The sequence below is a fragment of the Mesorhizobium waitakense genome, assembly GCF_056431085.1.
Window position 1 is genome coordinate 57672 of record NZ_JBWKME010000157.1, and the last position, 53325, is coordinate 110996.

The following is a 53325-nucleotide window of genomic DNA, read 5'->3' on the forward strand; positions in this document are numbered from 1 at the left end:
AGGCTGTCGGCTACGCGCAGGCGCAAAATCCGCTCACAATCATCGCACCAGTCTCCGGTCAGACTGCCGATGGGACGCTCTCCTTTTCCGGGACGGCTTTCGTCAACAGCATTACACGGCGCGGAACTATTAGCGGGCAGACCAATACCGGGGTCGAATGCCGAGGGACGGCCATCGTCAATCTTACGTTCTCGCATGGAGAAGGGACGATCGTTTGCGGGCAACTCTCATCCCGGTTCGTGTTCTCGCTGACCAGCAGACAACCCCCAGCTGGCACAGGAGCGGGAACCCTTTCCGACGGGCGCAAGGTGATGTTGAGAATAGGACAATGACCACAAATCGACCGCCCTTCTGTCAAGAAGTGGCGAGCTGAAACATTGATGTAAGTGGGCTGACTATTACTCTTGCCAAGGCCGACGGAATCCGAGCCGATCGATGACGTCGCACGCGGAAACGGAAGCCCGCGAGCCCGGTTGTAGCGGATCACGGGTGGGCAACGCTTTCTCACGGCGCACGTGGCCTTCAGGCGTTCGACCCAGTGGCCGAACAGCGTGGTCGCGTTGACTGCGGACCATCGCACTTATGGATTGGAAAGACTGGAACTGAGCCGCAAGCAGACTGTCCACTCCCAAATGGCAACCTCTCGAAAGCAGTCGTCGCGCCTGTGATCAAGCCAAAACTCGACGACAGTTCGAACCTCTCCGGGCGCACCTACGCCATTGTGCGACAGGGTATCCGGCGGGCTCCCCGGAGCCGCCGATTGTACGCCGCGAACGGCCGGTTTCTGGTCTGGCACCAACTTCTGAAACCGACCCATAGCGGAAGTTGAACATCGAGCAACAGCCCTACGTTTTTTCGAGCGGATGGCTTAGGCTCGTCGCATGGGACTATTGACCTTCAGCATAAACGTCACCCTGGACGGCTGCGTCGATCACGAGGAGGGAATCGCTGACGACGAGACGCACGCGTTCTTCACCCGCCTTATGGACGAGGGCGGGGCGATGCTGTGGGGCCGCATCACCTACGAGATGATGGAGAGCTACTGGCCGGCGGTCGCTCGCGGCGACGTGCAGGCGCCGCCGGCGATACGCGAGTGGGCGGTCAAGCTGGACGCCAAACCGAAGTACGTGGTGTCGTCGACGCGAACGGACTTCCCGTGGGCCAACAGCCACCACATCGCCGACGACCTGCGAACAGGCGTACAGAGGCTCAAGGACGCGACTCCGGCCGGCGTGCTCCTCGGTAGCGGCAAACTCGCGACCGAGCTGGACCGGCTGGATCTGATCGACGAATATCAGCTCCTCGTCCATCCCAGGATCGCCGGCCACGGCCCGACCCTGTACCAGGGCGGGCTGCCCAGTGCTCGACGGCTCGAGCTGGTCTCGGCGAAGCCGCTCCGCAACGGCGCGGTCGCTATGCACTATCGGCGCGAGCGCTGACTCCGAGCAGCCTCGACGCGCCCAACTCGGGGGCTCGCGTGTCGCAGGAGCGCCGCCGATTAACAGTCGGCTTTGGTCGTCTGGCGGCCTGGATGAGAACAGATGCACCCAAGCGCCGGGGCCGTCTGTAGCGGAGACCTCGGCTGGCTGCCCGTACCGGCGGGGTGACGATTCTGCGCGCCATTTGTGGACAAAACTGGACACTCCTGCCGGAGCCGCCCCGTCGCCCATCGCCAGACTCTCCAGTAGCCAGCTTGGTCGAGGTCAATCGGCGACTTCTGCTTCCAGGACGTCCCCTTGCCTTCGGCCACCGTCAGAGCGGCGAGCTGTTCGAAAACGGCCAGGCGATAGGCCATGATGTCGATGGAACAGCTTCGAAAACGCGGCCGGGGTCTCGTAGCCGACACGGGTCGCAATCCTTGCAATCCCCTCGTCGCTTGTTTCGAGCAGAAACGCAGCCTCCGACATCCGGCGTGCGATCAGATAACGGTACATGGACTGGCCGACGAGGTTGGTGAAGCGAGCTGAAAACGCTGAGCGACCGAGCCCCACGCGCTGCCCCAGGTCGCCTAGGGTCCAGGGTTGATCCGGCCGTTCGTGAATCAACTGAAGCGCCGGTCCTATGTGCGGGTCCGCCATCGCCCCCAGCCACCCGCCTTCTCCGGAATCGAGAGACTTGATCCAGCTTCGCAACACCTCAACGAAGAGCACTTCTGTCAGTCGTGAGAGTGCGACGCCTTGGCCGGGACGCGCAAGCGCCGACTCGCTCACCATGCGTTGCAGAATCGCCTCGAGCCATCCGGCGTCTTCCGTCGGCTTCAGGAGAAGCAGGGGCGGAAGTAATTCCAACACGCTGCCGCGCGAGGGCCGCTCCACAGTGAAATTGCCACAGATCATCGTCGAGAGCGGCTGCGCGTTGCCTCCATGACGAACGACGCCAAGACGTCCGGGCAGTCGATCGAGGTCCACAATCGGTAACGGCGTCGTCCGGCGATCCGAATAAATCAGGTGAGGCTCGCCGCGTGTGACGACGACAAAGTCGCCCGCGGTCATGTGGAGTTCTCGTCCCTGATCGAGCGCGAGGGTAGCTGAGCCGCGACTGAGATAATGGAACAGGGCGTAGGGGCGCGCTGGCAATGCCAGATTCCATGGATGGCCGAGCTCGAAGTGGAAGAGCAGAGTCCCACCGAGGCGAATGCGATCGAGCACTTGGGCGAGGATGTCCATCCTCCCGATGTTAATACGACGGACGGTCAGACACAATATTCGGACGATTGATGCCTAACGTCCGAATGCTCCACGTAGTACCTGATCTCAAGTCGAGCCAACAGGTCGCGCGGCAAACCATTACGCAAACGGCAGATGGGAGAACCGCGACTTTTGCCGACACACCTGCCCCGGACCCGCGTCGTCCGTCATCTCAACAGGAGCAATCAATGCGAAATCTTCTACTCTCAGTCGCCACCGTCCTCATGGCCGGAGCAACACTTGCCGCCCCCGCCCAATCAGCTCAACTGCCCAAGGGCGCGGCTCACAATATCGTGCTCGTCCATGGCGCTTTCGTCGACCAGACGAGCTGGAAGCCGGTTGCCGATATCCTGACGAAGAAGGGCTATAACGTAACGCTCGTCGAAAACCCGCTCACCTCCCTCGCAGCGGACGTCGATGCCACCAAACAGGCGCTCGCGAAACAGAACGGGAAGACCGTTCTCGTTGGCCACTCTTGGGGCGGTGTGGTCATCACGCAAGCAGGTGACGATCCAAACGTCTCGGCGCTCGTCTACGTCTCCGCATTCGCGCCCGACGTGGGAGAATCTCTGGCGAGCTTATCCAAGAGCGGTCCGGCAACCGAAGGCGCCGCGGCGATCCATCCCGACGAAAAGGGCAACCTCTACATAGATCCTAAAGCGTTTCCTTCGGCAGTCGCGGCTGACCTTCCTCCGGAGATCGCCGAATCCTTGGCAAACCATCAGCTCCCGTTGAACCACACGGCGTTCCAGGCTCCCGTCGATAAGGCAGCTTGGCACGACAAGCCGACGTTCTATGTGATCAGCACGAAGGACAAGGTCATCGCACCCGAGGTCCAGAAGATTTTCGCCACCAGGATGAAGGCCCAGACGACGGAGGTCGCCGGCAGCCATGCCTCTCTCGTCGTCCACGCGAAGGAAGTCGCCGCCGTGATTGGAAAGGCCGCACTGGTGAAGTGACGATACCGCTCCCGGCACTTTCGTGCCGGGAGCACGCGTGCTCGGCGGACTACGGAATGCCTTGGACCGCGAGCCGCTCAGACCTAGCCAAAACCACACCAGCTACTCCCACTCGATTATTTTATGCCAAGCATCCGGAGGATGACATGACTGAGTTCGACACCGCGAGCCAGGACGCCGCCACGCTCGAAACGGCCCCCACCCGTTACATCGAAGGCAGCGGAATCCGCTTCGCCTATCGCCGCCTCGGCCCATCGACCGGAACGGCGCTGGTTCTCCTGCAGCATTTCTCGGGCAACATCGATGCGTGGGACCCCGCCGTCGTGAATGTCCTGGCCGCCGATCGACCGGTGATCGTTTTCGATAACGCCGGGGTCGGCCGCTCGACAGGCCAAACGCCCGACAATATCGCGGCGATGGCCCGAGACGCTGTCGCTTTTATCAAACTGCTCGGCCTCTCCGAAGTCGACCTTCTGGGCTTTTCCCTCGGCGGCTGCGTCGCCCAGCAGATCGCTGCCGAGCACGGACGGCTGGTCCGCAAGCTAATCCTCGTCGGCACCGCTCCGAAAGGCGGAGAGGAACACCTGTTGACGGTTCTCCAGGACGCGTTTTCCCAAACCGAGGCGCCGGACCTCCGCCTGCCGCTATTCTTCACCAAGTCGTCCGCCAGCCAGTCGGCCGGCCTAGCCTTCCTGAAGCGGGCGAAGGTTCGTAAGGAAGATCGGGACACCGATAACGGCGGCGCGGTGACGGATCCGCAGGCCAAGGCGCTTATTACTTGGTGCGCCACACCTGATCCCGAGCACGCCATTCTGCGCGCCATCCGCCAGCCCGCCCTTGTGGTCAGCGGCAGCCACGACACCATGCTGCCGGCGGACAACGCCTACGTAATGTTCAAGGTTCTAAGCAACGCCCAGCTGGTCCTCTATCCCGATTCCGGCCACGGCGCGCTGTTTCAGCACCACGAATTGTTCGTCAGCCACGTCCGGACCTTCCTGGAAGCGTAATCGGCGGCTGCATAATCCCGGCGCGATCGGTCGCCACTTTATTCCTGAGAGCTGTTGCGGAGAAAGAAATGACAATCGCAAAGGTCGAGGTTGAGCGTTTCAGCCTGACGTGTTCCAAACCATTCGATCCCGTTGTGGCCGCGCTCAAGTCAGCGGTCGGGCAACCTGACATCGTCGAATTTTTCAACGCGACGAGGGCTGCAAATTCCTTCTCGGATTTGGAGCGCGTTGTGCAAAACGGCCAAGGCCGCACCGGTCTCATGCTCTTCGCGGAATTCGACTTGGGCGCCATTCTGCGCCGCGAGACTGGACGCGACTCTCCTAAGAGCATGCGGTTTTTGCTGGGCAATCCACTCATTATGAAAGAAATGGTCAAGCACGTTCCCGATGCTGGATCCTACGCCCCAGTCACAGTCCTTCTTGATCAACGTCCCGACGGCGTGCATGTCTCCTATGACAAAATGGAAAGCTATCTGCTCTCTTATGGCAGTTTGGAGGCTCTTGCTGTCGCCCGCAATCTTGATGCGAAAATCACAAGCTTGCTACGCGAATGCACGAGCTAAACTCTCCTGGTATCGCTTCGAGAGACGTGACAGCCCCGCGAGCAAGCGCGTTCCGTCTCGGCGGCAACACTTGCGTCACAACGCGACCTGCGCTTTTCCCCAGGGAACTCGCGAGCTCGATCGAACTCACCCACAGCTCTGCGCCAATGGCGGACGTTCAGTTGACAGACGTTCTCAGAGGCGCGGCTTGCACGAGACGCGACATCTTAGTCATCGCCTCGCCAAGTGTTGCCGTGTTCGATCTTGTCGCGTGAGAGCAAGCAGCACTAGAAAGCAGGCCATTTGCTAATCTAACAAAGTACAATAGGGTGACAATCAGAGGGGGCCTAATGACGAGCGGAACGGACATTCTTGATACCGCCGTCATCGGTGCCGGTTGGGCGGGTCTAGGCGTCAGTCATGCGCTGACGCAGGGCGGCTTGCGTCATAGAGTGTTGGAGCGAGGTCGCATCGGTGAGACCTGGCGGATCCAGCGCTGGGACTCCTTTCGGGTAAACACACCTAACAGCCAAACGGTCATGCCCGGGGATACCTATGTCGGCCCCGATCCCGACGGTGCAATGACAAGCGGTGAGTTTGTTACGCTGTTGGAGGACTATGCAGTCCGGTATGGCCTCCCGGTGGAAACCGGCACGCCGGTGACGGAACTTGTTGCGAGCGGCGGCCTGTATCGGCTGGCCCTTCCGCACGGCCCCTTGTGGGCGAGGACTGTGGTGATCGCAAGCAGCAACCAGAATTGCCCGGCGCGCCCGCCTTTCTCTGCTTTGTTGCCGCCCAAAGTCCAACAGATTGATGCATCGGCCTATCGCAACGCATCTCGTCTCGACAGCGGAGCCGTGTTGGTGGTCGGTAGCGCCCAGTCGGGCGGCCAGATAGCCGAGGATTTGGCCCAGGCGGGGCGAACTGTCTTTCTTGCAACCAGCCGGGTCGGCCGACTGCCCCGAATGTACCGAGGTAGTCACATCAGCGTCTGGATGGTTCTTAGCGGACTGATAGATGTGACGCGCAGCGAAATACTTCAGCAGGGCCCCATCCCTGGAAGGCCGCTGACAGGAGCGCTCCATACGATCAGCCTGCAGTCCCTCAGCGCGCAAGGCGTTGTCTTGCTGGGTCGCCTCACCGGCGTCGACAACGGCCGCCTCTCGTTCAGCGACGATGCAGAGGAGCATGTTCGCCATGCAGACGAGGGCTCCGCTAGAATTCGAAGCCATATCGACGAGTACATCGCGCGCAATGGGATCGATGCCCCGAGGGCTGACCCGGACCCGGCAGAGGTGATTGGCGCGCTTCTGCCCAATCCACCCGTCCGATCAATTGACCTCGCCGCGCGGGGGATCACAACGGTGATCTGGTGCACCGGGTTCAGAGGGGATTTCGGGTGGGTGCGCGTTCCCAATGTGCTCGATGCGCAAGGGCAACCATTGCACGAGGGCGTGTTCGCGGGCGCCCCTGGCGTGTATTTTGCCGGCCTGCCTTTCGCGATCTCGCGACGGTCGGGCACAATATTGGCAATCGCGGAAGAAGCAGCCCTGTTGGTCGAGGATATCCAGCGTCGTTTGGCAGACACCTGCCTCTGACGTCCCGATTCAGGGTGGCGACTCTGAGCGACTATCACTCAGTAGGCGGCTTCCTCCTCTCGCAAGATTCAAGCCACGAAGGCGAATGGTCGCTGAGGGTCGATAACGGACCCCGAGTGCCCAGTGTTGCTCTGGGGTGGTGGTGTAATGGCGCGCCCGAAGAGATTCGAACTCCTGACCCCCAGATTCGTAGTCTGGTGCTCTATCCAGCTGAGCTACGGGCGCGCAACAGGCCATGCTTTCCATGACCCCGCTAGCCGATCGTGAACGACCGGCCGCGACGAGACGTGTTCCCTAGCGACTGAATTTCCGAAAAGCAAGCCGATCCGGCAAAAGTTTTGTCGCAGGTATGTCATCCGGCGACGGCGGTCAGGATTCCGCCATGTTCAAAAGGGCCTGAAGTCGAGCCCAAACGCGATTCCTGGAAGGAAGAACACCGACCCCAGAGAAAATGGGCACCGGGCTTGCAGGGAATGAGCATCGGGCAAAACAACGCCCGAACCATCATGCCGGGCGGCGCAGGCCGTTGCGGGCCTGGTCGAGCCGGACCGGCTGGTCGGGGATCGTGACCGCGAATGTGGTGCGCCCGCCAATGCTTTCCACCAGCTCCACCGTGCCGCCATGCGCCCGGATCAGTTCGTGCGCGATCGCCAGGCCAAGGCCGGTGCCGCCGCTGCGGGCCGAGCCGCGAAAGGCCGCGAACAGGTTTTCCCGTGCCTTGGGTGGTAAGCCGGGGCCGGTGTCGGTGACGACGATGCGGCTGACGCTGCCCAGGCGCACGGCCGATACCGCCAGGCGCCGGACCAGCGCGCTTTCATTGTCTGCGGCCATGGCCTGCACGGAATTGCGGCACAGATTGGTGAGCACGCGGAACAACTGCTCGGAATCGGCATCCACCTCGAAGGCCGGCTCGATCGCATTGACGAACTCGATGCCCTGCTCGATGTCGAGCAGGCCATGCACGTCCTCGACCAGCTGGCGCAGCCTGAGCCTGCGGCGCGAAGGCGGCGGCTCCTGGGTGCGGCCGTAGTGAAGCACGCCTTCGGAGTAGGAGACGGCGCGGTCGAGCGCGCGCAGCAGTTTCGGCGCGAATGCCTGCACGGTCGGGTCCTTGACCTGGCGCAGGCGGTCCGACATCAGCTGCGCCGAGGCCAGGATGTTGCGCATGTCATGGTTGATCTTCGACACGGCCAGGCCGAGGTCGGCAAGGTGCTTCTGCTCGGAGAGCATCTTTTGCAGCCGCTCCTGCATCTGCGACAGTTCGCGCTCGGCGACGCCGATCTCGTCGGCGCGGGCGGCGGGATGGATGATGCGCCCGGGATCGTCGGGCGCCTCGGAGAAGGACAGCATCGAACGCGTCATCGTCCGGATCGGCCCGATCATGATCAGGTCGATCGCGGCATAGACCAGCATTGCGGTGAACAGCGAGATCAGCAGCGAGACGAAGGCAACGTTGCGCGAATATCGCAGCATGGCATTGCGCAGACTGTTGTCCGGCATGATCAGCTCGAACTCCTTGTCGCTGTCGCCGACCGGGCCGAAGACGCGCAGCATCCGGTGGCCGCCGAAAAACAGCGTGTCGAGCGCACCGGTCATGCCCTTGATCATGCCGATCGAGGCGATATCGATGTGTTCGTCGACCTGCGGCGGCATCTCGGCCACCACCAGCAGCCGCGACACGCCGCCGTCACGCACCGCGATCGCCTTGGCGCCGATCGCCATCAGCACGTCGTTTTGGGCCGCACGCGACAGCGAGGTGGATTCACCTTGCACCAGCACGATCGACACAGCCGCAGCCGTGCTCAACCGCTCCTTCAGCCAGTTCAGCCGGTAGCTGGCGATCCACGGCAGGAAGATCAGCACTTCGGCCAGAAGCACGAAAACAATGGTGAGCAGCAGCAGCTTGGTCGACAGGCCGCGCGACAACGGCACGGTGCGTCCGGCGGTTGGCGCCGCCGTGTCGATCCGTTCCTCCGCCTGTATGGTTTCGCTCATGCGGCTATGTCTTCACGATCACTTGATCAACGCAGATTAGGCGATTACGGCTTTTTTACCAATTTCATCCTTGGCCGGAAACAAAAACCGGCCTGGACGACGACCGGCTTCGGCCTGGCGACTCCGGATTGACTTCCAAAACCCTTCTTTCTATAAGCCCGCTCACGCTCGGGCCATTCGTCCCGGCGCGGTTTCGATCGCGCCAAAACCGGCCCGGCAAAGCTCCTGTTACACAGTGACAGAATCAAGAAGGGCCGCACCCCGCGGTATTAAAACAAATGAAGCGTACCTACCAACCGTCTAAACTCGTCCGCAAACGTCGGCACGGCTTTCGTGCCCGCATGGCCACCAAGGGTGGTCGCGGCGTCGTCGCAGCTCGCCGCAACCGCGGTCGCAAGCGGCTCAGCGCCTGAAGGGAAGACGAGATCGTTGCCCGCATCCGGCAAGCCAGTGGGACCAAATCCCAAGCGGCTTCTGAAGCGCGCCGAATTCCTGGCCGTCCGTCGTGGTGAAAAGCGACGCGGGCGGCTTTTTCTCGTTGAAGTTCTCGACCGCGGCGACGGCCTGTCGCCGCGCGTCGGCTATACCGTCACCAAGAAGGTCGGCAATGCGGTTGTCCGCAATCGCGTCCGGCGACGGCTGCGAGAAGCGGTCCGTACACATGCCGCAAGTGACATGGCGCCTGGCAATGACTATGTCATCGTCGGGCGCGAAGATGTGCTGACCATTCCGTTCGGCCAGTTGAAGGCCGAACTCTCCCGCCGATTGCGCGGAACACGATAGGCCAAGGGCTTTCGATGGATAACAACCGGAACTTCTTCATCACCATCGCGCTGTCGGTGCTGATCCTGGCGGTATGGCAATATTTCTATGTCTTGCCGCGCAGCGAGCAGCAGCGCGAGGCGGCCCGCATCGAACAGCAGCGCGTCGAAGAGCAGAAGAAGGCCGCCGACGCCGCCAATCCAGGCGCCGGTACCGCAACGCCCGCCGCACCTGGCGCCATTCCGAACGCACCCGGCGGCAACGCGATTGCGGCGGTCGACCGCAACCAGGCGCTGGCGGCGAGCAAGCGCGTCAAGATCGATACGCCGAGCCTCGAGGGCTCGATCAACCTGACCGGCGCGCGGCTCGACGACCTCAAGCTCAAGCATTACACCGAAACCGTCGACAAGAATTCACCCGAGATCGAGCTGCTCAACCCGCAAGCGCTGGCGACGGGATATTTTGCCGAGATCGGTTTCGTCGGCAACGACAAGACCGGTGCGGTGCCGGGTTCGGACACGGTGTGGAGTGTGGACGGCAATCCGACGCTGAGCCCGTCGACGCCGGTCACGCTCACCTACACCAATGACAAGGGCCTGACCTTTAAGCGCACATTCTCCGTCGACAACGACTATATGTTCACGGTTTCGGACACGGTGCAGAATTCCGGCAGCAGCGCCGTTTCGCTGTTCAACTATGGCCGCGTCACGCGCTATGACAAGCCGGCCGTCGCCAGTACCTACGTGCTGCATGAAGGTTTGATCGGCGTTACCGGCACCGAGGGCTTGGCCGAATACAAATACGCCAAGATCGAATCCGAAAAGCAGGTCACTCCGGGCAAGTCGACCGATGGCTGGCTCGGCATCACCGACAAATACTGGGCCGTCACGCTGGTGCCGACCGAGAAGCACCCGTTCCAGCCGCGCTATGCCTTTTTCGACGATGGTCGTCACCGCTACCAGTCCGACTTCCTCACCGATGCAATCAATGTCGATGCCGGCCAGTCCGCGACAGTCGAGACAGAGATCTTCGCCGGCGCCAAGGAAGTCGCCAAGATCAACGCCTATGAGACTGACCGTCACATTCGCCAGTTCAATTTGGTGATCGACTGGGGGTATTTCTATTTCATCACCAAGCCAATGTTCTGGCTGATCGACACGCTCTACAAATTCTTCGGCAATTTCGGCCTGGCGATCCTCGCCACCACCGTCATCGTCAAGGCCATCTTCTTCCCGCTCGCCAATAAGTCCTACGCGTCGATGGCGAACATGAAGAAGGTACAGCCCAAGATGCTCGAGATCCGCGAGAAATACGCGGACGACAAGATGAAGCAGCAGCAGGCGATGATGGAGCTGTACAAGACCGAGAAGATCAATCCGCTGGCCGGCTGCTGGCCGGTGGCGCTGCAGATCCCGGTCTTCTTCTCGCTCTACAAGGTGCTCTACATCACCATCGAGATGCGCCACGCGCCGTTCTTCGGCTGGATCCAGGATCTGGCGGCACCCGATCCGACCTCGATCTTCAATCTGTTCGGCCTCGTGCCGGTCACTTTGCCGCACATGCTGATGATCGGCGTCTGGCCGCTGATCATGGGCGTCACCATGTTCCTGCAGATGCGCATGAACCCGACGCCGCCGGACCCGACGCAAGCCGCGATCTTCACCTGGATGCCGGTCATCTTCACCTTCATGATGGCGGGTTTCCCGGCCGGTCTCGTCATCTACTGGGCCTGGAACAACACACTGTCGATCCTGCAGCAGGGCGTGATCATGAAGCGTCAGGGCGCCAAGATCGAACTGTGGGACAATCTCGTGGCATTGTTCCGAAAGAAACCGTCGCCGGCGGAATAGCAGGCCTCTCCTTCCATCAAAGCCCCGGCTGGTCCGGGGCGTTTTTATTGGCCACAGGCCGGGTCACGTTCCCGTGATCTGCGAAACTGAATGCGGTCGCGGGGCGTGACTGCGTGTGCATTTCCAAAGGCTATCAATCCCGATCAGCCCTCACCCGGAGGAAGAACACATGCGCTTGCCGTCATTCAGGACCATCGCCCTTTCCGCACTCGTCGCCGGCGCGACCATCGTCGCCCCAGCCTATGCCAAGAACCCCAATGTTGGTGGCGCGCCCATGTACACCACCAAGACCATCGTCGAGAACGCCGTCAACTCGAAGGACCACACGACGCTGGTCGCAGCCGTCAAGGCCGCCGGCCTGGTCGACACGCTGCAGGGCACCGGTCCATTCACCGTCTTTGCGCCGACCAACGAAGCGTTTGCCGCGCTGCCGAAAGGCACCGTCGACACGCTGCTCAAGCCCGAGAACAAGGACCAGCTCACCAAGGTGCTGACCGCGCATGTCGTGGCCGGCAAGATCTCCGGCAAGGACATGATGGCCAAGGCCAAGGCAATGGGCGGCAAGTATGAGATGAAGACCGTCTCAGGCGATACGCTGACCGCCGAGGTCAAGAAGGGCAAGCTCTACATCATGGATGAGTCCGGCGGCGAGGCCAAGGTGACGATCGCCGACGTCAACCAGTCGAACGGCGTCATCCATGTCGTCAACAAGGTGCTGCTGCCGAAGTAACGGCTTCCGGCGCAAGGGATCAAGGCAGGTCCGTTGGGCTTTCTCGGACCTGCCATCCCTACCTCATGACGAGGTGCCATGTTTCTTGGGAAGCCGTATCGGCATCGGCCGGGGTCCTGTAGTCCCTCACAGGACCCCGGTTTTTTGCGTCGGCATATCGCGGACGGTGGCCTCTCGAGCGCCATCACTCCATGACGGCGCTTTGGTCGACCTTGGCCGGCGTCGCCGGCTTGCGCAGCAAAAGAACCAGGGGGATCGCGGCAAGCGACAGGATCATCATCAGCTTGAAATCGTTCATGTAGCTGATGATCGTCGCCTGCAGCGTCACCACGCCGTCGAGCGCGGCACGACCGGCGGCGCTGTAAGGGTTCATCGCCTGGAAGATCGCCGGATTGCCGAAGGCCTGGTTGTAGGGCGTCACATAGGTGGCGATGTTGGCGTGGTTGATCTGCACATTTTGCGTCAAAAGCGCGGTGACCACCGATATGCCGACGCTGGAGCCGATGTTTCGCGACAGATTGTACAGTCCGGTGCCTTCCGCGCGCCGCTCCGGCGCCAGCGTGGCGAAGGTGATGGTGGTCAGCGGAACGAACAGGAAGCCGAGCCCCGCATCCTGGATGAAGCCGGTGCTGATGATCGTCCATTGCGAGACATCAGGGGTCCAGCCGGTCATGTCATACATCGCCCAGGCGGTGATCAGCAGACCGGTCAGCAGAAGCCAGCGCGTATCAACCTTTCCAACCAGCCTGCCGACCAGGAACATGCAAGCCATGGTGCCAAGGCCGCGCGGCCCCATGACGATGCCGGCCGTCACCACCGGATAGCCCATCAGCGTCTGTAGATAGGGCGTCATCAGGGCCAGCGAGGCGAGATAGGTGATGCCGATGATGAAGATGAACACCATGCCGACGGCGAAATTCCGGTCGAGGAAGAGCCGTGGGTTCACGAACGAGTTGCGGGCAGTGAAGGTGTGGACGAGGAAGATGTAGAAGGCCGACGCGCAGATCAGCGCTTCGACGATGATCTCGGATGACGAGAACCAGTTGAGCTGCTCGCCGCGATCGAGGAACATCTGCAGCGAAGCGATCGTGAGGCTGAGCATGCCGAATCCCAGCCAGTCCAGCCTTGCCTTAAGGTCCGTTTTCGTCTCCTGGACGAACATCGACACGCCGGCGAAAGCCAGCGCGCCGATCGGCACGTTGATGTAGAACACCCAGCGCCAGCTGATATTTTCGGTCAACCATCCACCGATGACCGGCCCGAGCACCGGTCCGACCATGACGGAAATGCCGAACAGCGCCATCGCCGAGCCGCGCTCTTCGACGCTGTAGATGTCGAGCAGGATGCTCTGCGACAGCGGCACCAGGGCCGCGCCGAACAGGCCCTGCAGCAGGCGGAAGCCGACGATCTGCGGCAGCGACTGCGCGAAGCCGCAAAGCACCGAAGCAACGACGAAGCCGGTGATGGAGGTCAAAAGGATGCGCTTGCGGCCGAAGCGATTGGCGAGGTAGCCCGAGGGCGGCGTCATGACGGCCGCGGCGACGATGTAGGACGTCAGCACCCAGTTGATCTGGTCGGCGCTCGCCGAAACGCTGCCCTGGATGTAGGGAAGCGCCACGTTGGCGATGGTCGTGTCCAGCGCCTGCATGATCACCGCCAGGATCACGCACGCGGTGATGGCGCCGCGATTGGCGACCACCGATGTGCCCCCTGTCGCGGACGCGCTGGTCATGACTTCTGTTCGAACCGGTTGATGAGATCCGTGACAAAGTCCGGCAGGCCGCGCGCATGGCCGGTATCGATGCCGACGACGGCGCTCATCCCGCCGCGCAGCGGCGGTTTGCCCTGGAGATCGTCAATCGTCACGCGCATCGGGATGCGCTGCACGACCTTGACCCAGTTGCCGGTGGTGTTCTGCGCCGGAAGCAGCGAGAAGCTCGATGACGAGGCGGGGCTGATGGAGGCGACCGTGCCGTGCCAGACACTGCCCGGATAGCTGTCGACGCTGATCGTCGCAGTCTGCCCTGGCCGCACATAGGTCAGTTCGGTTTCCTTCGGCTCCGCCGCGATCCACAGATCCGTCGCCGAAACCAGGCTGAACGCCGGTTGCGACGCCGGCAGGTACTTGCCGACCTGGAGCGCGTCCACATTGGTGACGATGCCGTCGAACGGCGCCTTGACGATCGCATCGCCGAGGTTGCGCTGGGCGTCGTCCACCGCCGACTGGGCCTGCAGGTAGAAGGGGTTCTTCTCGACCGGCTGGCTGGCGTCGCCACCCAGCTGGGCAAGCATCGCCTGTGCCTGCGCCTTAGCGACGGACACTTTCTGGCGAGCGGCATCGAGGTCGTGCTGGGCGCTGTCGAAAGTGGCCTTCGAAGAGGTAGACGTCTTGAGAAGATCCTGCTGACGCTTGAAAGCGGCCTCATAATAGGGAATGTCGGCCTGCGCCTGCTCGATCTGCGCCAGCGATTGCTGGTAACTTGCCTGCAAGGTCAGCACCTGATTACGCACCGTCCCGAGCTGGGCCTGGGCCGCGGCAAGAGCGGTTTCGAAGGAGGCCGGCCTCAGGCGGAAAAGCACGTCGCCCTTCTTCACCGCCTCGTTCTCGTGCACGTCGATCTCGGAGACGGTGCCGGAGACGTCGGTGGAAACGCCGAGCGACTGCGCCTGGATGTAGGCATTGTCTGATGTCATGACCTGGCCACCGACAACGTAGTAATAGCCGCCGACAGCCAGCGCGACCGGAAGCAGGGCGAAAAGGATCGGCCGTGTCAGGCTGCGCGTGGGCTTGACCGGCGCCGCAGGCGCAACCGCCGCCACGGCTTGCAGCTGCCGCTCTTTGGCGGGGGCTTCAAGTGCCACCGGCTCCAGCGCAACCGGCGCTTCCAGCTCGCCATCGGCGGTGACGGCGCTGGCACGTCTCTGCTCGCGTTCGCCATCCAGTCGGATGATCTGGTCGCTCTTGCGATCAGATGGTTCGTCCTTGCCGGGCTTTTTGGATGAGGTCGATTCAGTCATGGTCGTTCTCCCGGTCGACGGCTGGCTGAGCGCAAGCCTCGAGCAGATTGGATTTGATCAGGCATAGGGTTTGCAGCAGATGCGAAAGGCCGACGAAGGCCTCGTCGCGCGTTTTCTGACCGTTGCTACGCATGATTTCGAGCAGCGGATGGGCTTGCGGTCTGAGGTAAAGCAGCCATGCCCGGCGATCGGCGGGATTGGGCCGGCGCTCGATGAATCCGCGCGCCTCCATCTTGTCGAGCAGCCGGGCGAGCGTGATCGGCATGATCTCGATCAGGTCGGCCAGTTTGTTCTGGCGGATGCCTTCATGCCGGGAAAGATAGGCCAGCACCTGCCACTGGGCGCGGGTCAGCCCCGACGCCCGCGACCGCTGTTCGAACCGCTTTCGAAGCAGACGCGCGACATCGTGCAGCACGAAGCTGATGTTGGGTGACGATGGCATGGGAGGGGCTGGTTTTCTGAATGCGACTTTTAGTGAGCATGCTTATTATCATCATGCACATAATCCTGCTGGACGCGGCACACAAGACGCACTAAGTCCGGAAAAATGTCGCACGCGCTTGCGGCGCCCCACAAGGGTCGAGCAACAGGCCGTTGCCGGACGAGGATTTGATGATGAATTGGCTCAAGATCGCGACCGTGGCGGCTCTCGTGGGATGGCCCGGCATTGCACTCGCAAGGGAGGCGGTAAGCTGCGGCGGCGCCGCCATGCTGGGTGGGGCGCAATTGAACTGCAGCCACGTCGAACCCCAGGCGCCGCCTCAGTTTTGCACGTTTAGCTGGGCTCTGCACACGTCGGCCGGCGATCAGAAAATCGTCGAAGGCACCTTCATGTTGCCGTCCGGAGCTTCGAACGTCACCGTCTACCAGGGCAGCGGTTTCGACAGTGCGCTGTCCGATCCGATCGTGATCTGCCGCGGCAACAAATGAGCAACGCCACCACGCAAGACTCGCTCGCCGGCCGATTGGTGCTATAGGGCGGATCACGCTATTTTGAACCGGCGCATGCAAACTTCGCCTGTGCCTGATGGCCAATCACCCGACGGACATCGACATGGACGGACCCAACCCTGACATCAAGCACCCGATCCCGATGCACACCCGCGTCGGCTTCCTCAAGGGATTGGTGAGCGCGCCGAACATCGAGATCGGCGATTACACCTATTACGACGATCCGGACGGGCCGGACAAATTCGCCGAGAAATGCGTGCTGCATTATTATCCGTTCATTGGCGACAAGCTCATCATCGGCAGGTTCTGCGCCATCGCCGAGGGCGCGCGCTTCATCATGAACGGCGCCAATCACGCCATGTCAGGCTTTTCCACCTATCCGTTCAATATTTTCGGCCATGGCTGGGAAAAGGGTTTTGACCCGGCGACATGGTCGAAGGAAGTGCGCGGCGACACCGTGCTCGGCAACGATGTCTGGATCGGCATGGAGGCGGTGATCCTGCCCGGCGTGACGATCGGCCATGGCGCCATCATTGCCGCGAAATCGGTGGTGACGCATGACGTGCCGCCCTATGCGATTGTCGCCGGCAACCCGGCCAAAATGGTGAACACGCGTTTCGACGACAGGACGATCAGGCGGCTGCTGGCGGTGGCGTGGTGGGACTGGCCGGTGGACAAGATCAGCCGCAACCTCGATGCTATCCGGGGTGCCGATATTTCTCTTCTGGAGGCAGCAGCTTGAACGCTCCGAACAACACAGTGATCGGCACCGAACTGTTTACGCGTGGGTGGATATTCATCCGCGGCGTGCCGGCGATGAAGTTCCTGCCGCCGGAAGGGCCGCCGGAAATCGCCTTTGCCGGCCGCTCGAATGTTGGCAAGTCGTCGCTGATCAATGCGCTGGTCAACCAGAAGGGGCTGGCGCGCACCTCCAACACGCCGGGGCGCACGCAGGAGCTCAACTATTTCGTGCCGGATGGATTTTCGGGCGAGGGTGCCGACCTGCCGCCCCTGGCGCTGGTCGACATGCCGGGCTACGGCTACGCCACCGCGCCGAAGGAGAAGGTCGACGAGTGGACCAAGCTGGTCTTCGACTATCTCAAGGGCCGCGTCACGCTGAAGCGGGTCTATGTCCTGATCGACGCCCGCCACGGCATCAAGGCCAAGGACGACGAAGTGCTGTCGCTGCTCGACAAGGCGGCGGTGTCCTACCAGATCGTGCTGACCAAGACCGACAAGATCAAGGCTGCCGGCGTGCCGCGGCTGATCGAAGAGACGTTGGCAAAGATCAAGAAACGGCCGGCGGCGTTTCCGTTCGTCCTGGCGACGTCTTCGGAAAAGGCCGAGGGCCTTTTGGAATTGCAGGCCGCGATCGTGCTCGCCGCGAATGGCGGCTAATGCATATCGCTCTACGGCTTTGCTTCGATTGCAATCATCTGGTGGCTTTCCTCCTCGAAGAGCCTTTCGGTGCCGTAAGTCTTGAGGAACATGCCGACGCCTGACCTGACGATATGGTCGATTTCATCCTGGCTCGGGGCTTTGGTGCGGTAGGCGAAGATGCACTGGCGGAAGAGGCCAGCCAGGCACAGGTCGGTGAACTGATAGGCGGCAAGATCGACATCGTCGATCCGCAGCAGGCCGCGCTCAATGGCGGCATTGAAAAAGACCATCATCTTGTCGTGGCCGCGTTTCGGCCCGCGTTCGTAAAAACGCGCGCCAAGTTCGGGAATCCGGTCGGACGCGCCGATCACCGTGCGCTGCGCCTGGATGACCCTGGCCGACGTGATCTTGAGGGACAGCACCTTGCCGAACTTGACTAGCGTCTCTCGCAGGTCGTCGGCGTTATCAAGCACATCGTACATATTCTTGAAGATCGTGCCGCGCTCTTCCTCGATCAGCGCCTCGAACAGCTCTTCCTTGTTGGCGAAGTAGACATAGATCGTGCCCTTGGAGACACCGGCTTCGCGCGTGATGTCGTTCATGGAGGCGGCTTCGAAGCCCTTGTCGATGAAGACACGACGCGCGCCCTCGATGATCTGGCCGCGCTTGACCGGATCCTGCCCCGCTGCCGGTCGGCCGCGGCGCAGATTGTCCAGCAGGTCGCCGCACTGGTCGGTTTCGACGTTGGACGGAGTCTCGGCCATAAAAGTCACACCTCGAAAATAATTCGAACCAGTCGGTTCGATTGCCCTTGATATGGTCCTCTTTACGCGCTATGTCAACGGCCGGATCGAACCGAACGGTTCAGTATTATAATATTACAATCTTAGAGAGATGTCATGTCCTCGAACGCGTCGACCACCGCCGAAGTCCGCCCTTTCCCCAATGCCAAGGTCGCCCCGGCGACGGAAGCACCGGAAGTGCCCATCCAGCCTGCCGTCGGCACGCCGGTGGAAGCACCCGCCAAGAAGAAGCGCTCGGTGCGCTCCTTGCTGTTGCCGATCATCGGCGTTGCCTTGCTGAGCGCCGGCGCCTGGTACGGCTACAATTACTGGACCACGGGCCGCTTCATGATCTCGACGGACGACGCCTATGTCCAGGCCGACATGGCGTTCATCTCGCCCAAGATTTCAGGCTATGTCGATCAGGTCAAGGTGAGCGAGAATCAGTCGGTCAAGGCTGGCGACCCGTTGCTCGTCGTCGATGACGGCGACTACAGAATAGCCGTTGCCCAGGCCGAGGCGCAGATCGCCACCTTGAGCAAGACGCTCGACCGTATCGACGCCCAGACGCAAGCGGCGCGCGCCGCGCTGCAGCAGGCGCAGGCACAGAAGGTCGCTGACCAGGCCGCCGCCGACAATGCGGCGAAGGTGGCGGCACGCGCCACGCAACTGCTCAAGACGCATGTCGGCACGCAGGCACAGCTGGACGATGCCCAGACGGCGGTCCAGCAGGCCAATGCCGCCCTTGTCGGCGCCGACGCGCAGATCGCCGCGGCACAGGCCAATATCGGTGTGTTGCAGGCGCAGCGCGCCGAATCGGCAAGCACGCTGGCTTCCTTGCAACTCAGCCGGGACAAGGCCGCGCGCGATCTTTCCTTCACCGTGCTCAAGGCGCCTTATGACGGCGTCGTCGGCAACCGCTCGGTGGAGCAGGGCGATCTCGTCAGCCCCGGCCAGAAGCTCGCCGTCATCGTGCCGATGGACAAGCTCTACATCGTCGCCAACTTCAAGGAGACGCAGCTTGCCCGGCTGGTTCCCGGCGAGAAGGTCAAGATCTCGGTCGATGCGACCGACGGCCAGGATTTCGAGGGAACCGTCTCGTCGCTGGCACCGGCTTCGGGTGCGGTGTTCTCGCTGCTGCCGCCCGAAAACGCCACCGGCAATTTCACCAAGGTCGTGCAGCGCGTTCCGGTCCGCATCGATGTGCCGGCCGACGTGCTGAAGAGCGGCAGGCTGCGCGCCGGCTTGAGTGTCGTCGTCGCCGTCGACAGCCGTACCGCGCCTACGGCCTCGAACTGAGCGGCCGCCGGGGAGCAATGCCATGGCCACCGCAACCCTGACAGCAGGAGCGCCGCCGGCGAGGCCGGCCGTGCCTGACACCATCTCGACGCGGCGCGTCATCGCCTTCCTGGCGATGGTGTTCGGCATGTTCATGGCCATCCTGGACATCCAGATCGTCTCGGCCTCGCTGGCCGAGATTCAGGCTGGCCTGAGCGCCAGTTCCGATGAGATCCCGTGGGTGCAGACCGCCTATTTGATCGCCGAGGTGGTGATGATCCCGTTGTCGGGATTCCTCAGCCGGATGCTGTCGACACGCGTGCTGTTCACGATCTCGGCGGCCGGCTTCACCGCGGCCAGCGCGCTGGCCGCGACCGCCACCAACATCGACCAGATGATCGTCTACCGTGCCGTCCAGGGCTTCATCGGCGGTGGCATGATCCCGAGCGTCTTTGCGGCTGCCTTCACCATCTTCCCGCCGTCGCGTCGCGCCGTGGTCTCGCCGATGATCGGCCTTGTGGCGACGCTGGCGCCGACCATCGGCCCGACCGTTGGCGGCTATATCAGCCATGCCATGTCCTGGCATTGGCTGTTCCTCATCAATGTCGTGCCCGGCATCCTGGTGACGACGGCGGCCTGGACGCTGATCGACTTCGACAAGCCCAATCTCAAGCTGTTCAGCAAGTTCGACTGGTGGGGCCTCGCTGGCATGGCCGCCTTCCTGGGCTGCATGGAGTATGTGCTCGAGGAAGGCCCGAACAACGACTGGCTGCAGGACCAGGGCGTATTCATCTGCGCCATCGTCATGACCGTGGGCGCCGTGCTCTTCTTCTGGCGTGTGTTCACCGCCGAGGAGCCGATCGTCGACCTGAAGGCATTCACCAACGTCAACTTTGCCTTCGGCTCACTGTTCTCATTCGTCATCGGCATCGGCCTCTATGGCCTGACCTATCTTTATCCGGTGTTCCTCGGGCGCATCCGCGGCTACGATTCGATGATGATCGGCGAGGCGCTGTTCGTCAGCGGGCTGGCGATGTTCGTCACCGCGCCGGTCTCGGGCATCCTGTCGAGCAAGATGGACCCGCGCCTGATGATGATGGTCGGCTTCTTCGGCTTCGCCACCGGAACCTGGTGGATGACGCATCTGACCGCCGACTGGGATTTTTATGAGCTGCTCATTCCACAGATCCTGCGCGGCTGTTCGATGATGCTGTGCATGGTGCCGATCAACAACCTGGCACTCGGCACCTTGCCGCCAGACCGCTTGAAGAATGCGTCCGGCCTGTTCAATCTCACCCGCAACCTCGGCGGCGCCATCGGCCTAGCCGTCATCAACACCGTGCTGATCGACCGCAACGCGTTCCACTACGCCAGGCTCTCCGAGCACGTGCAGTGGGGCAGTGCCGCCGCGCAGCAAAAGCTGCAGAACATGACGCTCAATTTCGAGCAGACCGCCGGCCTCGATGCGACCAGCGCGGCGATCTCCAAGCTGTCGGGCATGGTGCAACAACAGGCCGCGCTGCTGTCCTTCATGGACGTGTTCTTCCTGCTGACGGTGCTGTTTGCGACGCTCGGGCTGTTCACCATGCTGATCCGCAAGCCGGCCGCGGCCGTCGGCGGCGGCGGCGGCGGCCACTGATACCAAACGTGGACAGCAGTTTCGGGAAGCTCCTCCAGTCCACGCCCGAAAAGCTCTGACCGCGCAAAAAAACTCCGGGCCGCAAGCCCGGAGTTTTTTCGTATTCGGATTGGAGCACCGGAATTGCGTCAAAAAGAGATATGTCAGGCCGTGGCGGGCTTGAAGGTCAGCGCCACGCCGTTGATGCAGTGCCGCAGGCCGGTCGGCGCCGGGCCGTCATCGAAGACGTGGCCGAGATGGCCGCCGCAACGGCGGCAATGTGCCTCGGTGCGGGTCATGCCGAGCGACCTGTCCACGGTCGTGCCGATGGCCTTGGGAATCTCCTGCCAGAAGCTTGGCCAGCCGGTGCCGGAATCGAATTTCGTCTTGGACGGATAGACCGGCAGGTCGCAGCCGGCACAGGCAAAGATGCCCTTGCGGTGTTCGTTGAGCAGCGGGCTGGTGCCGGGATATTCCGTGCCTTCCTTGCGCAGCACGTCGAAGGCGGCCGGCGACAGGATGGCTTTCCACTCGGCATCGGTCTTGGTGACCTCGAAGGTTTCGGCAGCCTGTGCGGGCTGTGGTTTGCCCATGCGCAGCATCGTTGCGGCAGCCCCGGCGACGCCGATGGCGGCGGCACCGCTCAAAAGAAAGTCGCGACGGTTCATGACCAGTTCCTCCTGTCGTCTCTTTTGCCAAACTATACCGCCATGCGGAAATCAAAAGCCGGTGACGGTGGCCCTCGAACGAACACTCCGCGCCGTTCCACATCTGAACGTGGGCGGCGCGGAGTGCGCGGGCCGGTTGCTGGTCACGGGAGCGAGACCATGCAATCGACGGAGAGCCCTTGCTGCAATTTCGTCGGCAGCAGGCCCCTTGTTACATCTTCGGCAAAAGAACCTTGTCGATGACGTGGATGACGCCATTGGACTGTTCGACATCGGCGATCGTCACATTGGCGACGTTGCCGTTTTCGTCGGTGACGGTGACCTTGCCGCCCTCGGCCTTGAGCGACAGTTCGCAGCCCCCAACCGTCTTGACCTTGTGGGTGCCGCCATCTGCCTTGGCCATCGAGGCGACGTCCGCCCCCATCGCCTTGGCGCCGATGACATGGCAGGTCAGGATCTTGGTGAGCTTGTCCTTGTTCTCGGGCTTGAGCAGCATTTCGACCGTGCCGGCCGGCAGCGCGGCAAAGGCCTCGTTGGTCGGCGCGAACACCGTGAACGGACCGGTGCCCTGCAGCGTGTCGACAAGGCCGGCCGCCTTGACGGCGGCGACCAGGGTCGTGTGGTCCTTCGAATTGACGGCGTTCTCGACGATGTTCTTGCTGGCAAACATGGCAGCGCCGCCAACCATCGGGTTTTCGGCATAGGCCGCAGTGGCAAGAGCCGAAACAGCGATCGCGCTGGCAAGCAAAAGGGTGGCGTATTTACGCATGATGTCAAACTCCTCGGGTTTTTCTCTTCCCATCCTTGGGGACGCGAGGAGATACGGGTTACAAATGCGGGAGTTTCAGAAACATCGGGATTTTTTAATTTTATTTGCACCGCAGGGTGATTTTCAAACAATACGTTTTGTCCACTCACCGACGCGGTTAGACATCATATGCGAAAAATACACTGAAAGTCTTCTATGTCAGCGATAAAGCCGGTCAGATGCTCTTCAGGTCGCCCGCCGCGACCACCGGTCCGGTCGGCTGGCCGGTCGGCGAACCGCCTGCCGGCTCGAGGCTGACGGCGAGCACCGCGCCCTGGGCGAGCTTCTGCTGGGCAGCCGGCGAGACGACAATATGCGCAGTCGCGCCGGCCGGGATGACGCCCATCGAGACCGGCGGGTTCTTGCCTTCGATCATCCACAGCTCGAAGTCCTTGCCGGCGGCGCGCTCGCCGGAGACATGCGACAGGCCGACCTCGTGGTGCGCGGCGTCATAGACGGCGAGATATTTGACATCGCTGCCATCGGCGGCCAGCGAGGCGACGAGGCGCGCCTGCGGCTGCTCGACCGGCGGGTTGAGGGTGGGCACGGCGATGTAGATCGCAAGCGCGGCGACCGCCGCAGCAGTGAGGCCGCGCCAGAAGGCCAGGCTGGACCACAGCCCGCCGCGCGATTCGGTGGGCGTGGTCACGGCCGCGGTGGACGTGAACAGGCGGCGATCGATCGCAGCCTTGACCGAAGCCGGCGGCTCGATTTCCGGGTAGGCGGCGGCCAGCGGCGAGAACGAGACCTCCCAGCTGTCGACAAGACGGGCGAACCCGGTCTCCGCATCGATGCGCCTGGACGCGATCTGCCGCTCCTCCGCCGGCAGCACGCCGAGAACGTATTCGGCGGCGAGCAGGTCGTCGCCTCCACGTTCCGGTCCGTTGTCTTCCGCCAGCGTCATCTTTCCAGACATTCTCTGAGTTTCAACAGGCTGCGGCGCAGCCAGGTACGCATCGTGTTCAACGGCACGCCATGGCGCTCCGCCAGTTCGGCGTAGCTCTCGCCCTTGAGATAGGCGCCCCGGACGGCCGCCGCCCGGTCCTTTTCCAGCTCGTCGAGACAATGGTGGATGCGTTCGGTTTCACCGCCCGCCACCACCATCGCTTCGGGCCCTGGCGCCGGATCTGCCACATCGAGCGCGGCATCGATATCGACGGCGGGCCTGCGTCGCGCCCTGATGCGATCGATCGCGTGGTTGCGCGCGATCGCCACCAGCCAGGAGATCGGGCTCAGATCGGAGACGGCAAAGCGGTCCGCCTTTGTCCAGATCTTGACGAAGACTTCCTGCAGGGCTTCTTCCGCATCTCCCCGATCGTTCAATACACGAAGGCAGACGCCAAAAAGTTTCGCGCTGGTCTGCCGGTAGAGCAGATCGAATGCGGCCCGATCCTTCATCGAAGTCCGGACGATCAGCTTGGTGATGTCCTGCGGCGTCATGCAGGCAAATTGGGCGATTGCAATGTATTTGCAACGGCGGAAATTGTCTTGTGTGCACGCCAAACCTTGCCGCATTGCCAACTCCCGATCCGCACCTCGATTGCCAATGAAACCGCCACTGGCTAGCTTGCCTTCCCATGGTTGGGGGAACGCGCATGTCGGTTGAACACACACTGTGGGCGCAGGACGCGACCGCCCTTGCCGATCTGGTCCGCAAGGGTGAGGTTTCGCCGGTCGAACTGACCGAAGCGGCGATCGCCCGCGCCGAGGCCACCCGTCCCGATATCAACGCCACGGCCGAGCCGCTCTATGAGGCCGCACGGGCGAGGGCGAAGACTGTCGACCGTTCGCTGCCGCTGGCCGGCGTTCCCTTCGCCATCAAGGACCTCGGCATCGCCATCAAGGGCGTGCCGACGCATGGCGGCAGCCGCATTCCGGCGTGGGTGGCCGATGTCAATTCCGTGCTGACCGAGCGCTATCTCGCCGCCGGGCTCATTCCGATCGTCACGTCGACGTCGCCGGAACACGGGCTGCGGCTGATGACCGAATCCAAGGCCTTCGGTATCACCCGCAATCCCTGGAACACCGGCCATACCAGCGGCGGCTCTTCCGGTGGCGCGGCAGCGCTGGTCGCTGCCGGCGTGGTGCCGGTGGCGCATGCCTCGGATGGCGGCGGCTCGATCAGGGTGCCTGCCGCCTGCACCGGGCTTGTCGGCCTGAAGACGTCGCGCGGCCGCATACCGCTCACGCCACTGGTGAGCGAGGGCTGGTACGGCATGGTGGTCGATCATGCGCTCACTCGTTCGGTGCGCGATTGCGCACTCCTGCTCGACCTCACCCACGGCCCCGACCTTTTGTCGCCCTATGCCGCGCCGCCACCGAAAAGCAGCTTCGCTGCTGCCGCCGCGCGCGATCCCGGCAAGCTCAGGCTGGCCGTATACCGCAGATCGCCGCTTGGCCTGCCGGTCTCGGCCGAGACGCTTGCCGCGCTCGACACGGCGGTGGCGATCGCCCGCGAGGGCGGCCACACGGTCGAGGACATCGACCTGCCCTTTATCGGGCGCGATTTCTTCGCCGACTTTGCCAGCAGCGTCGCCTCGGCTGTCGCCGGCACGATGCGGGCCGAGGCGCTGCGTGTCGGCCGCTCCGTGCTGGGCGACATCGAGCGCGCGACGCGCGTGCTTGCCCGCTTCGGCGAAGTGGTGTCGGCGGGCGAGACCTATGCCGGCCTGCAGCGGCTGCATGCCACCTCGAGACAGCTGGTCCAGGAGACCGCGCAATATGATGCCGTGCTGATGCCGATCATTGCCCATCCGCCGCTCGCCTGCGGCGCCATGGATCCGAAAGGCGCCGACGAACTCATCGAAAACCTGCTCGACAAGCTTCACCTCACCGCCTTGCTGAAGCTGAAATCATTGTTCGGCCAGCTGATGGACAAAAGCCTCTGTTTCACCCATTGGCCGGCGATCCAGAATGTCAGCGGCCAGCCATCGATCGCGCTACCCGTCCATGTTACCGATGCCGGCCTGCCGCTCGGCATCCAGGCCGCCGGCCGTCCGGGCGACGAGGAGTCTCTGTTGTCCCTGGCCGCGCAGATGGAGAAAATCTCGGGCTGGCTCAACCGCAGGGCGCCGCTCAAGGTGCCGTCGCGATGACGACGTCGTGAGCCCGGCGAATATGACAGCAAAGACATTTGCGGGCAGCGCCAATTCCCGCTAAGACGCCGCGTCCTTTCCTGATGCATGTCGCCCAAAAGTGCCCAGCGGTTTTGGGATCACGACATGCATAAAACCAAAGCCAGGGAACCAAGCCGATGACGGAAATCACCGCCACCGCCGAAATGCAGGCCGCCCTGCTTTCGCGGGCGCTGCCCTACATGCAGCGCTACGAGAACAAGACCGTCGTGGTGAAGTATGGCGGCCACGCCATGGGCGATATCGAGCTCGGCAAGGCCTTCGCCCGCGACATCGCGCTCTTGAAGCAATCCGGCGTCAACCCGATCGTCGTCCATGGCGGCGGCCCGCAGATCGGCGCCATGCTGGCCAAGATGGGCATCGAATCCAAGTTCGAGGGCGGCCTGCGCGTCACCGACCAGAAGACGGTCGAGATCGTCGAGATGGTGCTGGCCGGCTCGATCAACAAGGAGATCGTGGCGCTGATCAACGCCGAGGGCGAATGGGCGATCGGCCTGTGCGGCAAGGACGGCAACATGGTCTTCGCCGAAAAGGCGCGCAAGACGATGATCGATCCGGACTCCAACATCGAACGCGTGCTCGATCTGGGCTTCGTCGGCGAGCCAGTCGAGGTCGACCGTACCTTGCTCGACCTTCTGGCGCGCTCCGAAATGATCCCGGTGCTGGCGCCGGTGGCACCCGGCCGCGATGGCCACACCTACAACATCAACGCCGACACTTTCGCTGGCGCCATTGCCGGCGCCTGCCAGGCAACGCGCCTGCTGTTCCTCACCGACGTGCCCGGCGTGCTCGACAAGAACAAGAAGCTGATCGACGAACTGACCGTGGCCGAGGCCAAGGCGCTGATCAAGGACGGCACTGTCTCGGGCGGCATGATCCCCAAGGTCGAGACCTGCATCGAGGCGATCGAGCGCGGCGTCGAAGGCGTCGTCATCCTCAACGGCAAGACGCCGCATTCGGTGCTGCTCGAACTGTTCACCGAACACGGCGCCGGCACGCTGATCGTGCCCTGAGCGGCAAACGGGGGCGAACTGCAGCGCTGGGCTTAAGCCGCCATCGCCTGCGGCAGGTCGCGCATGCGGGTGAACTGAGCAGGAATAGTGGGACCTAGCCCCGTTTCCACCATCGTATACCCTGAATCCATTTGTAGGTTCAGCTTGGCCTTGACCGGCAAGATCCATTCGAACGGTCGCGCGACCCCGCCAACTACGCTCCGGACGTTTGGCGGCATGCGCACCTTGACGTCCACAATGGCGAGGCCGTTACCTTCCGGCGCAGTCGTAACCGTTCCGTCATAAAGCGCGCCGGCTTCATCAAAGCCAAATGCAATGCCATCGACCAGGGTCAAAGTGGCATGGCCCTGACCAGCGGAGCCGGTGAAGTGAATAAGATACATTCCATTTCTCATTGCAGGTTTTCCTTTTTTCAGTTGCAGGAGTTCAGCTTCTCGAGCCGCGGGAGGAAGTCTCATGAAGAGTCCGACGAACGCGTCGACTGGACCGGGAATACTCCGCGTTTCCGACAGCCACTGTGAAACAGCACCTACGGAAACGCCTACCAACTGAGCGAACTCGCCTTGGCTAAGGCGAAGTTCGTTGATGACATTTTTCAGCTCCGACCCATTCATTGAAATCTCCTTGATGCTCAACGATGAGTAGTATATTATACTCAATGTAAAGAATCAAGGCTTCAAACCTCTCAATCGCCATTCCAGTTTAATCCCCGCTTGTCCGGCTGATCGGGTCGCACCGGGTGTTTGTGTTGATCGACCCTGAATGCGATCGAAGCCAATGTTTTGAACTGTTCACCGAACACGGTGCCGGCATGCTGATCGTGCCCTGAGCAATGTTGGCTGAAACGCGTTTAGGCGCTTCGCGAAAGCCTGACGGCTGACTCGGCTAGCTTGCGCACCGGGCGTTGAAACACCATCGATTCCTCCTCGGCGTCTTGCGGCTCGCCCCAGAATTCGGCAAGCGTCGGCCCGTCCTTCACCCGGCCGTCGCGGGCCAGAAAACCCCAGACTTCGCGGAACCAGACGCGGCGGCCCATCTGCGTGTACCAGCGCATCGAGTGCCGCTGCTCGGGATCCTTGTGGAACAGGATGCGGGCCAGCGCCTTCGGCCGCGATTGCACCGCCAGTTCGATCAGCTTGACGCTGAAGAACAGCATCCACGGCTTCAGCCGCGTCATCTCAAGCACCTGGTGCTTGTAGTCCCACAGGCGTGCGTCCTTTTGGATCACCTTGCGGTCCCGCGCGATCCTGAAGAACGGCGTCCAGCGATGCGGCGTCACATAGAGCGCCTGGATCTGGTCCGGATCGTAGGTGACGAGCTGGCGGAAGCCGCGCCACAGATCGCGAAACCCTTCATCCTCGAAGCCGGCCACCCAGGTCGCCATCGACAGGATGCCATGGACGCGCAGCAGCCTTATCGCCTCGCGGTCGGATGAGGTGCTGCCGCCCTTGCGGATCAATTGAAGCGTCTGCTCGTCGGTGTTTTCCATGCCGAGCAGCCAGCGGATGACGCCAGCCTTGCGGTAGAGGTGCAGGATGTCGGCATCGCGCACGATGTCGTCGGCGCGGGTCGAGCCGACGATCAGCACCGGCACGTTCTGCGCAATCATGGCGTCGAGAAAGGCGCGCCAGGCCTTCTTCGAAACCGTCGGGTTCTCGTCGGCAAGGTTGATCAGCTCGACGCCGTGTTGGCGATGCAGCCAGGCGATCTCCCGGGCGAATTTCACCGGATCGCGATGCCGCCAGCGGGTCCAGAAGCCGCGCTGGCCGCAATAGTTGCACAGATGCGGGCAGCCGCGCGAAAACTGCATCACCACGGCACGCTTGCCGCCCCAATAGCTGTATTGGCCATGGTCGATCAACTCCCAGCCGACGCGGTAGGCGTCGAGATCGGCGATGGTCATCGCCGGCTGCGTGGCGAAGGGGCGGCGCAGGTCGTCGCGAAAGGCGATGCCGGCCACGCTCGCCGGCGGCTGGTGCATTTCCAGTGCCTCGACCAGGGCGACGACGGTCGCCTCACCCTCGCCGCATACGATGAAGTCGAAGACATCGGTTGCGGCCAGGATGTCGCGCCAGTGATAGGTCGGAAAGACGCCGCCATAGATGATGATGGTCGCCGGCTCGCGCTGCTTGATCATGCGCGCGATCAGCAGGGCGGTCGGGTGCGCCGAGGTCGAGCCGGAATGGCCGATCAGGACGAAATCGGGTTGATCGTCGAGCACGTCGCGCACCACCCTGTCGAGCGGCATCGGCCCAAACTCGGCGTCGACGAGCCGCACCGCATGGCCTGCATCGAGCAAGGGGCCGCCCAGCGCCAGCAGGCCAAGCGGCGGCAGATGGTCGTCCGGCACGCGGCTGCCGATGGCCGTGTGCGGCGGATTGATCAGGACGATTTTCATGGCGGACCCCTTGGCAGTTGGTCCGCGCATGCTGGCCGGCGATATCGACGCCCGCTTGGCCCGTTTCAGCAGTTTGCGTGCAGCTTTCCCGCAGGAATGCCGAAGGGAGACGAAGTCACCGCCTGAGATGCCCAAGCGGCACGTGGCCGGGTCCCTTGATATTCTGCAGCACCAGCTGGGTGTGGACGTCGCGCACGCCGTCGAGCCGCATCAGCCGGTGCATGACGAAAGCATTGAGCTCGTCGACCGACGGCACCATGACATGCAGCAGGAAATCGTGGTCGCCGGTCATCGTCCAGCATGACGATACCTCGTCCATGCGCTGCACGGCGGCGATGAAGCTTTCGGGCGAGCCGTCGCTGTGGCTGACAAGGCGCACCTGGATGAACACCTCGACCATCAGGCCGACCGCGCGGCGGCTGATCACCGCGGCAAAACCCTTGATGATACCGGCCTCCTGTAGCGCCTCGAAACGTCGGGCGCATGGGGTCGTCGACAGCCCGATCTCTTGCGCCAGCTCGGACACCGGCTTGCGCCCGTCGCCCTGCAAGACCTCGAGCATCTTGATCTCGAACTCATCGAATTGAGGCATTTTCACTCCATGAAAGCGTTTCTGGAGTGAATGTTATCCCGATTATCGCGCTCGAGCCATCATCAAAACCGATTTGCCTCGGCAGATCCGGTTATCCTTTCGGCACGTCCGCCATTCATGACTTGCAGGGAGAAGAACCATGACGACGATGAGCGTTGCCGAATATGCCCGCGACTGCGCGGCGCAAGGGTTGCGTGGTGACTATTCGGTTTGCCGTGCCGATTTCACCGTAGCGCAGGGTTACGATTACAGCACCGAGGAGCAGGCGGTGTGGCGCACGCTGTGCGACCGCCAGACCAAGCTGACGCGCAAACTCGCCCACCACTCCTATCTCGAGGGCGTCGAGAAGCTCGGCCTGCTCGACCGCATCCCCGATTTCGAGGACGTCAGCACCAAGCTGCGCAAGCTGACCGGCTGGGAGATCGTCGCCGTGCCGGGTCTCATTCCCGCCGCACCTTTCTTCGACCATCTCGCCAACCGCCGCTTCCCGGTCACCAACTGGCTGCGGACCAGGCAGGAGCTCGACTACATCGTCGAGCCGGACATGTTCCATGATTTCTTCGGCCACGTACCAGTGCTGTCGCAGCCGGTGTTTGCCGACTTCATGCAGATGTATGGCCGCAAGGCCGGCGACATCATTGCGCTGGGCGGCGACGAGATGATCACCCGGCTCTACTGGTACACGGCCGAATATGGCCTGATGCAGGAGAACGGCCAGCAGCTGAAGGCCTTTGGCGCCGGCCTGATGTCGTCGTTTACCGAGTTGCAGTTCGCCGTCGACGGCAAGGGCGCCCACCACGTGCGGTTCGATCTCGAAACGGTAATGCGCACCGGCTACGAGATCGACAAATTCCAGCGCGCCTATTTCGTGCTGCCGTCGTTCGACGCCTTGCGCGATGCCTTCCAGACCGCCGATTTCGAGGCGATCGTCGCGCGCCACAAGGGCCAGCCGGCGCTCGACCCGGCGACGGTCTAAACAATTCCGGGAGAATTGTTTCGGCCGGGAACGACTTGCATGAAACACAAAGCGCGTCGCATGAATCCGTGTTGACGCGACGCGCTTTGGACGCTTTGATCCCGCTGGGCTATTGCATGGCGGCTGGGTTCATCCACAGGAACTCCCAGACGTTGCCGTCGGGGTCCTCGATGTGGCGGTTGAACATGAAGCCGAGGTCCTGCGCAGGGTTGGGATCTGCGCGGCCGCCTGCCGCCACGCCCTTCTCGATTGTCGCATTGACCTCGTCCTTGCTGCCTGCGGTGAGTGCGATCAGCATCTGGCTGTCACGCCTGGCGTCCCCGATCTGACGCGTTGTGAACTGGCCATAGTGCTCGTGCGTCAGCAGCATCACCCCAATCGAGTCGCAGAACATGATCGAACTGGCCTGGTCGTTCGAGAACTGCGGATTTAGTGTGCCGCCGATCGCGAGATAAAACTTGGTCGCTGCCTGCAGATCGCGCACCGGCAGATTTATGAAGATCATCTTGGTCATCGGTTTAAGCCTTGCCTTCGTTGACAGGTACTAGTCAGTCCAGTACCGTTTGCATCACTATCATGAGGGAACGGTACCGTCTAGTACTGGTCAGGAGGTCGCCATGAAAATCGACGGTGAGACGAGATCGGCACGCAAGGATCGTGAAATCATCCAGGCGGCCACGGCGGCGTTCATCGGCAAGGGTTATGACGGGACCAGCATGGAGGAAATCGCCACCAGGGCGGGGGCCTCCAAGCAGACCGTCTACAAGCATTTCACCGACAAGGAGACGCTGTTCGGCGAAGTCGTTCTTGCAACCGCTACCCAGGCTAACGATGTCATCGAGTCCGTGACGACGTTGCTTTCCGAGGCGAAATTCATGGAAGGTGGCCTGCAGCAGCTCGCTCGGTGTTTGATAACGACGCTCATGGATGAAGAGTTGTTGAAGCTGCGGCGCTTGATCATCGCCAATGCGGATCGAATGCCGCAGCTTGGCCGCAGTTGGTACGAAAAGGGCTTCGAGCGCATGCTTGGCTCAATGGCTTCCTGCTTTCAAAAGCTCACCAGTCGAGGGCTGATACAAACCAGTGACCCCTATCTGGCAGCCAGCCACTTCTTTGGGATGCTTCTTTGGATCCCCATGAATGAAGCCATGTTCACGGGAAGCAACCGGCGCTCCAAGGCCGAACTGGAACGGCACGCGGATGCCTCAGTGGGGGCGTTTCTTGTCGCCTATGGGGTCCAGCCGAAATAGTCCCGTTGCCTGCCGACATTCGCAGTAACGCCGCCAACACATCGCACCCCTATCGCCCAGGGTTGTCCGACCCCTCGGCCTTCAGCCGCGCCAGTTGGGCACGCTGCAGGTCGAGTGCGGCGTTGACGAAGCGCGAAATGGTCGCTAGCTCAGCGTCGCTGAAGGTGGCGATCACCTTCTCGCCCTCCTTGGCGATGGCGCCGTAGTAGCGCGCCGACAGGTCCCGCGTGGCCTCGGTCGCCTCTATCACCACCTTGCGCCTGTCCTCGAGACTGCGGGTGCGTGTCAGCAGGCCGCGCGCTTCCAGCCGGTCGATCAGCGCTGTGACAGCGGCCGGCGTCAGCCCGGTTGCGGTGGCGATCGCGCCGGCCGATTGCGGGCCGCCATGGAGCAGCCCGATGCAATGCCGTTCCGCCATGTTGAGCCCCAGCCTCAGCCCCACCGCCTCATCATAGGCCTGCGTCGCGTCCTGCCATTGCATGATGGCAAGGCCGATCGCCGTCGTCATTTCGACCCAATTCCCACTTGACGAATTTATTTCGATCATCTAACTATCAATATGCCTAACATTTAGACCATCTCAACAATATGCGGTTGCAGCGCCCACAAGGCAAGAGCCAACCGCCATCATGGAGTGAAAAAATGAGCTTGATTCAACAGCGTACGCCCCTCTCGCATGAGGAAGAGTTCAAATATGCCAAGCTCGCCATGGAATGGTACGGATGGGGGTCCCCCATCGGCCTGGGCATTTTGCTCGTGGCGCTGGCCGCTGCCGCGGTTCTGGTGCGCATCGCCGTCTACGGCTTCTGAGATATGCCGAACATTAGCCGGCGCCATCACTGGCGCCGGCTCCCGTGGAACCGTCAGACGGCGACCACCTTGGCAAGATGGTCACCCAGCCGGCAGGCCAGCGCGGTGATCGTCGTCGTCGGATTGCATTCGCCCGACGTGCAGAACACCGAGGAGCCGCCGACATAGAGATTGTCCATGCCGTGCACCTTGCAGTTGGCGTCGACAACGCTCTTGGTGACGTCGGTGCCCATCCGCGTGCCACCCATATGGTGATGGCCCGCCGTCTCGTCGTTGGTCGGGTAGTCGCCGCCATTGGTGATCCAGTCGGCAATGCGCACCCGGCCGAGATTCTTCTCGATCAGCGTCGTGCCGAATAGCCTAAGCCCTTCGAGAAGGGTGCGGTGTTCCAGCTCCGATTTCTTCCAGTGCAGCTCGATGCGCGGCACGCCGGCATGGTCGACATCGGTCGTCGACAGTTCGATCCGGTTGGAGGCCAGCGGCGCCTGTTCCCAGGCAACATAAAGCTGGGCCGCGCAGCGCAGATTCTGGCTGAGCTTGGCGGACATCCATTCGGCCATGTCGGGCGCCGTGCAGGCGAGGTCGGCGATCAGGCTCTTGACGCCCGGATAGGGCGTCTCGATCAGCCTGATGCCGAAATTCATGATCCGCAGGCGCTCCATGGCGGCAAGCGCCGGCGAGAAGAAGACCTCGTTGACCGCATCGACTTCGAACTCGCCATAGTCGGCCAGGATGGCATTGCCGCCCTCGAAGGTCGGATGCTCCATCCAGTAGCGGCCAAGCGCCGTTGCATTCGGCACGACGCCGCCGTTCGAGCGCTGGTTCGACCACAGAAGCAGGCGCGAATTCTCCAGTCCGCCGGTGCAGACAATGAAATAGTCCGCGCTGAAGGCGCCGGCATCCTGCCCGTTGGACCACAGCCTGGCGCCCGTCACGCGTTTGCCGTCGCCGGCAAGTTCAGTGGCGTAGGTGTTGAGCACGACCGCGACGTTCCTGCTCTTGTCGAGCTCGTCGGCGAATTTTTCGCCGAAGCGCACCGCCGGGCTCTTGATCAGCTGCACCCAGCGAATATCGTCGGAGACCGGCACGTCCGGCCGGAAACCGGGAAGTTCGAGGATATCGTGCACCTCCGGCAGATAGGGTTCGATGTCGGCGCGGCGAATCGGCCAGCCCGTGTCGGGCGCCCAGGCCTTCGGCTCGAAATCCTGCTTGTCGAGCACGCGGCACCAGCCTGCCCAGTGGTTCGAGCTGCCACCCATGAACCGCAGCCGGGTGACGTCGAGATCGAAGTAGAAATCACCGACCGTGGTGCCACGGTAGAAATCCTGCGACTCGTCGCTGAATTCACGCGAGCCGGCCTCCAGCACCACGACCGGAATGCCGGCGGCGCCAAGCTTGCGGGCAATGGTGGTGCCGGCCGGGCCGGAGCCGAGGATGCAGACCTTGGCGGTGAAATTGGCGGCGCGAAACGCATCATAGCTGTCGAAGATCATGCTAGATCGCTCCGCTTCAGGATCCAGCCATTGACCTCCACGATCTCGTTCGGGTTGGCCCGGGTTGGATCAGCATGCGAGGCATCGGCGTCAGGCAGCGTGCGGAACAGGGACAGGGCAGGCAGTGCGATCAGAGCCTGCACGAGCGTGCGGCGGGATATTTTCTTGATGAAGAAACTCATGACTGGTCTCTCGGGTGGGGGCTTCGACGACGCATGGCGTTACCTGAACGACAGGTCCCGGAACGGCACATGCATCGCCGCAGAAGCCAGTATTGTGCCACGCTACCCGCAAAGCAGCGAAAACCGGGTAAACGGCGCAACCGAGTGCGAACAGGGTTAGGATTTCCTTAACGGGCCGGATCCGGTGGATCGGCGACCCGATCACGCCGCCTCGGAAATGTCCGTGTCGAGAATCGTCAGATTGCGGCCCCGGTGCTTCGCCTGGTAGAGGCGCCGGTCGGCCGCGCGCATCAGGTCCGATACGCTGATGTCCTCGCCGCAGACGGTTCCGCCGATGCTGACCGTGAGCGGAACGGTCCGCTCGTCGACGGGCCGGAAGCGGATCAACTCGACTTCGCGGCGAATGCGCTCGGCGACGCGCTTGGCCTCCTGCTCGGTGGCGCCGATCAGGAAGGCGCCGAACTCCTCGCCGCCGATGCGGCCGAGCACATCGCCGCTGCGCACGCCGCGTTCGATCGCGCTGGCGATCAAGAGCAGTGCGTCATCGCCGGTCAGGTGGCCAAAATTGTCGTTGATCCTCTTGAAGTGGTCGGCGTCGATGATCAGCAGCGCCCCGCGATCGGACTTGCGGCGGGAACCATCGAGGGCGGCGAAGAAGTTTTCCCGGTTGAGCATGCCGGTCATGTCGTCGCGGCTCGCCTTGTCCGCCAGGCGACGATGCGCGGCGGCGAGCTGGGCATGGGCTCGGGCAAGGTCGCGATGGGCGCTTTTCAGCCTGTCGCTTTGCCAGAAAGTGCTTGCGCTGGCGACCCAGGCGAGGACGAGCGGACAGAGCGTGGTGGTCAGCCAGATCGTGCGGTTGACCGGAAATCCCATCGCCGGAACGATGATCAGCGTCAAAAGGAGAGAGGCTGCGACAGAGGCAAAAGCAACGGCGGCGGATCTCAAAATTATGCTATTCATCGCTTGCTCCCACAGTCTGCCTCTGTGCCAGCAAGCCCTGAAGGCTACCTTTCCCGGATGCCTAAAATTTGAATGGTGACGCTATTTCCGCGACTCTCCGCGCGCATAAGTTGTGGATAAAGTCACTTTCAGAATGTCCGTTTCATGCCATAAGGAGCGCATGACCACACTGCCTGACCCCGCCCGCTTCGCTCATGTCACCGACTGGGTGTTCGACCTCGACAACACGCTCTATCCGCATCATTCGAATCTGTTCTCGCAGATCGACGTCAAGATGACCGCCTATGTCGGCGAACTGCTGGCATTGCCGCGCGAGGCGGCACGCAAGCTGCAGAAGGAGCTCTATCTCGAATATGGCACGACGCTGAACGGGCTGATGACGCGCCACGGCATCGACCCCGACGATTTCCTCGAGAAGGTGCATGACATCGATTATTCGTGGTTGGTGCCCGATCCCGTTCTCGGCACCGCCATCCGCCAGCTTCCGGGCCGCAAGTTCATCTTCACCAACGGCGACCGCAGGCATGCCGAACGCACCGCGCGCCAACTCGGCATCCTTGATCATTTCGACGACATTTTCGATATCGTCGCCGCCGGGCTCAACCCCAAACCGGCACGCCAGACCTACGAGAAATTCGCCGAACTCCACGCCGTCACCGGCCACAATGCGGTGATGTTCGAGGACCTTGCCCGCAACCTTGCGGTACCGAAGTCGCTGGGCATGACCACGGTGCTCGTCGTGCCGCGCAATTTCGAGCCGACCTTTTCCGAGATATGGGAGCGCGACCCGGCCAACGAGGATGATGTCGATTTCGTCACCGACGACCTCGCCGGCTTCCTGACCGCCATCGTCGAGGTCACCGCCTGAGGTTCATCGGCATTCAGGTGATGCCGAGCCGGCCTGGCCGGAATCTCGGCGAACCCTGACCAGCCTGCCCTCACAGATTGTAGAAGCGGCTGATGATCCCCCAGGCCTCGTCGGCGGTGTCGACGAAATCGATGATGTCCTGGTCGCCGGGGCTGATCGTGCCCTGTTCGGCGAGGAAATCGAGATCGATCGCCCGTTTCCAGAAGGATTTGCCAAACAGGATCACCGGTACGCGCTCCATGCGCCCGGTCTGGATCAGGGTCAGCGTCTCGAAGAACTCGTCCATCGTGCCGAAGCCGCCGGGAAACACCGCGACCGCCTTGGCGCGCATGACGAAATGCATCTTGCGAATGGCGAAATAGTGGAAGTTGAAGCAGAGCTCCGGCGTCACATAGGCGTTCGGCGCCTGCTCGTGCGGCAAGACGATGTTGAGCCCGATCGATGGCGCGCCAACGTCGTCGGCGCCGCGATTGCCGGCTTCCATCACACCGGGCCCGCCGCCTGTCACCACGACATATTCGCGGTAGTATGACGCCGCCGACTGCTGCGAGCACAGCCGCGCGAACTTGCGCGCCTCCTCATAATATTTGCTGTTTTCCTCGAGGTTCTTTTTCTGCGTCTCGTTCTTGGCCGCCCAGGCCTCGCCGCCAGGTTCCGGCAGGCGTGCGCCGCCGAACAGGATCACCGTCGAGCGGATGCCGCGTTCGGCCAGGATCATTTCCGGCTTCAAGAGTTCGAGCTGCAGCCTGACCGCCCGCAATTCGCGCCGTGTCATGAATTCGGGATCGTTCCAGGCGAGCCGATAGGTCTCGGCACGCGTCTGCGGCGTGTCCGGCACGCTCTTCGACCGCTCCAGATCCTCGTCCGAATGCGGCAGCGGCGTCCACCCCGCCTTTTCCATAGGAGTCATAATGGCCTTACCCGTCCAGATTCTTCACTTGCGCCGTCCCATGACGCAGCCGCGATTGACCCTCATTGAGCCTTAACATAAGCAGGTTCCGCGAAAGTGTCCGGCGGTTTTGCGACAAGAACCTGCTACATGCAAAGACCCGGGCAGGCAAAGCCTGCCAGGGGTCCGCGCGACTTCGAACAGGGTAAGGCGCAGCCCCTTAACAGCTTGGTAATGGAGCAAATTCATGTCGAAGCCCGATCTGGGGAGCCTCGAGAAGACCATTGAGAAGGCCTTCGAGGAACGCGACACGATTTCGACGGCGACCCGCGGCGAAACCCGCGACGCCATCCAATCGGCGCTCGACCTGCTCGACCGCGGCACCGTCCGCGTCGCCGAGCGGCAGGCCGACGGCAAATGGCATGTCAACCAGTGGCTGAAGAAGGCCGTGCTGTTATCCTTCCGGCTCAATCCGATGGAGATCATCAAGGGCGGTCCCGGCCAGGCCGTGTGGTGGGACAAGGTGCCGTCGAAGTTCGACGGCTGGAGCGCCGTCGACTTCGAGAAGGCGGGCTTCCGCGCCGTACCGTCGTCGATCGTGCGCCGTTCCGCCTATGTCGCGCCGGGCGCCGTGCTGATGCCGTCCTTCGTCAATGTCGGCGCCTATGTCGACAGCGGCACAATGGTCGATACCTGGGCCTCGGTCGGCTCCTGCGCCCAGATCGGCAAGAACGTGCATCTGTCGGGCGGCGTCGGCATCGGCGGTGTGCTGGAGCCGATGCAGGCCGGCCCGACCATCATCGAGGACAATTGCTTCATCGGCGCGCGCTCGGAAGTGGTCGAGGGCTGCATCGTGCGCGAAGGCTCGGTGCTCGGCATGGGCGTCTTCATCGGCCAGTCGACCAAAATCGTCGACCGCGCCACAGGCGAAGTCTTCTACGGCGAAGTGCCGCCGAATTCCGTCGTTGTCGCCGGGTCGATGCCTGGCAAGCCTTTTCCGAACAACGAGCCTGGCCCGGGTCTTTACTGCGCCGTCATCGTCAAGCGGGTCGACGCCAAGACCCGCTCCAAGACCTCGATCAACGAATTGCTGCGCGATTGATCTTTGCGCAAAGCGAGCGCACCTTCCGCCGGCGCGACAATCCGTCGCGCTGGTTCTACATGGAGGGGTGAAATGGACTGGAAGTATCTGCTCACAAGCTTTGATGGTCGTATCAACCGTGGCAAGTTCTGGGCTGGCATCGGCGTATTCATCGTTATCGGCATCATAGCTTTCATTCTCGATGCGATCCTCGGCACACGTTTCACCACCGCCAGTGGCGCCCAGGTCGGCGTCATCGGCATCCTCTTCGCACTGGCATCGATCTATTTCGCGATTGCTCTCTATGCCAAACGCTGGCACGACCGCAACAAGTCGGGCTGGTGGACGCTGATCGGCCTCGTACCCATTATCGGCGGCATCTGGCTGCTGGTGGAGCTCGGCATTCTCGAAGGCACCAGGGGTGCCAATCAATATGGACCGGACCCGCTTGCCTGACAGATCAGATCTCACCTGGCTTTTCTGCAAAACATCGGGCCGCGTCAGTCGCGCGGCCTATTTTCTTGGCGGGTTGCTCGTCGCCATCATACAGCTCTTTCCGCTCTACCGCTTCACGCTGGTGCCGGAAGGCTCTGCCGAGAGCAACATGTGGTCGTTCATCTTCTTCATCGCCTTCATCGCTTCGCTGTGGTCGAACATCGCGCTGGCGGTCAAGCGGCTGCACGACCTCGACAAGCCGGGCATTGCCGCGCTGATCCTGTTCGTGCCGGTGGTCTCGATCGTCGCCTTCCTTGTGTTATGCCTGTTTCCAGGGCAGCCTGGGCCCAACCGCTATGGCCGGCGCACCAACGAGCCGGAACAATCCTGAGGGCCGATCGGACATGCGCTACCGCACGCTTGATCCGAAACTGATCATCGACACCGCTGAACGGCTGGAGGGCCGCGTCGCCGAGCGCTTTCCCGACGCCGGACTGCGCGGCGTCGCCGCCGAACTGGTGTCGCTGTCACGCGATCTGGCCAAGGCGGCTCAGGCGCTCGAAGCGCCGATCTGGTGGCTGCGCGGGCTCATCATCGCCGCCGTCGTCGCCGGCGCGCTGGTCTTCCTGTTCGTCGGCACCATCCTGCCGCTCATCCACATCTCCCAGGCCGATGATGCGGTTCAGTCGGTGCAAGGCATCGAAGCCACGATCAACATGATGATCCTCGCCGTGCTCGGCTTCCTGGCGCTGGTCCGCACCGAGGAGCGCATCAAGCGCAAGCGGGTGTTTCGCCAACTGCACGGCCTGCGGTCGCTGATCCATGTCATCGACATGCACCAGCTGACCAAGGATCCGGCAGCCCTCTCAGTCAATTTCAAGCCGACCTCGCACTCGCCGGCCCGCATCACCAATGCCGCCGACCTGGCGCGCTACCTCGACTATTGCTCCGAAATGCTGTCGATCACCGGCAAGATCGCCGCGCTGTTCGCGCAGTCGGTCAATGACGACGTGGTCATCGACGGCGTCAACGACATCGAGAACCTGGCGTCCAACCTGTCGCGGAAAATCTGGCAGAAGATCACGCTGATCGAGGCCCATCCGGCGGCGCAACAACCTGCTCCGGCGCCAGGCCCGGCGAGCCAAGCCGCCCCGCTTCCGCCGCGCGCACCAAGGCGGTAACCTTTTTAAGCAAGGGCGCCGGCGTACCGGTCTTTTCGGCGAGGCCGAGCACCGCCCCTTGCAGGTCGCCGATCTCCGTCGGCCTGCCGCGCTGCAGATCGTCCCACATTGACGAACGCGCTTGCGGGTCGATCGCCAGCATGCGGCGCGCCAGCAGCCTGAACAGCCAGTCCGGCAGCCTGAGCACCTTCGGCAGCAGTGCCGGCCGCAAGCCGGCGATCCGCGCCGGCTCGATGCCGGACGCCTTCATCGCCCTGAGCGCCTCGTCGATTTGGCCGGCCAGGATCATCCGCCAGCGACGGTCGGCGAGTTCGCTCGCCAGTGGCAGGCCGGACAGCGCCACCAGCGCGTTGTTCAAATTCATCAGCAGCTTGCCCCACAGCACGGCCTTCATGTCGCCATGGGCTTCGACCGCAAACCCTTCGACACCGAGAAGGCCGGCCAGGCCGGCATCACTGTCTTCGATCATCACCTTGCCGTCGCTGGCGCGGTGGACGCGCAGCGGCAACTCGCTGTCCGCGGACTGCACCACATTGAACGGCACCATGCCGGCCAGCACCGTGCGGCCGTCGAGCCCGGCGCGCAGCCTGTCGGCATTGTCGACGCCGTTCTGCAGGCTGACCACCACCGCATCGCGGCGGGCGTGGGCTCTGATGACGGCTGCCATATCTTGCGTCGCGCCGCTCTTGACCGTGACCAGGATCACGTCCGCCTGAGGCAGGGCGACAGCCGGATCGGCGGTGACGGCAAGCGCGTCCGGCGCGATCATGCGGTCGCGGCCCTGGAGGTCGCTGACCCGCAATCCGCCCTGCCGCAAGGCCGCCTCGATGCGTGGCCGGGCCAGCAGGACCATCCAGCGCCCGGCGAGCGCCAGGCAGCCGCCGGCATAGCAGCCGATGCTGCCGGCGCCGGCAATGACGATCCTCTTGTCCGCGTTTGCCATCCCGTCGCTCCGCACCGCCCCGCAACTATACGACATGAAAACCATAATGTCGGCGCCATCACTGGCCCTTATGTCTGGCCGTGACAGGCCCGCCGCTTTCGATTATCGCTTTTGCCATGACGCTGCCGACCGATCCCGCCGAAAACCTCGCCGCCCTTATTCGTTGTGCTTCGGTGACGCCCGCCGAAGGCGGCGCGCTGACCGCGCTGGAGACGATGCTGAAACCGCTCGGCTTCCTGGTCGATCGGCCAGTGTTTTCGGAAGGTGGCACGCCGGACATCCAAAACCTCTATGCCAGGCGTTCCGGCAACGGCCCGCATCTGATGTTCGCCGGCCACACTGACGTGGTACCGGTCGGCGACGAAGCCGCCTGGACGCGTCCGCCCTTCGGCGCCGAAATCGCCAATGGCGAGATGTATGGCCGTGGTGCCGTCGACATGAAGGGCGGCATTGCCTGTTTCATCGCCGCCGTGGCGCGCCATGTCGAGAACAATGGCGGCCCGAAAGGCTCGATCTCGCTGCTGATCACCGGCGACGAGGAAGGGCCGGCCATCAACGGCACGGTCAAGCTGCTCGAATGGGCGGCTTCCAGGGGCGAGAAATGGGATGCCTCGATCGTCGGCGAGCCGACCAACCCCGACGCGCTTGGCGACATGATCAAGATCGGCCGCCGCGGCTCGATGTCGGGCGCCATCACCGTCAACGGCCGCCAGGGCCATGTCGCCTACCCACAGCTTGCCGACAATCCGGTGCGCGGCCTGATGGGCGTGGTCGATGCCTTGCTGCATCCTGTCTTCGACAAGGGAACCAGGGACTTCCAGCCGACCAATCTGGAGGTGACCTCCATCGATGTCGGCAACCCGGCCACCAATGTCATTCCGGCCAAGGCGACCGCCACCTTCAACATCCGCTTCAACGACACCTGGACGGCCGAGACCGTGCAGGCGGAAATCCACAACCGGCTCGATCAGGCGGCCAAACGCAAGAAGTACCGGCAGGGCAAGAAGACACCGGTCGACTACGACCTCGTCTGGCGCGACCGGCCGAGCCATGTCTTCCTGACCCGTGACGACAGGCTGATCGAAACGCTGCGCGGTTCGATCAGGTCGGCGGTCGGCAAGGAGCCGACGCTGTCGACATCGGGAGGCACTTCGGATGCGCGCTTCATCAAGGACTATTGTCCGGTGGTCGAGTTCGGGCTGGTCGGCAAGACCATGCACATGGTCGACGAGCGGGTCGCCATTGCAGATCTGGAAACGCTGACCCAAATCTACCAACGCTTCATCGAAGACTGGTTCGGGCAGGCATGAGCATGCTTTCAGCTGACGAAACGCAAGCTTCGCTGACGGGCGCCTGGCGGCTGATGCTCGGCAAGGCGGACGGCTTGCGCCTGCTCGACCTGTCGGCCGACGGCTTCTGGAATTCCTTTTTTGCCATCATCGTCGCTGCACCCGCGCTGATCGTCGGCTGGGTCGGCATCGCCAACGAGATCGGCGATCCCGACGCTTTCGCCGGACGCTTCAGCATGCTGTTGCGCCTGGCGACGGTCGATATCGGCTCCTGGGTGCTGCCGCTCATCGCTCTGGCTCTGGTCGCGCCGCGCGCCGGCATTGGCGGCCGCTTCGTCCACTATGTCGTTGCCAGCAACTGGGCCTCGGCCATCACCGCCTGGCTGATGCTGCCCTCGGCGCTGATCAGGCTTTTCCTGTCGTCGGCAAGCCAGGTTTCGAGCCTTGTGTCGCTGCTGCTGTTTGCCCTGTCCATGGTGCTGACCTGGCGCATGACCAACACCACAATCGGCAAGGGCGTAGCCATAGGCTCCGCCGTTTTCGTCGGCATGTTCATCGCCTCGCTGTTGGCGCTGTTCGGCCTGCAGGCGCTGCTCGGCATCACCGTGCCGGACGATGTCGGGTCTCAGAGCCTTTCCGGGTTCATCTCGGGATAGAGCCTTATGGGGCTCTATCCTGGATAGTCGACGCCCATGGGATAGTCGACCCCAATGAGAAATAGCCCATCGGGTGGCGCCACCTGGCCGCAGGCGGCGCGGTCGTGCGCCTCGAGCGCTGCTTTGAGGTCGGCGACGGTCCAGGCGCCTTCTCCGACTCGTTTGAGCGAGCCGACCATCGAACGCACCTGATTGTGCAGGAACGAGCGCGCCGAAGCCTTCACCTCGATCAGGTCACCCTCTCGGCTCACGTCGAGCCGCTCCAGCGTCCTGATCGGGCTGTTGGCCTGGCACTGGGTCGAGCGGAAGGTGGTGAAGTCATGCCGACCGAGCAGGACTTTTGCTGCTTCGTGCATGGCGTCGGCATCGAGCCGTTTCGGCACCCACCACACCTTGCCCTTGTCGATCGCCGCCGGCGCGCGGCGGTTGAGGATGCGGTAGACATAATGGCGGCCGGTGGCTGAGAAGCGCGCGTCGAAGCTGTCTGCAACGACCGTTGCCTTCAGGACGGCGATATGTGCGCCGGCCATCTGCAGATGTGCGTTGACGGCATCACGCACCTTGTCGCTGGGCCACGCCTTGGCGAGGTCGACATGCGCCACCTGGGCGGTTGCATGCACGCCGGCATCGGTGCGGCCGGCGGCGCGCAACCGGACCTCTTCGCCGGAGAATTTTTCGATCGCCTGTTCGATCGCTTGCTGCACCGAAGGTTGATCCGCCTGGTGCTGCCAGCCGGCAAACAGGCTGCCGTCATATTCGATGTCGAGGCGAAAACGCGGCATGCTAGAGCATGATGCCGAAAAGTGTGAAGCGGCTTTCGGACGACATCATGCTCTATCTCTTTGAGTTAGAGGCGAATTCAGATGCCGCTTACGCGGCGAGTGCCGACCCGAAGGCCGAGGCGTAAACCAGCCTGCCGGCTTCCGGGGCGTCGCCCCAGGTCAGTGCCTGCAGGGCCCCGCTCTGGTACTCGCTCTCGAACTTTTCGGCGCGTGCATGGGTGTAGCCGAAACGGCTGTAATAGGCCGGATCACCCAGCACCACGGCCAGCGTCTCGCCGGCATCCCTGAGGCGGATATGCGCCTCGCGGATCAGCGCGCCGCCAATGCCGCTGCCATGGAACGAGGGCTCGACCGCCAGCGGCGCGAGCGCCACGGCCGCAAAGTTCTTGCCGCCGCTCTGGACGAACAGCCGCGAAAACAGGATGTGGCCGACCACCTGGCCGTCCTCTTCCGCCACCAGTTCGGCAACGGCGTCGCCGCCGGTCACCAGCGCGTCGACCAGTCCGGCCTCCGCCTGCTGGCCGAAAGCGTGTTCCTCGACGAGGCGGATGGCCTCGCGATCCCGCGGCGTCGCCGCGCGTATCGACATCATGCTCATGAGAATTTCATTCCTTTTTCGATCTTGGCCCCGCGCAGGAATTCCGACGCGGCAGCGGGCCTTCCGCCCGCCCGTTGAACTTCGACCAGACTGATCGCGCCTGCCCCGCAGGCGACCGTCAGCCGGTCATCGAGAATTCCTCCCGACTCGCCGGCGCCTTGCGATAGCGTCGAGCGAAGCAGTTTCAGCCGTTCCGGGCGGCCGCCAATTGCAATCTCGGACCAGGCCCCGGGAAAGGGCGACAGGCCACGAATGGTATTGTGCACTTCGCTCGCCGAGCGAGTCCAGTCCAAGCGAGTCTCAGATTTATCGATTTTTTTGGCGTAGGTCACCCCTTCCACCGCTTGTGCGGAAAATGTCAGGGTGTTCCTTTCCAGTCGCGCCAGCGCTTCCACCATCAGTGCAGCACCGACACTCATCAACCGATCATGCAGATCGCCGGCATTCATATCGGGTTCGATGGCGCATTTTTCAACCATTGCCACCGGGCCGGTGTCCAGGCCCTCTTCCATGCGCATCACCATCATGCCGGTTTCGCTGTCCCCGGACATGATCGCGCGCTGGATCGGCGCGGCACCCCGCCAGCGCGGCAAAAGCGAGGCATGGCCGTTGATGCAGCCGAGCCGGAGTGCCTCCAGAACCGCCTTCGGCAGCAGCAAGCCATAAGCGACGACCACTGCGACATCGGCCCGCAGGGCGCGGAAAGCAGCCTGCTCGGCCTCGCCTTTGAGCGATACCGGTGTACGCGTCTCGATGCCCAGCCGCTCCGCCTCGCGCTGCACCGGCGACGGCGTCAGTTCCAGCCCGCGCCGTCCGGCGGCGCGCGGCGGCTGCGTATAGACGGCGGCGACCTCATGTCCGGCCTCCGCGATGGCCCGCAGCGTCGGCACCGAAAACTCCGGCGTGCCCATGAAGATGACGCGAAGGGGCATTTCCCCTATCCCACCATCTTGCCTGGCGCCTTGTCCCTGGCGAGCTTCTTGAACTTCTTCACCACCATGTCGCGCTTCAGCTTCGAGATGTGGTCGATGAACAAGACGCCATTGAGGTGGTCGATCTCGTGCTGCAGGCAGGTCGCCATCAGCCCCTCGGCCTCGATCTCCTGCAGCTTGCCGTCGCGGTCGAGATAATTGACCCGCACGGCTGCCGGGCGTTCGACCTCGGCATAGTAGTCCGGGATCGACAGGCAGCCTTCCTCGTAGACGGAGCGCGTGTCGGCGCTGCTCAGGATTTCCGGGTTGATGAAGACATGCGGTGCCGGAGTCTCCTCTTCCTTGGCCAGATCGATCACCAGCATGCGTACCGGTTCGCCGATCTGGATTGCCGCCAGTCCGATGCCGGGCGCGTCATACATCGTCGCCAGCATGTCGTCGGCTAATTTGCGCAAGGGCCCGTCGACGCGCTCCACCGGCTTCGAAACCTGGCGCAGGATGGGGTCGGGAAGGATGATGAGCGGCTTGATCGGCATGGCGTTCCACCTAAGACCTCCAGCGAAAAGCGTCAACCGGGGCGCCGGGGCCTCGTTCACGTTTTGATCTGTGCCAGCCCCGCGAATCGGCTATGCTGTCCACATGAATGATCTGACATCCATCCTTTCGGAGCCTGTTGCCCGGCTTGGCGCCTCCACGATCACGCTCGGCCATGCGCTGGCCGTCGGCGCATTGCTGTTTGTCGGCCTGTTCGTGGCGCTTGTCATCGCGCTGTGGCGGTCGGCCAAGGCGCGCGCCGTCGCCGCCACTGAGGCCGCCGACCATGCCCGCGACGCCGAGGCGCGAATGGCCGGCATCTTGCAAAGCCAGGCCGAGATGCAGGGCCGCATGGGCGCCATCGCCGAAGTGTTCGGGGCACGCCAAGCCGAGCTGACGCAGTCGATCGGCCAGCGCCTCGACGCCATGACCGGCCGTATCGGCCAGACCATGACCGAGCAGACCAAATCCACGCATGAGAGCCTGGCCAAATTGCAGGAGCGGCTGGCGATCATCGACACCGCGCAAGGCAACATCCAGTCGCTTGCCGGCCAGGTCGTGCAATTGCAGGCGATCCTCTCCAACAAGCAGACGCGCGGTGCCTTCGGCCAGTCGCGCATGGAGGCGATCGTTGCCGACGGCTTGCCGCACGGGGCCTACGAGTTCCAGGCAACACTGTCGAACGGCAGCCGGCCCGACTGCCTGGTGAAGATGCCCAATGGCGCGCCGTCGCTTGCCATCGATGCCAAATTTCCGCTCGAAGCCTGGAATGCCATCCGTGCCGCCGATGGCGCCGACCTGCAGAAGGTCGCCGCCCAGGCCTTCCGCCGCGACATCGAGATCCATGTCCGTGATATATCTGAGAAATATCTGATCCAGGGCGAGACGCAGGACACCGCCTTCATGTTCGTGCCGTCGGAATCGGTGTTCGCCGAGATCCACGAGAATTTCGAGGCCATCGTCCACAAGGCGCACCGCGCCCGCGTCGTCATCGTCTCGCCGTCGCTGCTGATGCTGTCGATCCAGGTCATCCAGGCCATCCTCAAGGACGCCCGCATGCGCGAACAGGCGCATCTGATCCAGGGCGAGGTCATCCGGCTGATGGAAGACGTTGCGCGCGTCGACGAGCGGGTGCGCAAGCTGCAGGTCCATTTCGGCCAGTCGGCCAAGGACATCGACGACATCCTCGTCTCGACGTCGAAGGTCACCAGGCGTGGCCAGAAGATCGAAGCGCTGGAGTTCGGTGAGCAGCCCGACGGTGAGGCTGGCCCCGAAGCCGCATCACGGCCTGCCACCGCGAAGGTCGAGACAGGGACCCGCGTCGCCGATTCGAAGACCGGGCAGCTCAGGCTGAGGGTCGTCGAAGGCGACGACTGACGCCTGAGGAGCGCTACTGCTCCTCCACGATCGTCATGGCCTGGAACTCCGGCAGCCAGTGCAGCGCTGAACTGTGCCATTTCTGCTGTGTCGGGATCAAATCCTCGCGTTGCCGCGCGGTTCCCGCTCGAATTCCATAGACCTTTGGACCATCTCCAACCGACGTAGCGTAGAGGTGCGACCCGCAGTCGGCACAAAAAGCCTGGGCGCGCTTGGCGCCGCTTGCCCCGGTCTTGATATAGATTTTCGGCATACCTTTTGTGATCCGGTAATGATCCTCAGGCGCGGGAACAGTCACCCGAAAGGCCGTGCCGGTCAGTTTCTGGCAGTCGGTGCAGTGGCAGATCGAGGTCTTTTCCGGGTCGACCTCCGCCTCGTAGGTGATAGCGCCGCAATGGCAGCCGCCGTCGATTTTCATCTTGTTTCTCCCTGCTTTGCCGACATCTTAACCGGCCCGATCCGGCTCGTCTCCTGACGCGACTTCAACAATCTTGCGCCGCTGTTCCCAGGTCCCGGTCGTCTGCGGCTTGACGAACAACCTGGCGATCTCCGGCATCTCTTTCTTCAGCCGCGCCTCCAGGCGCTCGACACAGGCTTCGATCTCCGGCGCCGTCAGATGGTCCTCGAATTCGATGCTGAGAGCCGCGACGATCTCCTGCGGTCCCATATGGACCGTCAGGACGCCGTTCGCCTGCTTCACCGACGGATCCTGCTGGACGATCGCCAGCACGTGTCTCTGCACCTCTGGGGAGGCCGGCTCGCCGATCAGCAGCCCCTTGCTTTCGCGGGCCAGGAAGATCGCCGTCGCGCCCAGGATCAGCCCAATGCCGATCGAGGCGGCGCCGTCGAGCTCCGGCATCTCCAGCAGTTCCGCCGCAAGGATACCGGCGAAGGCGACGATCAGGCCGAGCAGGGCGGCGCTGTCCTCGAACAGCACAGTGTAGACGCTGGGGTCCTTGCTCGACTGCACGGCCTGCAGCCAGCCCTGCTCGCCCTTCTGCTTGCGGAACTCCTTCAGCGCCACCAGCCAGGAGCTGCCCTCGAACAGGAAGGACAGGCCAAGAACGATGTAGTTCACCTTGGCGTTGACCACCGGCTCCGGCGCCATGATGTGGATCACACCTTCGTAGAAGGAGACGCCGGCGCCCAGTGCGAAGACCAGAAGGGCGACGATGAAACTCCAGAAATAGAGTTCGCGGCCGTGACCGAGCGGATGCGTCCGATCGGCCGGGCGGGCGGCGCGGTGCATGCCATAGAGCAGCAGGCCGCCATTGCCGGTATCGACCAGTGAGTGCACGCCTTCCGACAGCATCGCCGAACTGCCGGTGAAGAAAGCGGCGGCGAACTTGGTCAATGCGATGGCGAGATTGCCGGCGAGCGCCGCGTAGATCACCCTTTTTGAGCCGCCATGCCCGGCCATGATGCTGCCCCGTTCAAGGCGCCAGTCTAACGGCCAGCCCGTCAAAGCTCCACAAGACCATAACGCGCGAACCGTCGGCTCGTTCGGTCGACTATTCGACGACCTCGTCGGTCCAAACTTTGAAACCGGCGAGCGTGCCCGGTCCGAAGATATGGGTCAGCGGCACGTCGGCGGCATCACGACCGGAGGCGATCAGGATGCGGCCGATGCGCGGCGCATTGTTGCGCGGGTCGAAGGCATGCCAGCGGCCGCCGAGATAGACTTCCATCCAGGCGGCGAAATCCATGCTCGACCACGGCTTCGGCGTGCCGATGTCGCTGATGTAGCCGGTGCAGTAGCGCGTCGGGATGTTGAGCGCCCGACAGAAGGTGACCGCGAGATGCGCGAAGTCGCGGCAGACACCACTCTGTTCGCGGTAGGCTTCCGCCGCGGTGCGTGTCGGCCGGGCATTGCCGTAGTTGAAGACGATATGATTGTGGACGAAGTCGCAGACCGCCTGCACACGCGCAATGCCGAGCGGCGTGTGGCCGAACAGCCGCCACGCCTCGCCCGCCAGAAGGTCGCTCTCGCAAAAGCGGCTGGGCAGCAGAAACAGCAGTGTGTCGGCCGGCAGGTCGCGCACCTCGTGCTGCCAGGCCATCAGGTCGCCCATCTCGAAGGTGCCGGGATCGCGGATCACCGCGTCGGTGCCGAAAGTGAACCGCCCTGGCGGAGCGACGAACCGGTTGCACCAATTGCCGAAACTGTCGCGATAACTCTCGATCGGCACTGGCGGGTTGGAGGTCAAGAAGTCCGGCCGCTCGAGGTCGGAGGCGCGGGAATAGTGAACATTCAGCATCGCGATGAGCGGGGTTTCCTGGGGGAAGTCGAAGCTCATCTCGCAGCCGATATGGATTCGCATTGTCGTCCTGACCGGCCCGCGTGTTCATCTCCGGCGAAAGCGCCGGTGGATGCTGCAGTGCGAAGACGACCATGGCACGGACCGGCCTGGTTTACGAGCAAATTAGAAACCGGTTAAAAGCGGCCGGCTGGCGGTGTCGATAGGCGCTGGCCTCTTGCAGTCGGGCGTTTCTCTTGGTTCACTTCGCTTCCCGCAATCGGAGGAACGAATCATGGCTAAAGGTGCGATGAAGGCAGGCAAGGAAGCCCGCAAGCCGAAGAAGGATGCCAAGAAGCCCGCGCCGGCTCCGGCCCTGAAGGCGCCGCCGGTCAAGGCGATGAAGCTCAAGGACAAGTAGGTCCGGTCAACACCCCGTCCGAACGGGATTGCGACCGGCAACGTTGTTGCCGGTCGTTGTTGATCGAGCGCTCGAATTTCTTATATTGGCGGGGCGGGGACGACCTCGCGCTTTCCCCGAAAATCCGGCCGGGACGACCTGCCATTGTTGATTGAGCGTCGGATTCCGAATCCGAATTCGGTCCGATGCTTTGATGGAGCGTTGTTGATGGCGTGGATTTTTCTGTTTTTTGCCGGCCTGTTCGAGATCGGCTGGGCAATCGGCCTCAAATACACGGACGGCTTCTCGAAGCTGATGCCGACCGTGCTGACCGTTGCCTCGATGATCGTCAGCCTCACTCTGCTCGGCCTGGCGCTGAAGGCGCTGCCCGTCGGCACCGCCTACGCAGTCTGGACCGGCATCGGCACCGTCGGCACGGCACTGCTCGGCATCTGGCTGCTCGGCGAGCCAGCCACCGCGATCAGGCTTGCCTGCATCGCGCTCATTGTTTGCGGCATCATGGGGCTGAAGTTCGCCGCCTGATCATACCGCCAAAGCACGTCGCGTTTGAACGGGATTCAGATGGCGTGGTTTGGGGAGTTGCTTTTGCGCACGCCGTCCTCCCAAAACCGGGGCCACTTTCGGGCGACATGCATTGGACAAACACGTTCAGGGCCGCTGCAAGGCGACCCTGATCTTCGAAGCAGATTGCTCCGTTGCCTGGAGGCTAGCGGGCCGAGAAGCCTGGAGGCGTCCTGCCCGTGCGCTGTTTGCGCGCTGCATAACGCGCGTCGCGCTTGGCCTTGCGTTCGGCTTCGTCGGCCAGCAAACGGGCGATGCGCTCGTTTTCTTCGGCTTCCCGAATCTTGGCTTCAGCCTGCGCCGCCTCTTCGGCCGCGATGCGTGCCGCTTCGGCTGCTGCCTCGCGCTCGGCCTTCTCGACCGCCTCGCGTGCCAGCTTTTCCTGCTTCAGCCGGGCCTTTTCAGCCTCGCGTATCTGGCGAGCCTCGAGGATTGCCTTGCGTTCGGCCTGTCGTGCCAGCACCGAAGGATCGTCTGCTGCCGGCTTTGACTTGAAGCGCTCCAGAAGCGCCTTCTTTGCCTCGTTTGCGGCATTGCGCCGCTCGAAAATGTCTTTTTCCCTGTAGATAGCCAAGTCCACTTCCCTGAAGTCAATTCGCGACGCTTACATACGCGCGAATACCGAGAGTTCAAGCGCCAAAACGGCATGCCAGCCATGAAATTCCGGGATGTTGCACCTGGGAGACGTATTTTTGACCGGACCGACATGCACTGTTCACCGTCCGCCCCTCTGGCGGCGAGGCGGGTCGATGGCTACCTCTAGCCCGAAACTCCAACACCAGGATGACATTCGAATGGAACTCGGTCTCTACACCTTCGCCGACGTCAGCCCGCAGCCGGGTCCCAGCGCCATCAGCCCGCATGAGCGGCTCCGCAACCTGATCGAGGAGGTCGAACTGGCAGACCAGGTCGGCCTCGACGTCTTCGGTCTCGGCGAGCATCACCGGCCCGACTATGCTGCCTCCGCACCGGTGGTGGCGCTGGCCGCGGCCGCCGAGCGCTCGAAGCGCATCAAGCTGACCAGCGCGGTCACAGTCCTGTCCTCCGATGATCCGGTGCGCGTCTTCCAGCAGTTCGCCACGCTCGATCTTCTGTCGGGCGGCCGCGCCGAGATCATGGCGGGGCGCGGCTCGTTCATCGAATCCTTCCCGCTGTTCGGCTACAATCTGGAGGACTATGACGAGCTGTTCGCCGAAAAGCTCGACCTCCTGCTTGCCATCCGCGATCATGTGAAGGTCACGTGGTCCGGCAATCTGCGCGCGCCGATCAACGATCGCGGCGTCTATCCCAGGCCGTTCCAGGACAGGCTGCCGGTCTGGATCGCCATTGGCGGCACGCCGCAATCGGCGGCGCGCGCCGGTGCGCTCGGCCTGCCGCTGGCGCTCGCCATCATCGGCGGCGAGCCGGCGCGTTTCGCGCCGCTGTTCGATCTCTACCGCGAGGCGGCCAAGCGCGCCGGCAACGATCCGGCGGGCCTTGCGACCAGCATCAACGTGCACGGCTTCATCGCCGAAACGACCAAGCAGGCCGCCGATGATTTCTACGGCCCGCAAGCCGAGGTGATGAACCGCATCGGTCGCGAGCGCGGCTGGGGCCCGACTTCACGGGCGCATTTCGACCAGTCGCGTGGCCCCAATGGCGCCCTGTTCGTCGGCAATCCCGAGCAGGTGGCCGAGAAGATCGTCGCCCAACACAGGATCTTCGGTAATGACCGCTTCCTGCTGCAGATGGCGATCGGCACCATGCCGCATGCCAGGATCATGAAGGCGATCGAACTCTACGGCACCAGGGTGGCGCCGATCGTACGCAAGGAAACGGCGAAGTCCACGCCTGCGGTGCCAGCGCCCGTTGCATAGGTCAGCGGGAGGTCCGCGCTCCAGGCCTTGCCCGGCTAACGGAACCCAAGCGGCGGTAGAGGCGTTTTCGTCATTGGATTGCACCAATTGCGGTGCGCCGGTGAGGGTCCATGATGAAAGCCGAACCTGCCGCTTTAGGCACAGGCGTTGCCGAGCCTGAAGACCCGCGCGCAGCGGCTCGCGCGGACACCCATCTTATGCGTTCGCTGCTCATCGGCATCTTCCTGTTCATGGCCATATACGCGCTTTACTTCGCCCGCGCCTTCTTCATGCCGGTGATCCTGGCTTTCCTGCTGGCGTTGACGCTGACGCCGATCGTCCGGCTGCTGCGCAGGCATGGCATCCCTGAAGTGATTTCGGCGACCCTCTTGGTGCTGTTGTCGCTGTGTATCTTTGCCAGCGCCGGCTATTTGCTCAGCGGCCCGGTGATCGACCTCATCAACAACACCTCGTCGATCGGCCAGCAGCTCACCGAACGGCTGGCGCAATTGCGGCGTCCGTTCGAGAGGATCATGCAGATCTCGCACCAGATCGAGCAGCTGACCGAGACGTCGCAGGAGTCCGGCATCCAGAAGGTGGCGGTTGCCCAATCCGGCATCCTGTCGTCAGCGGCCAGCAACATCCTGTCGGCGGGAACAGGCCTCACAATCATCTTCGTGTTGTCGCTGTTCCTGCTCGCTTCAGGCACGATGTTTTATGAGAAGATCATCCAGTCCTTCGCCAGCCTCAGTGAAAAGAAGCGGGCGCTGCGCGTCGTCTATGACGTGGAACGGGAAATTTCGCACTATCTGCTCACCGTCACCATCATCAATGCCGGCCTTGGCACGGTCACCGGCCTTGGCTTGTGGGCGCTCGGCATGCCCAACCCACTGGTCTGGGGCGTCGCCGCGGCCCTGCTCAATTTCCTGCCTTACGTCGGGGCGCTGATGACCATCGTGCTGGTCGCGATCATGGCGCTGATCAGCTTCGACACCATCTCCTACGCGCTGCTGGCGCCGGCCTTCGTGCTGGTGTGCGACATCGTCGAAGGCCAGTTCGTGACACCGATGGTGGTCGGCCGGCGCCTCGAGATCAACGCCGTGGCGATCTTCATCGCCATCGCCTTCTGGTCGTGGCTCTGGGGCTTCGTCGGCGCCCTGATGGCGGTTCCGCTGCTGGTCGTCATCAAGGTGTTCTGCGATCATTTCGACGGGCTCAGCCCTGTCGGCAACTTCCTCGCCGCGCAGCACACGGCCGTCGTC

At 62.8% G+C, this 53325-nt stretch carries 60 protein-coding genes and 1 tRNA gene (2 of these 61 running past the window's edge); 32 read left to right on the forward strand and 29 right to left on the reverse strand.

Annotation, left to right across the window (positions count from 1 at the left end; genetic code table 11):
* Positions 1-332 carry the 3' portion of a hypothetical protein gene (locus AC07FD_RS29790; protein ID WP_478352755.1) on the forward strand. 25 nt of this gene lie to the left of the window's left edge, so the window shows 332 of its 357 coding nt (coding positions 26-357); the start codon falls outside the window, past its left edge; the stop codon is at positions 330-332.
* 549 nt (positions 333-881) lie between these two features.
* On the forward strand, positions 882-1439 hold the full coding sequence (locus tag AC07FD_RS29795) for a dihydrofolate reductase family protein (RefSeq protein ID WP_478352756.1): 558 nt from the start codon (positions 882-884) through the stop codon (positions 1437-1439).
* Between the two features lie 264 nt (positions 1440-1703).
* Here AC07FD_RS29795 and AC07FD_RS29800 read toward each other — a convergent pair whose 3' ends face one another.
* Positions 1704-2666: a cupin domain-containing protein gene (locus AC07FD_RS29800; protein ID WP_478352757.1), complete on the reverse strand. Its 963-nt coding sequence runs from the start codon at positions 2664-2666 to the stop codon at positions 1704-1706.
* Positions 2667-2875: 209 nt separating this feature from the next.
* Between AC07FD_RS29800 and AC07FD_RS29805 the strand changes: the two genes are divergently transcribed.
* From AC07FD_RS29805 to AC07FD_RS29820, 4 genes are all read left to right on the forward strand, one after another.
* On the forward strand, positions 2876-3646 hold the full coding sequence (locus AC07FD_RS29805; RefSeq protein ID WP_478352854.1) for an alpha/beta hydrolase: 771 nt from the start codon (positions 2876-2878) through the stop codon (positions 3644-3646).
* Positions 3647-3792: 146 nt separating this feature from the next.
* On the forward strand, positions 3793-4653 hold the full coding sequence (locus AC07FD_RS29810; RefSeq protein WP_478352758.1) for an alpha/beta fold hydrolase: 861 nt from the start codon (positions 3793-3795) through the stop codon (positions 4651-4653).
* 68 nt (positions 4654-4721) lie between these two features.
* A complete protein-coding gene (locus AC07FD_RS29815) occupies positions 4722-5216 on the forward strand; it encodes a DUF302 domain-containing protein (protein WP_478352759.1) in 495 nt (164 codons plus the stop codon).
* 329 nt (positions 5217-5545) lie between these two features.
* Entirely contained in the window at positions 5546-6793 is a 1248-nt protein-coding gene (locus AC07FD_RS29820) for a flavin-containing monooxygenase (protein WP_478352760.1), read from the forward strand.
* Between the two features lie 148 nt (positions 6794-6941).
* Here AC07FD_RS29820 and AC07FD_RS29825 read toward each other — a convergent pair.
* Together AC07FD_RS29825 and AC07FD_RS29830 are read right to left on the reverse strand one after the other, a co-directional pair.
* Positions 6942-7018, reverse strand: a tRNA-Arg gene (locus tag AC07FD_RS29825).
* Between the two features lie 279 nt (positions 7019-7297).
* Positions 7298-8788: a sensor histidine kinase gene (locus AC07FD_RS29830; RefSeq protein WP_095083532.1), complete on the reverse strand. Its 1491-nt coding sequence runs from the start codon at positions 8786-8788 to the stop codon at positions 7298-7300.
* Positions 8789-9066: 278 nt separating this feature from the next.
* On the opposite strand from AC07FD_RS29830, the gene rpmH reads away from it, so the two are divergent.
* The 4 genes from rpmH to AC07FD_RS29850 all read left to right on the forward strand — a co-directional run bounded on the left by rpmH (position 9067) and on the right by AC07FD_RS29850 (position 12130).
* Positions 9067-9201 (forward strand): 50S ribosomal protein L34, encoded by a 135-nt coding sequence (gene rpmH, locus AC07FD_RS29835; RefSeq protein WP_008833937.1) that lies wholly within the window; start codon positions 9067-9069, stop codon positions 9199-9201.
* Positions 9202-9217: 16 nt separating this feature from the next.
* Complete coding sequence (rnpA, locus tag AC07FD_RS29840; RefSeq protein WP_111545239.1) at positions 9218-9571, forward strand: ribonuclease P protein component; 354 nt, start codon at positions 9218-9220, stop codon at positions 9569-9571.
* Positions 9572-9585: 14 nt separating this feature from the next.
* Positions 9586-11400: a membrane protein insertase YidC gene (yidC, locus tag AC07FD_RS29845; protein ID WP_478352761.1), complete on the forward strand. Its 1815-nt coding sequence runs from the start codon at positions 9586-9588 to the stop codon at positions 11398-11400.
* Positions 11401-11569: 169 nt separating this feature from the next.
* Complete coding sequence (locus AC07FD_RS29850) at positions 11570-12130, forward strand: fasciclin domain-containing protein (protein WP_478352762.1); 561 nt, start codon at positions 11570-11572, stop codon at positions 12128-12130.
* Positions 12131-12314: 184 nt separating this feature from the next.
* Here AC07FD_RS29850 and AC07FD_RS29855 read toward each other — a convergent pair whose 3' ends face one another.
* The 3 genes from AC07FD_RS29855 to AC07FD_RS29865 are packed head-to-tail and all read right to left on the reverse strand — an operon-like array spanning position 12315 to position 15590.
* On the reverse strand, positions 12315-13862 hold the full coding sequence (locus tag AC07FD_RS29855; protein WP_478352763.1) for a DHA2 family efflux MFS transporter permease subunit: 1548 nt from the start codon (positions 13860-13862) through the stop codon (positions 12315-12317).
* The gene (locus AC07FD_RS29860) at positions 13859-15148 is read right to left on the reverse strand and encodes an HlyD family secretion protein (protein WP_478352764.1); all 1290 of its coding nucleotides are present in this window, start codon (positions 15146-15148) and stop codon (positions 13859-13861) included. Before AC07FD_RS29860 ends, AC07FD_RS29855 begins: the two co-directional genes overlap by 4 nt.
* Complete coding sequence (locus AC07FD_RS29865; RefSeq protein WP_478352765.1) at positions 15141-15590, reverse strand: MarR family winged helix-turn-helix transcriptional regulator; 450 nt, start codon at positions 15588-15590, stop codon at positions 15141-15143. The genes AC07FD_RS29860 and AC07FD_RS29865 overlap by 8 nt, the downstream gene beginning before the upstream one ends.
* A gap of 173 nt (positions 15591-15763) precedes the next feature.
* On the opposite strand from AC07FD_RS29865, the gene AC07FD_RS29870 reads away from it, so the two are divergent.
* From AC07FD_RS29870 to yihA, 3 genes are all read left to right on the forward strand, one after another.
* Positions 15764-16078, forward strand: coding sequence for a hypothetical protein (locus AC07FD_RS29870; protein ID WP_478352766.1), 315 nt, complete (start codon positions 15764-15766; stop codon positions 16076-16078).
* 124 nt (positions 16079-16202) lie between these two features.
* The gene (locus tag AC07FD_RS29875) at positions 16203-16841 is read left to right on the forward strand and encodes a CatB-related O-acetyltransferase (RefSeq protein WP_478352767.1); all 639 of its coding nucleotides are present in this window, start codon (positions 16203-16205) and stop codon (positions 16839-16841) included.
* Positions 16838-17497 carry a ribosome biogenesis GTP-binding protein YihA/YsxC gene (yihA, locus tag AC07FD_RS29880; protein WP_478352768.1) on the forward strand — a complete coding sequence of 220 codons (660 nt, stop codon included), beginning with the start codon at positions 16838-16840 and terminating at the stop codon, positions 17495-17497. Before AC07FD_RS29875 ends, yihA begins: the two co-directional genes overlap by 4 nt.
* An 11-nt stretch (positions 17498-17508) precedes the next feature.
* On the opposite strand, the gene AC07FD_RS29885 is transcribed toward yihA, so the two are convergent.
* Entirely contained in the window at positions 17509-18243 is a 735-nt protein-coding gene (locus AC07FD_RS29885; protein WP_478352769.1) for a TetR/AcrR family transcriptional regulator, read from the reverse strand.
* A gap of 135 nt (positions 18244-18378) precedes the next feature.
* Here AC07FD_RS29885 and AC07FD_RS29890 point away from each other — a divergent pair, with 135 nt between their 5' ends.
* The gene (locus AC07FD_RS29890) at positions 18379-19560 is read left to right on the forward strand and encodes an HlyD family secretion protein (protein ID WP_478352770.1); all 1182 of its coding nucleotides are present in this window, start codon (positions 18379-18381) and stop codon (positions 19558-19560) included.
* A 22-nt stretch (positions 19561-19582) separates the two neighbouring features.
* The gene (locus AC07FD_RS29895; RefSeq protein ID WP_478352771.1) at positions 19583-21178 is read left to right on the forward strand and encodes a DHA2 family efflux MFS transporter permease subunit; all 1596 of its coding nucleotides are present in this window, start codon (positions 19583-19585) and stop codon (positions 21176-21178) included.
* Positions 21179-21321: 143 nt separating this feature from the next.
* Here the strand turns inward: AC07FD_RS29895 and msrB are convergent, their stop codons facing one another.
* From msrB to AC07FD_RS29915, 4 genes are all read right to left on the reverse strand, one after another.
* Positions 21322-21825, reverse strand: a complete 504-nt coding sequence (gene msrB / locus AC07FD_RS29900) for a peptide-methionine (R)-S-oxide reductase MsrB (protein ID WP_478352772.1) — start codon at positions 21823-21825, stop codon at positions 21322-21324.
* A gap of 211 nt (positions 21826-22036) precedes the next feature.
* Positions 22037-22594, reverse strand: coding sequence for a fasciclin domain-containing protein (locus tag AC07FD_RS29905; protein WP_478352773.1), 558 nt, complete (start codon positions 22592-22594; stop codon positions 22037-22039).
* Between the two features lie 214 nt (positions 22595-22808).
* Complete coding sequence (locus AC07FD_RS29910) at positions 22809-23537, reverse strand: anti-sigma factor (protein ID WP_478352855.1); 729 nt, start codon at positions 23535-23537, stop codon at positions 22809-22811.
* Positions 23534-24073: a sigma-70 family RNA polymerase sigma factor gene (locus tag AC07FD_RS29915; protein WP_478352856.1), complete on the reverse strand. Its 540-nt coding sequence runs from the start codon at positions 24071-24073 to the stop codon at positions 23534-23536. The genes AC07FD_RS29910 and AC07FD_RS29915 overlap by 4 nt, the downstream gene beginning before the upstream one ends.
* Positions 24074-24228: 155 nt before the next feature.
* Between AC07FD_RS29915 and AC07FD_RS29920 the strand changes: the two genes are divergently transcribed.
* Positions 24229-25728 carry an amidase gene (locus AC07FD_RS29920; protein ID WP_478352774.1) on the forward strand — a complete coding sequence of 500 codons (1500 nt, stop codon included), beginning with the start codon at positions 24229-24231 and terminating at the stop codon, positions 25726-25728.
* A 158-nt stretch (positions 25729-25886) separates the two neighbouring features.
* Positions 25887-26780, forward strand: coding sequence for an acetylglutamate kinase (argB, locus tag AC07FD_RS29925; protein ID WP_478352775.1), 894 nt, complete (start codon positions 25887-25889; stop codon positions 26778-26780).
* 32 nt (positions 26781-26812) lie between these two features.
* On the opposite strand, the gene AC07FD_RS29930 is transcribed toward argB, so the two are convergent.
* The 3 genes from AC07FD_RS29930 to AC07FD_RS29940 form a co-directional block, all read right to left on the reverse strand.
* Positions 26813-27394: a helix-turn-helix domain-containing protein gene (locus tag AC07FD_RS29930; RefSeq protein ID WP_478352776.1), complete on the reverse strand. Its 582-nt coding sequence runs from the start codon at positions 27392-27394 to the stop codon at positions 26813-26815.
* Positions 27395-27630: 236 nt separating this feature from the next.
* A complete protein-coding gene (bchE, locus tag AC07FD_RS29935) occupies positions 27631-29178 on the reverse strand; it encodes a magnesium-protoporphyrin IX monomethyl ester anaerobic oxidative cyclase (RefSeq protein WP_478352777.1) in 1548 nt (515 codons plus the stop codon).
* 115 nt (positions 29179-29293) lie between these two features.
* Complete coding sequence (locus AC07FD_RS29940) at positions 29294-29770, reverse strand: Lrp/AsnC family transcriptional regulator (protein WP_478352778.1); 477 nt, start codon at positions 29768-29770, stop codon at positions 29294-29296.
* Positions 29771-29909: 139 nt separating this feature from the next.
* Here AC07FD_RS29940 and phhA point away from each other — a divergent pair, with 139 nt between their 5' ends.
* Entirely contained in the window at positions 29910-30746 is an 837-nt protein-coding gene (phhA, locus tag AC07FD_RS29945) for a phenylalanine 4-monooxygenase (RefSeq protein WP_478352779.1), read from the forward strand.
* A 109-nt stretch (positions 30747-30855) separates the two neighbouring features.
* On the opposite strand, the gene AC07FD_RS29950 is transcribed toward phhA, so the two are convergent.
* A complete protein-coding gene (locus AC07FD_RS29950) occupies positions 30856-31260 on the reverse strand; it encodes a VOC family protein (RefSeq protein WP_478352780.1) in 405 nt (134 codons plus the stop codon).
* 103 nt (positions 31261-31363) lie between these two features.
* On the opposite strand from AC07FD_RS29950, the gene AC07FD_RS29955 reads away from it, so the two are divergent.
* Positions 31364-31996: a TetR/AcrR family transcriptional regulator gene (locus AC07FD_RS29955; protein WP_379105054.1), complete on the forward strand. Its 633-nt coding sequence runs from the start codon at positions 31364-31366 to the stop codon at positions 31994-31996.
* A gap of 49 nt (positions 31997-32045) precedes the next feature.
* Here AC07FD_RS29955 and AC07FD_RS29960 read toward each other — a convergent pair whose 3' ends face one another.
* A complete protein-coding gene (locus AC07FD_RS29960) occupies positions 32046-32543 on the reverse strand; it encodes a MarR family winged helix-turn-helix transcriptional regulator (RefSeq protein ID WP_478352781.1) in 498 nt (165 codons plus the stop codon).
* Positions 32544-32638: 95 nt separating this feature from the next.
* On the opposite strand from AC07FD_RS29960, the gene AC07FD_RS29965 reads away from it, so the two are divergent.
* Complete coding sequence (locus AC07FD_RS29965; RefSeq protein ID WP_184872957.1) at positions 32639-32806, forward strand: hypothetical protein; 168 nt, start codon at positions 32639-32641, stop codon at positions 32804-32806.
* 53 nt (positions 32807-32859) lie between these two features.
* Here AC07FD_RS29965 and AC07FD_RS29970 read toward each other — a convergent pair whose 3' ends face one another.
* From AC07FD_RS29970 to AC07FD_RS29980, 3 genes are all read right to left on the reverse strand, one after another.
* Positions 32860-34299, reverse strand: coding sequence for a GMC oxidoreductase (locus AC07FD_RS29970; protein ID WP_478352782.1), 1440 nt, complete (start codon positions 34297-34299; stop codon positions 32860-32862).
* The gene (locus tag AC07FD_RS29975) at positions 34296-34481 is read right to left on the reverse strand and encodes a hypothetical protein (RefSeq protein ID WP_478352783.1); all 186 of its coding nucleotides are present in this window, start codon (positions 34479-34481) and stop codon (positions 34296-34298) included. Before AC07FD_RS29975 ends, AC07FD_RS29970 begins: the two co-directional genes overlap by 4 nt.
* 201 nt (positions 34482-34682) lie before the next feature.
* Positions 34683-35444 carry a GGDEF domain-containing protein gene (locus tag AC07FD_RS29980; protein ID WP_095083469.1) on the reverse strand — a complete coding sequence of 254 codons (762 nt, stop codon included), beginning with the start codon at positions 35442-35444 and terminating at the stop codon, positions 34683-34685.
* A gap of 160 nt (positions 35445-35604) precedes the next feature.
* On the opposite strand from AC07FD_RS29980, the gene AC07FD_RS29985 reads away from it, so the two are divergent.
* Positions 35605-36312: a pyrimidine 5'-nucleotidase gene (locus tag AC07FD_RS29985; RefSeq protein WP_477281067.1), complete on the forward strand. Its 708-nt coding sequence runs from the start codon at positions 35605-35607 to the stop codon at positions 36310-36312.
* A 70-nt stretch (positions 36313-36382) separates the two neighbouring features.
* Here the strand turns inward: AC07FD_RS29985 and AC07FD_RS29990 are convergent, their stop codons facing one another.
* Positions 36383-37222, reverse strand: a complete 840-nt coding sequence (locus AC07FD_RS29990) for an LOG family protein (protein ID WP_095083465.1) — start codon at positions 37220-37222, stop codon at positions 36383-36385.
* A gap of 226 nt (positions 37223-37448) precedes the next feature.
* Here AC07FD_RS29990 and dapD point away from each other — a divergent pair, with 226 nt between their 5' ends.
* The 4 genes from dapD to AC07FD_RS30010 all read left to right on the forward strand — a co-directional run bounded on the left by dapD (position 37449) and on the right by AC07FD_RS30010 (position 39898).
* The gene (gene dapD, locus AC07FD_RS29995; RefSeq protein WP_478352784.1) at positions 37449-38303 is read left to right on the forward strand and encodes a 2,3,4,5-tetrahydropyridine-2,6-dicarboxylate N-succinyltransferase; all 855 of its coding nucleotides are present in this window, start codon (positions 37449-37451) and stop codon (positions 38301-38303) included.
* Between the two features lie 72 nt (positions 38304-38375).
* Positions 38376-38738, forward strand: coding sequence for a DUF805 domain-containing protein (locus AC07FD_RS30000; protein ID WP_184872963.1), 363 nt, complete (start codon positions 38376-38378; stop codon positions 38736-38738).
* Positions 38731-39108 carry a DUF805 domain-containing protein gene (locus AC07FD_RS30005; RefSeq protein ID WP_478352785.1) on the forward strand — a complete coding sequence of 126 codons (378 nt, stop codon included), beginning with the start codon at positions 38731-38733 and terminating at the stop codon, positions 39106-39108. The genes AC07FD_RS30000 and AC07FD_RS30005 overlap by 8 nt, the downstream gene beginning before the upstream one ends.
* 13 nt (positions 39109-39121) lie before the next feature.
* Positions 39122-39898, forward strand: coding sequence for a hypothetical protein (locus tag AC07FD_RS30010; RefSeq protein WP_478352786.1), 777 nt, complete (start codon positions 39122-39124; stop codon positions 39896-39898).
* On the opposite strand, the gene AC07FD_RS30015 is transcribed toward AC07FD_RS30010, so the two are convergent.
* A complete protein-coding gene (locus AC07FD_RS30015; protein ID WP_478352787.1) occupies positions 39798-40841 on the reverse strand; it encodes a 2-dehydropantoate 2-reductase in 1044 nt (347 codons plus the stop codon). The two genes, AC07FD_RS30010 and AC07FD_RS30015, sit on opposite strands and share 101 nt — an antisense overlap.
* Positions 40842-40957: 116 nt before the next feature.
* Between AC07FD_RS30015 and dapE the strand changes: the two genes are divergently transcribed.
* Positions 40958-42151: a succinyl-diaminopimelate desuccinylase gene (dapE, locus tag AC07FD_RS30020; RefSeq protein WP_478352788.1), complete on the forward strand. Its 1194-nt coding sequence runs from the start codon at positions 40958-40960 to the stop codon at positions 42149-42151.
* A 2-nt stretch (positions 42152-42153) separates the two neighbouring features.
* Positions 42154-42786: a transporter gene (locus AC07FD_RS30025; RefSeq protein WP_478352789.1), complete on the forward strand. Its 633-nt coding sequence runs from the start codon at positions 42154-42156 to the stop codon at positions 42784-42786.
* A gap of 14 nt (positions 42787-42800) precedes the next feature.
* On the opposite strand, the gene truA is transcribed toward AC07FD_RS30025, so the two are convergent.
* The 4 genes from truA to def all read right to left on the reverse strand — a co-directional run bounded on the left by truA (position 42801) and on the right by def (position 45634).
* A complete protein-coding gene (gene truA / locus AC07FD_RS30030; RefSeq protein WP_478352790.1) occupies positions 42801-43568 on the reverse strand; it encodes a tRNA pseudouridine(38-40) synthase TruA in 768 nt (255 codons plus the stop codon).
* Between the two features lie 88 nt (positions 43569-43656).
* Complete coding sequence (locus AC07FD_RS30035; RefSeq protein ID WP_478352791.1) at positions 43657-44166, reverse strand: GNAT family N-acetyltransferase; 510 nt, start codon at positions 44164-44166, stop codon at positions 43657-43659.
* Positions 44163-45098: a methionyl-tRNA formyltransferase gene (gene fmt, locus AC07FD_RS30040; protein WP_478352792.1), complete on the reverse strand. Its 936-nt coding sequence runs from the start codon at positions 45096-45098 to the stop codon at positions 44163-44165. Before fmt ends, AC07FD_RS30035 begins: the two co-directional genes overlap by 4 nt.
* A 5-nt stretch (positions 45099-45103) precedes the next feature.
* Positions 45104-45634, reverse strand: coding sequence for a peptide deformylase (def, locus tag AC07FD_RS30045; RefSeq protein ID WP_478352793.1), 531 nt, complete (start codon positions 45632-45634; stop codon positions 45104-45106).
* Positions 45635-45737: 103 nt separating this feature from the next.
* On the opposite strand from def, the gene AC07FD_RS30050 reads away from it, so the two are divergent.
* A complete protein-coding gene (locus AC07FD_RS30050; RefSeq protein ID WP_478352794.1) occupies positions 45738-47009 on the forward strand; it encodes a DNA recombination protein RmuC in 1272 nt (423 codons plus the stop codon).
* A gap of 13 nt (positions 47010-47022) precedes the next feature.
* On the opposite strand, the gene AC07FD_RS30055 is transcribed toward AC07FD_RS30050, so the two are convergent.
* The 3 genes from AC07FD_RS30055 to AC07FD_RS30065 form a co-directional block, all read right to left on the reverse strand.
* Complete coding sequence (locus tag AC07FD_RS30055) at positions 47023-47427, reverse strand: GFA family protein (RefSeq protein ID WP_478352795.1); 405 nt, start codon at positions 47425-47427, stop codon at positions 47023-47025.
* A 27-nt stretch (positions 47428-47454) separates the two neighbouring features.
* Positions 47455-48429: a cation diffusion facilitator family transporter gene (locus AC07FD_RS30060; protein ID WP_478352796.1), complete on the reverse strand. Its 975-nt coding sequence runs from the start codon at positions 48427-48429 to the stop codon at positions 47455-47457.
* A gap of 91 nt (positions 48430-48520) precedes the next feature.
* Positions 48521-49330, reverse strand: a complete 810-nt coding sequence (locus AC07FD_RS30065) for a transglutaminase-like domain-containing protein (protein WP_478352797.1) — start codon at positions 49328-49330, stop codon at positions 48521-48523.
* Positions 49331-49541: 211 nt separating this feature from the next.
* Between AC07FD_RS30065 and AC07FD_RS30070 the strand changes: the two genes are divergently transcribed.
* Both AC07FD_RS30070 and sugE read left to right on the forward strand, forming a co-directional pair.
* Positions 49542-49667 (forward strand): hypothetical protein, encoded by a 126-nt coding sequence (locus AC07FD_RS30070; RefSeq protein ID WP_013528464.1) that lies wholly within the window; start codon positions 49542-49544, stop codon positions 49665-49667.
* Positions 49668-49874: 207 nt separating this feature from the next.
* Positions 49875-50189: a quaternary ammonium compound efflux SMR transporter SugE gene (sugE, locus tag AC07FD_RS30075; protein WP_095083439.1), complete on the forward strand. Its 315-nt coding sequence runs from the start codon at positions 49875-49877 to the stop codon at positions 50187-50189.
* A 184-nt stretch (positions 50190-50373) separates the two neighbouring features.
* Here sugE and AC07FD_RS30080 read toward each other — a convergent pair whose 3' ends face one another.
* Positions 50374-50802 carry a DUF6481 family protein gene (locus tag AC07FD_RS30080; protein WP_478352798.1) on the reverse strand — a complete coding sequence of 143 codons (429 nt, stop codon included), beginning with the start codon at positions 50800-50802 and terminating at the stop codon, positions 50374-50376.
* 220 nt (positions 50803-51022) lie between these two features.
* On the opposite strand from AC07FD_RS30080, the gene AC07FD_RS30085 reads away from it, so the two are divergent.
* Both AC07FD_RS30085 and AC07FD_RS30090 read left to right on the forward strand, forming a co-directional pair.
* Positions 51023-52084 (forward strand): LLM class flavin-dependent oxidoreductase, encoded by a 1062-nt coding sequence (locus AC07FD_RS30085; protein ID WP_478352799.1) that lies wholly within the window; start codon positions 51023-51025, stop codon positions 52082-52084.
* A gap of 113 nt (positions 52085-52197) precedes the next feature.
* Positions 52198-53325 carry the 5' portion of an AI-2E family transporter gene (locus tag AC07FD_RS30090; protein WP_478352857.1) on the forward strand. It continues 42 nt past the right edge of the window, so 1128 of the gene's 1170 nt are visible here — the first part of the coding sequence; its start codon is at positions 52198-52200; the stop codon falls past the right edge of the window.

Excerpts from the sequence above, each read along its gene's own strand:
- AC07FD_RS29795 (WP_478352756.1), top strand. The coding sequence starts at position 882 with ATGGGACTATTGACCTTCAGCATAAACGTCACCCTGGACGGCTGCGTC.
- AC07FD_RS29800 (WP_478352757.1), bottom strand. The coding sequence starts at position 2,666 with ATGGACATCCTCGCCCAAGTGCTCGATCGCATTCGCCTCGGTGGGACT.
- AC07FD_RS29805 (WP_478352854.1), top strand. The coding sequence starts at position 2,876 with ATGCGAAATCTTCTACTCTCAGTCGCCACCGTCCTCATGGCCGGAGCA.
- AC07FD_RS29810 (WP_478352758.1), top strand. The coding sequence starts at position 3,793 with ATGACTGAGTTCGACACCGCGAGCCAGGACGCCGCCACGCTCGAAACG.
- AC07FD_RS29815 (WP_478352759.1), top strand. The coding sequence starts at position 4,722 with ATGACAATCGCAAAGGTCGAGGTTGAGCGTTTCAGCCTGACGTGTTCC.
- AC07FD_RS29820 (WP_478352760.1), top strand. The coding sequence starts at position 5,546 with ATGACGAGCGGAACGGACATTCTTGATACCGCCGTCATCGGTGCCGGT.
- AC07FD_RS29830 (WP_095083532.1), bottom strand. The coding sequence starts at position 8,788 with ATGAGCGAAACCATACAGGCGGAGGAACGGATCGACACGGCGGCGCCA.
- rpmH (WP_008833937.1), top strand. The coding sequence starts at position 9,067 with ATGAAGCGTACCTACCAACCGTCTAAACTCGTCCGCAAACGTCGGCAC.
- yidC (WP_478352761.1), top strand. The coding sequence starts at position 9,586 with ATGGATAACAACCGGAACTTCTTCATCACCATCGCGCTGTCGGTGCTG.
- AC07FD_RS29850 (WP_478352762.1), top strand. The coding sequence starts at position 11,570 with ATGCGCTTGCCGTCATTCAGGACCATCGCCCTTTCCGCACTCGTCGCC.
- AC07FD_RS29855 (WP_478352763.1), bottom strand. The coding sequence starts at position 13,862 with ATGACCAGCGCGTCCGCGACAGGGGGCACATCGGTGGTCGCCAATCGC.
- AC07FD_RS29860 (WP_478352764.1), bottom strand. The coding sequence starts at position 15,148 with ATGACTGAATCGACCTCATCCAAAAAGCCCGGCAAGGACGAACCATCT.
- AC07FD_RS29865 (WP_478352765.1), bottom strand. The coding sequence starts at position 15,590 with ATGCCATCGTCACCCAACATCAGCTTCGTGCTGCACGATGTCGCGCGT.
- AC07FD_RS29870 (WP_478352766.1), top strand. The coding sequence starts at position 15,764 with ATGAATTGGCTCAAGATCGCGACCGTGGCGGCTCTCGTGGGATGGCCC.
- AC07FD_RS29875 (WP_478352767.1), top strand. The coding sequence starts at position 16,203 with ATGGACGGACCCAACCCTGACATCAAGCACCCGATCCCGATGCACACC.
- AC07FD_RS29885 (WP_478352769.1), bottom strand. The coding sequence starts at position 18,243 with ATGGCCGAGACTCCGTCCAACGTCGAAACCGACCAGTGCGGCGACCTG.
- AC07FD_RS29890 (WP_478352770.1), top strand. The coding sequence starts at position 18,379 with ATGTCCTCGAACGCGTCGACCACCGCCGAAGTCCGCCCTTTCCCCAAT.
- AC07FD_RS29895 (WP_478352771.1), top strand. The coding sequence starts at position 19,583 with ATGGCCACCGCAACCCTGACAGCAGGAGCGCCGCCGGCGAGGCCGGCC.
- msrB (WP_478352772.1), bottom strand. The coding sequence starts at position 21,825 with ATGAACCGTCGCGACTTTCTTTTGAGCGGTGCCGCCGCCATCGGCGTC.
- AC07FD_RS29905 (WP_478352773.1), bottom strand. The coding sequence starts at position 22,594 with ATGCGTAAATACGCCACCCTTTTGCTTGCCAGCGCGATCGCTGTTTCG.
- AC07FD_RS29910 (WP_478352855.1), bottom strand. The coding sequence starts at position 23,537 with ATGACGCTGGCGGAAGACAACGGACCGGAACGTGGAGGCGACGACCTG.
- AC07FD_RS29915 (WP_478352856.1), bottom strand. The coding sequence starts at position 24,073 with ATGACGCCGCAGGACATCACCAAGCTGATCGTCCGGACTTCGATGAAG.
- AC07FD_RS29920 (WP_478352774.1), top strand. The coding sequence starts at position 24,229 with ATGTCGGTTGAACACACACTGTGGGCGCAGGACGCGACCGCCCTTGCC.
- argB (WP_478352775.1), top strand. The coding sequence starts at position 25,887 with ATGACGGAAATCACCGCCACCGCCGAAATGCAGGCCGCCCTGCTTTCG.
- AC07FD_RS29930 (WP_478352776.1), bottom strand. The coding sequence starts at position 27,394 with ATGAATGGGTCGGAGCTGAAAAATGTCATCAACGAACTTCGCCTTAGC.
- bchE (WP_478352777.1), bottom strand. The coding sequence starts at position 29,178 with ATGAAAATCGTCCTGATCAATCCGCCGCACACGGCCATCGGCAGCCGC.
- AC07FD_RS29940 (WP_478352778.1), bottom strand. The coding sequence starts at position 29,770 with ATGCCTCAATTCGATGAGTTCGAGATCAAGATGCTCGAGGTCTTGCAG.
- phhA (WP_478352779.1), top strand. The coding sequence starts at position 29,910 with ATGACGACGATGAGCGTTGCCGAATATGCCCGCGACTGCGCGGCGCAA.
- AC07FD_RS29950 (WP_478352780.1), bottom strand. The coding sequence starts at position 31,260 with ATGACCAAGATGATCTTCATAAATCTGCCGGTGCGCGATCTGCAGGCA.
- AC07FD_RS29955 (WP_379105054.1), top strand. The coding sequence starts at position 31,364 with ATGAAAATCGACGGTGAGACGAGATCGGCACGCAAGGATCGTGAAATC.
- AC07FD_RS29960 (WP_478352781.1), bottom strand. The coding sequence starts at position 32,543 with ATGATCGAAATAAATTCGTCAAGTGGGAATTGGGTCGAAATGACGACG.
- AC07FD_RS29965 (WP_184872957.1), top strand. The coding sequence starts at position 32,639 with ATGAGCTTGATTCAACAGCGTACGCCCCTCTCGCATGAGGAAGAGTTC.
- AC07FD_RS29970 (WP_478352782.1), bottom strand. The coding sequence starts at position 34,299 with ATGATCTTCGACAGCTATGATGCGTTTCGCGCCGCCAATTTCACCGCC.
- AC07FD_RS29975 (WP_478352783.1), bottom strand. The coding sequence starts at position 34,481 with ATGAGTTTCTTCATCAAGAAAATATCCCGCCGCACGCTCGTGCAGGCT.
- AC07FD_RS29980 (WP_095083469.1), bottom strand. The coding sequence starts at position 35,444 with ATGAATAGCATAATTTTGAGATCCGCCGCCGTTGCTTTTGCCTCTGTC.
- AC07FD_RS29985 (WP_477281067.1), top strand. The coding sequence starts at position 35,605 with ATGACCACACTGCCTGACCCCGCCCGCTTCGCTCATGTCACCGACTGG.
- AC07FD_RS29990 (WP_095083465.1), bottom strand. The coding sequence starts at position 37,222 with ATGACTCCTATGGAAAAGGCGGGGTGGACGCCGCTGCCGCATTCGGAC.
- dapD (WP_478352784.1), top strand. The coding sequence starts at position 37,449 with ATGTCGAAGCCCGATCTGGGGAGCCTCGAGAAGACCATTGAGAAGGCC.
- AC07FD_RS30000 (WP_184872963.1), top strand. The coding sequence starts at position 38,376 with ATGGACTGGAAGTATCTGCTCACAAGCTTTGATGGTCGTATCAACCGT.
- AC07FD_RS30010 (WP_478352786.1), top strand. The coding sequence starts at position 39,122 with ATGCGCTACCGCACGCTTGATCCGAAACTGATCATCGACACCGCTGAA.
- AC07FD_RS30015 (WP_478352787.1), bottom strand. The coding sequence starts at position 40,841 with ATGGCAAACGCGGACAAGAGGATCGTCATTGCCGGCGCCGGCAGCATC.
- dapE (WP_478352788.1), top strand. The coding sequence starts at position 40,958 with ATGACGCTGCCGACCGATCCCGCCGAAAACCTCGCCGCCCTTATTCGT.
- AC07FD_RS30025 (WP_478352789.1), top strand. The coding sequence starts at position 42,154 with ATGCTTTCAGCTGACGAAACGCAAGCTTCGCTGACGGGCGCCTGGCGG.
- truA (WP_478352790.1), bottom strand. The coding sequence starts at position 43,568 with ATGCCGCGTTTTCGCCTCGACATCGAATATGACGGCAGCCTGTTTGCC.
- AC07FD_RS30035 (WP_478352791.1), bottom strand. The coding sequence starts at position 44,166 with ATGAGCATGATGTCGATACGCGCGGCGACGCCGCGGGATCGCGAGGCC.
- fmt (WP_478352792.1), bottom strand. The coding sequence starts at position 45,098 with ATGCCCCTTCGCGTCATCTTCATGGGCACGCCGGAGTTTTCGGTGCCG.
- def (WP_478352793.1), bottom strand. The coding sequence starts at position 45,634 with ATGCCGATCAAGCCGCTCATCATCCTTCCCGACCCCATCCTGCGCCAG.
- AC07FD_RS30050 (WP_478352794.1), top strand. The coding sequence starts at position 45,738 with ATGAATGATCTGACATCCATCCTTTCGGAGCCTGTTGCCCGGCTTGGC.
- AC07FD_RS30055 (WP_478352795.1), bottom strand. The coding sequence starts at position 47,427 with ATGAAAATCGACGGCGGCTGCCATTGCGGCGCTATCACCTACGAGGCG.
- AC07FD_RS30060 (WP_478352796.1), bottom strand. The coding sequence starts at position 48,429 with ATGGCCGGGCATGGCGGCTCAAAAAGGGTGATCTACGCGGCGCTCGCC.
- AC07FD_RS30065 (WP_478352797.1), bottom strand. The coding sequence starts at position 49,330 with ATGCGAATCCATATCGGCTGCGAGATGAGCTTCGACTTCCCCCAGGAA.
- AC07FD_RS30070 (WP_013528464.1), top strand. The coding sequence starts at position 49,542 with ATGGCTAAAGGTGCGATGAAGGCAGGCAAGGAAGCCCGCAAGCCGAAG.
- sugE (WP_095083439.1), top strand. The coding sequence starts at position 49,875 with ATGGCGTGGATTTTTCTGTTTTTTGCCGGCCTGTTCGAGATCGGCTGG.
- AC07FD_RS30085 (WP_478352799.1), top strand. The coding sequence starts at position 51,023 with ATGGAACTCGGTCTCTACACCTTCGCCGACGTCAGCCCGCAGCCGGGT.